Origin of the sequence: Desertimonas flava (assembly GCF_003426815.1) — a bacterium.
Lineage (GTDB): Bacteria > Actinomycetota > Acidimicrobiia > Acidimicrobiales > Ilumatobacteraceae > Desertimonas > Desertimonas flava.
Map to the genome: position 1 here is coordinate 1 of NZ_QKYK01000029.1, position 56,287 is coordinate 56,287.

A 56,287-nucleotide genomic window follows, 5' to 3' on the forward strand; every position below is an offset into this window, starting at 1 on the left:
GGCACGTGCGCCGCGTCGTCGTCGACGCCGCCGGGGTCGTCATCGACTTGGGCCGGCGCAGCCGGCTGTTCACCGGCACCGCCCGAGACGCCGCCATCCTCCAAGGTGTGTTGGATCGGAACGGGCGATGTACCCATCCCGGTTGTGGCCGGGACTCGCATTGCCAGATCGACCACCTCATCGAATGGCAACACGGAGGCAGCACCGATCTCGTCAACGCCGGGATCGGCTGCGGCCACCACAACCGCGTCAAATCCACCTCCGGGTTCTCGACGCGGCGCGACCCCCACGGCCACTGGCACACCTACCGACCCGACCACACCGAAATCCGCGCCGCCTGAGCGCGACCCGGCCTGCCATGCTGCTTGCCATGCCGCGGAGCTCACCGTGAGCCGTCTCGATCTCGGCCGCATTCGCGCTGCGGTCGGATCGATCGATCCCGTCTTCCTCCAGTCGCCGCAGTTCGAGGCCCCGGCGCTCAGCGATGCCGTGGGTTGTGCGCTCACGCTGAAGGTCGAGACGATGAACCCGGTGCGCAGCTTCAAGGGACGCGGCACCGAGACGGTGCTCGCCCGGCTCACGGCCGACGGCGACCCCGGATCCGTGGTCTGTGCGAGCGCAGGCAACCTCGGCCAAGCCCTTGCCTACAGCGCCGGTCGCCGCCGGATCCCGGCCACCGTGTTCGCGGCCGAGACGGCCAACCCGCTGAAGATCGAGCGGATGCGGGCGTTCGGCGCCGAGCTCCACCTCGAAGGCGATGACATCGAGCTCCCTCGGCGGCTCGCCCAGGCTCACGCCGAGCGGACGGGGGCTCACCTCGTCGAGGACAGCCTCGACATCGGCACCTGCGAGGGCGCCGCCACCGTCGCACTCGAACTCCTCGACGGACCGGCACCGTTCGACGTCGTCCTCGTCGCGCTGGGCGGGGGTGCCCTCGCCAGCGGCGTCGGACATGTCGTGCGCGAACTGTCGCCGGCGACCGAGGTCGTCACCGTGCAGCCGGCGGGCGCTCCGGCGATGACTCTGTCGTGGCGCCAGCGGTCGGTGGTCAACACCGAAACCATCGAGACGATCGCCGACGGCGTCGCTGGACGCTTCCCCATCCCGGAGGTGCTCGCCGACCTGCTCGATGTCGTCGACGACGCCGTACTCGTTTCCGAGGACGGCATCACGAACGGCATGCGAGCGCTCTACGAGCTCGCCGGCCTCGTCGTCGAGCCGTCGGCCGCGCTCGGCGTGGCGGCGATCCTCGAGGAGCCCGACCGTTTCCGCGGCCGCCAAGTCGCCACCATCATCTGCGGCAGCAACGTCGACCCGTCGGACTTCCGGAGCTGGGTCGCCCCCGCCTGATCCGCCGCCTCCTATCGTGGGCTCCGGCCATGCTGGAGTTCGTCATCGCCCGCAATCCCGACGAGGGATCATCGCTGCCGTATCTCATCCGGCTCCCCCTGGGACCGCGCGGCGTCGCGCTGAAGACCCGCGAGACGTGGCCACGGACCGCCAAGGTGTATTGCCATCGCGCCGACGAATGGCCTGACGACCTCGACGTGCTCGACCGGATCCCGGTCCGGTCGTGTGTGCGGCGCGGGGCGGCGGTCGACCTGGTCCTCGATCGGGCCCGCGAGCACCGGTCACAGTTCGTCTTCACCCAGGCGCGCGGCCGCGAGGTGATCTTCTGGCAGAGCGCCCGTACGGCCAAACAGGCCCGCCCGGCGGTGTCGGTGCCCACGGCGCGAGCGGCGGGACGAGTGCTCGAGATCGTCGTCGACAGCCACGAGCGCTACGCCTGGAACTTCGCCGGCCAGCAGGCGACCACGGCGCGCCGCGCCTTGCCGGCCGGCGATTACGCGGTCGAGGTCGACGGCTCGGTGATCGCGTCGGTCGAGCGCAAGAGCCTGACCGACCTCGTGTCGACGTTGACGTCTGGCAAGCTGCGCTACCTCCTGGCCGACCTCGCCACGCTGCCCCGGGCCGCCCTCGCCGTCGAGGACCGGTGGTCGTCGGTCTTCAAGCTCGACCGTGTCCGTCCGGCCGTCGTCGCCGATGGGCTGGCCGAGGCGCAGGTTCGCTTCCCGACCGTGCCGATCGTGTTCTGCGAGACCCGGCAGCTCGCCCAGGAGTGGACCTACCGCTTCCTCGGTGCGGCGCTGGCCCAGCACCACGAGGACACCCACGGCGACCGGCGTACCGCCGAACTCCCCGAGCCGGGCGAGGTGCCGCTGCCCACGGCGCCGGTCCACCCATCCGTTCGCACCACGTCGCCGGTCGGCCCGACCGCTCACCGCCCGCCCGTCGCGGTCGTCCGCGCCTGGGCGCTCGCCAACGGCATCGGCGTGTCGGACCGCGGTCGACTCCGTCCGGAGGTCTGGGATCGCTACCTCGCCGCCCACCCTGTTCCCAGCGACGAAGCCGGCGATGCGGGCGTGGGCTGAACGCCAGTAGCGTGTTCCGTCACGCCGGGTTAGCTCAGTTGGCAGAGCACCGCACTTGTAATGCGGTTGTCGTGGGTTCGATTCCCACACCCGGCTCCACTTCGGGCCCGTGTCAGGCGGCGAGCGCCGGATCGGGGCCGGTCAACTGGGCGGCGGCGAGCTCGGCGTAGAGGCCGCCGGCGGCGACCAGTTCGGGGTGGGTGCCCCGCTCGACGACGCGGCCGCCGTCGACGACGGCGATCTCGTCGGCGGCGAGGACCGTGGCGAGGCGGTGGGCGATGACGATCGAGGTCCGCCCGGCCATCGCCACGTCCAGCGCGTCCTGCACGGCGGCCTCCGAGCGGGCGTCGAGATGGGCGGTCGCCTCGTCGAGCACGACGACAGCGGGGTCCTTGAGGAGCAGACGAGCGATCGCCACACGCTGCTTCTCGCCGCCCGACAGGCGGTGGCCACGGTCGCCGACGACGGTGTCGAGTCCGGCGGGAAGTGCAGCGACGACGTCCCACACCTGCGCGGCGCGCAGCGCCGATTCGATCTCGGCGTCGGTGGCGCCGGGCCGCGCGTACTCGAGGTTGGCGCGCAGCGTGTCGTGGAACAGGTGCGGGTCCTGGGCGACGACGCCGACGGCGTCGCGGACCGACGCCATCGTGAGACCTCGCACATCGTGGCCGCCGATGCGCACGGCGCCCTCCGTCGGGTCGTACAGCCGCGAGACCAGCCCGGCGATGGTCGACTTGCCGGCACCGGACGGACCGACGAGGGCCAGCATCCTGCCCGGAGCCACTGACAGCGAGATGTCGTGCAGGATCTCCGTGGACACGGTGTCGTCGAGACGCGCCACGCCTTCGAGCGAGGCGAGCGACACCTCGCTCGCCGACGGGTACTGGAAGCGCACGCCGTCGAGCTCCACGCCCACCGGCCCGGAGAGCAGCGGCTCGGCGTCAGCAGCGTCGATGATGGTGGGCTCGAGGTCGAGCACCTCGAGCACGCGCTCGAAGCTGACGAGCGTGGTCATCACATCGACCTGCACGTTGGACAGCGACGTGAGCGGCCCATACAGCCGCTTGAGGTACGCCGTGAGAGCGACGAGCGTGCCGATTCCGAGCGTGCCGCCGATCGCGCTGAGGCCACCGACCCCGTAGACGAGGGCCGCCGCCAACGATGCGAGCAGCCCGAGCGAGGACATGAACACGCGGGAGTACATCGCCGAGGTCACGCCGATGTCGCGAACGCGGCCGGCCCGCCGGGCGAAGGCCTCGGATTCCCGCTGCGGGTCGCCGAAGAGCTTCACCAGCAGTGCGCCCGACACGTTGAAGCGCTCGGTCATCGTCTGGCCCATCTCGCCGTTGAGGCGGTACTGCTCACGGGTGATGTCGGCGAGTCGACGGCCCACCCAGCGCGCCGGCAGGAGGAACAGCGGAAGGAGCAGCAGGGCGAGCACGGTGATCTGCCACGACAGGACGAACATCGCCACGAGCGTGGTGACGACGGCGATGAGGTTGCCGACGACATTGGAGAGTGTGGAGGTGAACGCCTGCTGGGCGCCGCGCACGTCGCTGTTGAGCCGGGTGACGAGGGCGCCGGTGTGGGCGCGGGTGAAGAACCCGATCGGCAAGCGCTGCACGTGGTCGAAGACCTGGGTGCGCAGATCGTGGATGAGTCCCTCGCCGATGCGGGCCGAGCACCATCGCTGCACCAGGCCGAGGACAGCCGAGACGACGGCGAGTGCCGCCACCACGACGGCGAGGCCGATGACGACCCCACGACGGCCGCTGACGATCCCGTCGTCGATGATGGCGCGGTAGATGAGGGGCGTGGCCGCGCCGGCGAGGGCGTCGACGACGACGAGAGCGAGGAAGACGGCGATCAGGCCGCGGTAGGGCCGGGCGAACGCGCCGATGCGGCGCAGCGTGCCCGGGGCGAGACGGTGGGCGGTGACGGACGAGTCGAGGGTGAATGACTTGAGCGCGCGAGGCATAGGGCTCCTTCGATGAAGCTGGTGATCTTCTAGTGATCGGATCTCATGATGAGTTAAACTCACGACATGGCCGGTTCTATTCCCGCCGACGCCGGATCCGACGCCGAGATCGTCGAACTCCTCCACACGGTGCAGCGCCGGCTGCGCTCCGCCGCACGCGCCGAGCTCGAGCCGCTGGGGCTGACGCCGGCCCAGCTGCGGGCGCTGCGCACCATCGGCTACTCCCCCGAACCGATGCGGATGAGCGCCGTCGCCGATCGCCTCGGCGTCGCCCGGCGCTCGGCGACGACGTTCGTCGACCAGCTCGTCGACGCCGGACTGGTGCAACGGTCGGCCGACAGCAACGATCGCCGCGGAGTCGCCGTGGCCACGACGGCGGCCGGCCGCAAGCTGCTGGCCACGGTGAAGGTTCGCCGCGCCGCGGTTGCCGGGTCGTTGCTCGGCGCGCTGTCCCCCGCTGAGCGGCGTCAGCTGGCCGACCTGTTGCGGCGCATGGCATCGGACCCACCGTCCGCCTCGTCGCCCGAGGGCCCGGCTTGAGAGCCTGGACCGATGGCCGCCGACATCGAGATCACCCGCGACGAGTTCGTCGAGATCGTCACCATCAACCGCCCCGACGTCCGCAACGCACTGCGGTACCAGACCTACGACGAGCTCGAGCGAGCGGTGCGCTCTTCGACCGCGCGGGCGATCGTCATCACCGGCGCCGACCCGGCGTTCTGCTCTGGCGACGACGTGCGCGAGGTGATGGGTGGCGGCGCCGAAGGTGCCGCGCCGACGGCGACGCCGACGTCGTCGTCGGGTCCACGACTGACACCGGCGGCGGACGCCCTGCTGCACAGCGACATCCCGATCATCGCCGCCGTCAACGGCGCCGCGGTCGGCTGGGGCATGGAGCTGGCGCTGATGGCCGACATCCGGATCGCATCCGAGCGAGCCAAGTTCGGCGAGCTCTTCGTGCTACGCGGCCTGTGCACCGACGTCGCCGGCATCGGGCGGCTGGCCACCGTCGTCGGCCGGGACACGGCGGCACGGCTGCTGTTCACCGGTGACGTCATCGAGGCCGAGGAGGCAGTCCGGATCGGCCTCGTCTCCGAGGTGGTCCCCCACGGCGAACTGCTGCCGACGGCGGTGGCGCTGGCGCACAAGATCGCCGCACGGCCGCCGCTGGCCGTGGCCAAGATCAAAGCAGGCATGCGGTCGGCGCTCGACCCCGACTGGCGCGAGCTCGGGACATGGGTGTCGTCGGCGCTCGGCGAGCTGTTCCGCACCGAGGACCACCGCGAGGGCGTCAAGTCGTTCCTCGAGAAGCGCCCGCCTCAGTTCGTCGGACGGTAGGCCTCGACGACCGGCGCCAGCTGGTCGGGGCTGGCCCCGTGGAGGATCACGCCGTCACAGCCGAGGTCGAGCTGGTGACGCACGGCTGCGGCACATTGCCGCGGGCTGCCCGACGCCGATGGGGCCAGCCATTCCTCGGGGATCAAGGTGGCGACGTGCTCGAGCTCCCCGGTCGTCGCCACCTGATCGATCGCGCCGCGAACCGTCGAGACGTACTCGTCGGCGCGGAAACGCTCGAGCACGGCCGGGTCCCAGCGGTTGGTCGTCACGAGGAGATCGCCGTACGCCTGGAGATACGTCGCCATCCGGCCGACGGACTTCTTGAGCAACACGTCGTGGGGCAGGTGGTCGCCGAGCGTGGCGAAGCACGACCACACCTTCACCGCGGCGGGGTCGCGGCCGGCCTCCTCGGCGGCGCGCCGGACCGTTGCGACGCAGCGCGCCGTCGTCTCGTCGGTGAAATAGGTGTGGAGCATCACCTCGTCGAACGCCCGGCCGGCCATCGCCAGGGTGTCGGGGCCGAAGGCCGTGACGAGCAGCGGGATGTCCATCGAGAACCGCGGATCGAGCGCGAGGACCGGGTACGAACCGAGCACGCCGTCGTAGCCGACGATCACCTCGCCGTGCCACAGGCGCCGCATCAACCGGGCGAACTCCTCGAGGTGCGCGGTGGTCACGGCGGACAGCCCGAGCGCCTTCTGCATCTGGGGGATGCCTCGACCGAGCCCGAGGACGAAGCGCCCGCCCGAGAGGTCGTGGAGTGTCGAGGCGAACGCTGCGGTGACCGCCGGATGCCGGATGTTGATGTTGGTCACCCCGGTAGCGATGCGCATCCCCGTCGACGCGGCGATGGCGGCTCCGGAGAGCCCCGCTGCCTCCTTGACGTTGAGGCGCTCTGAGATGAACGCCGTACCGAACCCCATGCGCTCGCCGGCCCGGACCTCGTCGAGCATGACCGCCGACGTCGTCGCCCCGCCAGGCAGGAGGTAGTAGGCGAGTTCGTCGAGGCGCGGTGAGGGCGGCGCGGTGGGCTCCATCGACCGGACAGTAACGACGGCGTTCGCTCCGGCTCGATCCGGCCGCACCGTCAGGGGAAGGGGGCGCGGCAAGCGGGCGGGAGGTGCTGGGTACCCTCGGCCGCATGAGGGCTACACGTTCGACACTCACCTCGCTCGCCGCGATGTCCGTCACGCTGACCGCGTGGAGCGCCCACGCCGGAAGCGTCGCGGCGACCACCGAGCCGGCCCCGGACCCGTCCGACTCCCCGGCGTCCAGCGGGTTCACGGTGGCCGGAGCGCTCGCCGAACTGCCTGCCGACCTGGTCGACGAGGCGGCGGTCATCACGATGGCCGACCTCGACGCCGTGACCGCCGCCGCTGGCATCACGGTCCCGGACGGCAGCACCGACGACTACCTCTCCTGGCTCATGACGATCACCGGAACGCCGCCTCGCGGGGACGGCGACAGCGAGATGCAGTTCCCGCCGGCCGTGGCCCTCCCGCCCATGAACCTGGTCCAGCACGCCGCGATGGCCGACGAGCTGGAGGCCGCAGTCGGATTCGACCTCGCCGACGTGTCGTGGTTCGCCGACGTCAGCCACCCGCCGTCGGGCTTCTCGGTGTTCGCCGGCGCCTTCGACGAGGCGACGCTTCCCGACACGCTCACACCCGTCGAGGACGGCATCGTCGGCCTCGGCGAGGGCGAGGACTTCTCCCAGCGGCTCGACGCGCCCAACCCGTTGAGTCGGATCGGGGTGCCGCAGCGGCTGGCTGTCACCGAGGGCCGCATCGCGGTCAGCCCGGACACCACCCTCGTGAGCGGGTGGCTCGGCGGTGCGAGCGGCGGCGAGGTCGACGACGACCTGGTGGCGGTCGCCACCGCACTCGACGAAGCGGGCGCGATCTCGGCGGTGCTCGGATCGCTCGGGGACCTTGAAGACACCCTCGGCCAGAACGCCACGCCGGAACAGCGCGAGCAAGTGTTGGCTCGTCTCGGCGACATGGGGCTCGACGATCAGTTCGACGACGCCGTCGGCATCGGTTGGCACGCGGGCGACGGCCAGCCGGCGATCTCGATCGTCTACTCCCTCGACGACGACGTCGACGCCGCCGGCACCGAGGCCGCGGTCGACAGCGTCCGGCGAGTGTTCGAGGAGGGCACCCTGCTCCTCAACGCCGCGCCGGTGCCCGACTACCTCGTCCTCGACGACGTCACCACCGACGGGACGGTCGTCGTGGCGACCGTGCACCCAGGGCCCGAGGGCCGACCGGTCCATCCGTACCAGATGCTCGAACGTCACGACCTCCCGTTCGTCGTGATCGACGACTGATCCCGTCCGCCGAGAAATCGGAACGACCCCGTCACATCGGCGCTGGCCGAGACGTCAACTGGGCATGAACGCACGTCGACCCACCCCAGCCGAGTGACAGGGATCGGCACCGATGACCGACAGACTGGCCGTGATGAACGATCCGACGTCGCACTGCGGCGACCTCGGCGCACGTTTCGAGGAGCATCGGCGTCACCTGCTCGGCATCGCCTACCGCATGCTCGGCTCACACGCCGAGAGCGAGGACGTGGTGCAGGACACCTGGCTGCGGCTGTCCCGTATGACTGACGAGCAGATCGACGGGATCGACAACCTGGCGGGCTGGCTCACCACAACTGCCGGGCGCCTCAGCCTCGATCGGCTCCGGAGCCGATCGAGGCGGCGCACCGAGTCGCTCGAAGCCGCCGCCGAGCAGCGGCTGCCCGACCCCGTGGTCCGACGCTTCGACGACGCCGCGGAGGCCGACGATCCCGCCGCTGCGGCCGAGCTCGCCGAGTCGGTGAGTCTCGCCCTGCTCGTGGTGCTCGAGACACTTCCGCCCGCCGAAAGGCTGGCCTTCGTGCTCCACGACACGTTCGCCGTCCCGTTCGACGACATCGCCCCGATCGTCCAGCGGTCGCCCGAGGCGACCCGGCAACTGGCCAGCCGCGCCCGCCGGCGATTGCGCGACACCCCGGCCGATCTGGAAAGTCGCACCGCCGGCGACGTCACGCGCCAGCGTGAGGTCGTCGAAGCGTGGATCGCCGCGGCCCGGGGAGGCGACTTCGAGGCGTTGGTGTCGTTGCTCGACCCCGACGCCGTGCTCCAGGTGGACTCGGGACGCCCGCGGACGTCCAGGGTCATCCACGGCGCCGAGACCATCGCCCGCAATGCCACCTCGTTCCGCCGCCCCGACGCGATCATCGAGGTCGTGCTCGTCAACGGTGCGGCCGGGCTCCTCGCCGTCGAGCACGGCCGACCGCTGGCCCTCGGGTCGTTCGCGTTCGGGCCGGACGGCCGGATCGTCGCCGTGTCGATCATCGCCGACCGTCAGCGGCTCGGCCAGCTCGGCCTGCCCGAGATCGGCGGCTGATCGGACGTCAGCCGGCGCCGACCGGCACCCAGATCGCCGTACCGGCACCCGACTTGGCGAAGATGCCGCCGTCGACCCACTGCGGCACCGACGGGCCGATGACGAGCTCGACGTCACTGAGGTCGATCGCGCCCACGAACTCACCCGTTGCCACGTCACCGACCACCAGGTACTGACCGCCGGCCTGCGGCGAGTGGTGGCGCCCGACCCACATCGAACCGTCCGGTGAGTACGCCTGCGGCCCCGTGGGCGGAACCAGACCGTCGGCGATCGCCGCTCCGGCGTCCTCCGGCGCGGGCGCCGGCACGAGCGCGCCGGACACGGGGTCGAACCACGGCCGGGCCGCCGATGATCCCGTGACGAGGTCGAGGGTGGTCACCGCCGCCGCCGACCTCGGGTCACCGACGGCGAAGTCGTACTGGCTCAGCAACAGCGGGTCGACGACCAGCGCCGTGGTCCCGTCCGGATCGACACCGGTGAGTTCGAACGAGACATCCGGAGCGGCGACGACCTCGGTGACCTCACCCGTCGACGGGTCGAGGTGCCAGACCCCGTGTCCGGGGTCGTCGCGGTCGGCCGGGTTGGTCGTGAACAAGATGGTGTCCTCGGCCGCCCAGCTCATCGACGGCCAGATGGCGAACCGCGTCTCGACCGGGGACGCGGCGAGGGCGACCGGCTCGCCGCCGGCCGCGTCGATCACCATGACCGTCGGCACGACGCCGGAGGTGTCGTCGCGCACGAAGGCCAGACGAGTCCCGTCGGGCGACCACGTAGGCAGCGTGTCGACGGCGAGCGCCTCGGGGGCGTCGGCGCCGATCAACCCGCCCTCGTAGCCGTCGTCGGTGAGGTTGACCAGCGTCCCGTCGAGGTCCATGACGAGTACGTCACCGTCGCGGAGCTGCACGAAGACGTCCGGCGTGAAGGCCACGCGCTGGGAGTTCGGTGACCAGACCATCGCGGGTCGAGACGGAGGGCTGACGGTGCCGATCCTCTGAACGGCGCACGTGGCGCTGAGCGAGCCCATCTCCCAGATGCACGGAGTGCGGTCGGGGCCGATCCCGGCGACGTGGCGACCGTCGGGCGAGACGGACTCGAGGAGCCCGTCGACGGCGATGGCCGTCGGCTCGCCGAGCGGACCGGCGTCCGGTCCGGTCTCGGAGGCCATCGACTCGGCGGTGCCGTCGTTCGGCGGGGACGACGCCCCGAACGTCGACACGGACAGCGACACGGACACGAGCGGTCCCACGACCGCGCCTGACAACCACCGGCTCATCGGCGGGACCCTACCGGTCGACCTCCCCGGTGGGGCCGCGGGTGCCGCCGGCGCGTCGCTCGAGGTACCGCCGCTCCGCCTCGGTGCCGGCAACCCTGGCGGCGGCGGCGAACGCGGCGCCGGCGTCGGCGAATCGACCGAGCCGTTCGAGCAGCTCGCCCCGTGCGGCGAGGTACCTCGCCTGATGGGCGACGCGCCCGTCGTCACCCAGCGCCTCGAGCAGCCGGAGGCCGCGCTCGGCGCCGTGCACCTCAGCGGCGGCGATCGCTCGGTTCATCTCGGCGATCGGACCGGGCGACGCAGCGACCAGGAGGTCGTGCAGGCGCAGGATCTCGCTCCAGTCGGTGTCGGCAGCGGTGGGCGCTGCGGCGTGCACGGCGGCGATCGCCGCCTGCAGCCGGTACGGCCCGGGCGGGCCCATCGCCAGCGCCCCGGCGATCAGCCGGCGGCCTTCGGCGATGAGGTCGGCCCGCCAGCGGGTGCGGTCCTGCTGGGAGAGCGGGACGTACTCCCCGGCGGCGTTCACCCGCGCCGGCCGGCGGGCCTCGGTCAACAGCATCAGACCGAGCAGGCCCTGCACCTCGTCGTCACCGGGGAGTTCGGCCTGCACGACGCGTGCGAGGCGGATCGCCGCGTCGGCGAGGCCGACGTTCGCCAGGTCACGGGCGACGAGGTGCCCTTCCGTGAAGACGAGGTGGAGCACTTGCAGGACGGCGGGCAGACGTGCCGCGCGATCGGCGTCGGTGAGCTCGACGAATGCCGGGCCGGAGGCGTCGATGGTCTGCGTCGCCCGGTTGATGCGATCGTCCATCGCCCCTTCGGCCGCGAGGAAGGCACGGGCGATCTGGAGCGTGCTCAAGCCACCCACGGCACGGAGCGTGAGCGCGATCTGGCTCGTCACGCTCACGGCGGGGTGGCAGCAGAAGACGAGGAGACGGAGCGTGTCGTCGGCGTTCGGTGCGGCCACAGGATCGAGGTCGGTCGAACCGACCACCGGCTCCGGCGGCGAGTCGGCCAGGCTTCGCGCGGCAGCCGAGTGGATCCAGCCGCCCGGATCGGGCGGGACCCCGGTGACGGCCCAGCGCTCGGCGGCCGCGGCAAGAGCGAGATGGACGGCGCGCTCGCTCGCATCGAAACGGTGGCCGGCGCGCAACAGCGCGGTCAGTACGCGCGGTGCCTGAAGACGCAACACGGCGTCGACGTCCGGGGACTTCATCTCGTGGGGTGCCCGGGTTCGGACATCTCGGCTCGATCCTTCCGTCGACGCAGGCCACGGTGGCGGCGAAATCGCGGCGGCGACCGATTCGGGCCGTGGCGCACGGACGTTCGGAGCGTACCCTGACTCGACGGTGACGTTGAACGGCGAAGCGAACGACAGCTCACCGCGAGGGCCAGCACTCGAACGGTGGCGGCTCCTCGCGGTCACGCTCGGCGCCCAGCGGCGCGGGCTCGCCCTCGCCACCGCCGTCGGGCTCGGATGGTCGGCCGCCAAGGTGGCGATCCCGCAGCTCACCAGGCTGGCGATCGACCGTGGGGTCGACGGTGGCGGGTCGCTGCTCGCCTGGACCGTGCTCATCGCAGCCGTCGGCATCGCCATCGGCACGTTCACGGCGTTCCGGCGCTACTACGCGTTCCGCGAGGCCCGCTGGACCGAGACCCGCCTGCGCGAGCGGCTGTTCGACCACGTGATGTCGCTGCACATCGGGTACCACGACCGGGCGCAGACGGGCCAGCTGATGAGCCGGGCATCGAGCGACCTCACGATGCTCCAGATGTTCGTCGTGATGGTGCCGATCACGATCGCCAACCTCGCCATGATGACCGCGGCCGTGGCCATCCTCGTGTCGACCGACGCCCTGCTGGCCGTCGTCGCCCTCCTGCCCCTCCCCCTCGTGATGATCACCGCCACCCGCTTCTCCAAGCGCATCCACCCGACGCTGATGGATGTGCAGGCCGAGCAAGCCGAACTGGCGACGGTCGTCGAGGAGTCGGTGGCCGGCGTCCGGGTCGTCAAGGGATTCGGCGCCGAGGAGACGCGCAGCCGCCGCGTCGAGCACGAGGCGGACGACATCCAGACGGCGTCACTGCGGGCCGCTCGTATCCGCGGCAAGTTCCTCCCCCTGGTGGAAGGCCTTCCCCAGCTCGGCCTCATCGCCGTGCTCGGCATCGGTGGGCACCGGGCGATCGACGGGCACCTGACGATCGGCCAGCTCGTCGCCTTCACCACCTACATCACGTTGCTCATCGCCCCACTGCGGATGACCGGCCTGACCGTCGCCTGGGGCCAGCGGGCGGGGGTCGCGCTCGAGCGCATCAACGAGGTGCTGTCGACGGTGCCGCGCATCGCCGATCCCGCCGAGCCAGAGTCACTGCCCGTGCGCCGCGCCGGCGAGCCGGTCGGTCGTGTCGAGATGCACGGGGTTCGCTTCGGCTACGACCCCGCCCAGCCGGTCCTCCAGGGGTTCGACCTCGTGGTTCCCGCCGGAGGTTCGGTCGCCCTCGTCGGCGGCACCGGGTCGGGCAAGTCCACGGTGGCCCGGTTGCTCGTGCGGTTCTACGAGCCGCAGGCGGGCACGATCTCGGTCGACGGCGTGCCGATCGACCGGCTGCGCCTCCACGACCTGCGCCGGGCCGTCGGCATCGTGTTCGAGGACACGCTGCTGTTCCACGACACCGTCGCCGCCAACATCGCCTTCGCCTGCCCCGACGCCGAACCGCCGCAGATCGAACAGGCCGCTCGGCTGGCCGGTGCCCACGACTTCATCACCCGCCTTCCCGAGGGATATGCGACGCTGATCGGCGAGCGCGGCTTCTCGCTGTCGGGGGGACAACGACAGCGCATCGCCATCGCCCGGGCGATCCTCGCCGACCCGCGGGTGCTCGTGCTCGACGACGCCACCTCGGCGGTCGACCCCTCCAAGGAGCACGAGATCCGCGAGGCGATGCGGACGGTGATGGACGGCCGCACGACGTTCGTCATCGCCCACCGGCCGGGCACGATCGCCCTCGCCGACTCCGTCGTGTTCATCTCCGGCGGCGTCGTCGCCGCTGCCGGCACCCACGATCACCTCGTGGCGACCAACGCCGATTACCGCTCCGTCCTCGCCGCGATGTCCACCCGTGCCGCGGCGCTCGAGGGTGACGACGTTGCCGACGACTCCCGGGCCGCGACGGTGGGCGACTGATGCCGCCGATCCCGTCCGACGACCTCCGTCCGCTCGACCGCGAGGTCGCCCAGCAGGTGGCCAGGCGGACCGTGCAGATGGCGCGGCCGCTGCGCCGCCTGATGCTGATCGCTGTGGGATTCGTCCTCTTGTCGACGCTGGCCACCCTGCTCGGCCCGGTGCTGTTGCGATACGGCATCGACCGGGGCATCCGACGCGGCGATGTCGGTCCCGTCAACTTCGCCGTCGTGCTGTTCGGCGTGATCTTCGTCGTCGCCTACCTGGCGGGCCGCCAGCAGTACGTCTACATCAACCGGGCGGGTGAGGCGTTCCTCCGCACCCTGCGGGTGCGCGTGTTCCGCCACATCCAGCGCCAACCCCTCGCGTTCTACGACCGCTGGCCGGCCGGGGTCCTCGTCTCGAGGATGACCTCAGACATCGAGGCGATGGCCGAGCTCGTGCAGTGGGGATTGCTGCAGTTCGTCTCGACGTTCATCGTCATCGGCCTGTCCCTCGTGCTGCTGTTCGTCCTGTCGTGGCAGCTGGCTCTCGTCGCCCTCGCCGTGTTCCCGCTGATCATCCTCGCCACCCGGCGCTTCCAGCGGGACTCGAACGAGGCCTACCTCACGGTCCGCGAGCGCGTCGGTGAGAACCTGTCCAGCCTGCAGGAAGGCATCTCCGGGGTCCGCGTCATCCAGGCCTACAGCCGCGAACGCGAACAGTCACGCCGGTTCCGGCACTCCAACCGGTCGCTGTACAAGTCGCACCTCCACAGCCTTCGCGTCTCGACGTGGTACTTCGGTGTGGTCGAGGCGTGCGGGGTGCTGGCCACCGCCCTCGTCATCGGCGTCGGCGGTTTCCTCGTGCACCGCGGCTCGGTCACGGTCGGCACCGTCATCGGCGTCGTGCTCCTCGTCGCCAACCTGTTCGAGCCGATCCAGCAGCTCTCGCAGCTCTACAACGGCGTGCAGCAGGCCGGCGCGGCGATGAACAAGCTGTTCGGCATCCTCGACACCGACCCCGAGATCGCCGACCGACCGAACGCCGTCGCGGCCCCGCCGACCGGCGACATCGTCGTCGACGACGTCACGTTCCACTATCCGAGCACGACGACGCCGGCGCTCGAACACTTCTCGCTGACGATCGCCGACGGCGAACGGGTGGCCTTCGTCGGACCGACCGGCGCCGGCAAGTCCACCGCGGCCAAGCTGATCGCCCGCTTCTACGATCCGACGTCCGGCACGATCACCTACGGTGGGCTCGACGTCCGCGACGCCACGATGGCCTCACTGCGCGAGCGCATGGTCGTCGTGCCGCAGGAGGGCTTCCTGTTCGGCGGCACGATCGCCGAGAACATCCGCGTGGCCCGCGCCGAGGCGACCGACGACGACATCCGCGCGGCGTTGGCGTCACTCGGGGTGCTCGAACGCTTCGAGGCGTTTCCCGAGGGTCTGCACACCGAGGTGCGCGAGCGCGGCTCGCGCCTGTCGGCGGGTGAGCGACAGCTGGTCTCGCTGGCCCGGGCCGCCCTGGTCGATCCCGCGGTGCTGGTGTTGGACGAGGCGACGTCCAATCTCGACCCCGGTACCGAGCTGGTCGTCGAGGCCGCGTTGGAACGGCTGATGACCGGGCGGACGACCATCGTCGTCGCCCACCGTCTGTCCACGGTGCGCCGGGCCGACCGCATCGCCGTGATCGACCACGGGCGCCTCGTCGAGCTCGGCACGCACGACGAGCTCGTCGCCGAGGGAGGGCGCTACGCCGCCCTGGCCGCGGCGTGGGAGCGCAACCAGATCGTCAGCTGACGTTCAGCGCCGCCTGACGTGGCATCCGGCGGCGAGGCGCGCCGGCGTGGTGCCGGCGAGTCGACCACACCACCGCGCGAGGTGCGACTGGTCGTAGTAGCCGGCCGTGACGGCGACGGTGGCGAGATCGGCCGACCCGAAGGCATCGAACGCGCGGCGGAATCGCAGGATCTCGTGCATCTGCTTGGGCGCCAGCCCGACGTCGCCGAGGACGCGCCGGTGCATCGTTCGCTCGCTCACGCCGAGGGCCGCGGCCACCCCGCCGACGGTCGGCCCCGGCTCGTCCAGGCAGCGGATCGCGTGGGCCACGCTGGGATCGGGCCGATTCGAGAGCTCGGTGGAGCGTTCGACAACGGCCGCCGTCAGGATGGCAATCGCGTCGTCCGGCGCCGGGCTCGACGCGCACGTCGTCAGCGCGGCGAGCAGCACCTCGACGACGGAAGGCGGCCACAGTTCGTCGAGCCGCATGGGCGCATCGAGCTGCGGCATCGGTCGACCGAACACGGCGACCGCGGCGTGCGGGTGCAGGCGGATCCCCGCCGTGACGGGCCTGTCGGAGACCTCGACGGTGGTCGGCGCCGCCCGGGCCGGCGTCACCCGAAGTCGGCACCCGTCCCAGGAGACGTCGACGCACCCGTCGGGCAGCAGCCGCAGCGGACGGGACCAGCCGGGAGCAGCGCTCCATCCGCACGACACCAGGTCCGCCCCCGCAGCCGGTGGCCGGTGTTCGACGTACCACGACCGCACGGCGCGTCCGCAGATGATTCGTCCGGCGAACGTCGCCCGCGGCGTCGACATCACCACGAAGTGTGCCCGGTCTGACCGATTCGTCCAAGACGGTGTGCGCATCGCTGCGTCACCGTCGGGCGGATGAGGCTCGCACTGGTCCAACCGTCACGATGGCACCGCGACGGACACGCCAACCTCGCCGCCGCCCACGAGGCGATCGGGCGACAGGGACCCGGAGGCGACCCGCTCGTGGTGGTCCTTCCCGAGCTCATCGGCGGTGACCTCGCCGACGCCGACTACGTCGCGCACCTACGACAGATCGCCGTGTCGGCCGAGGCCTGGGTGGTGGGCGGGTCCCACCACCGCCGCACCGGCAGGTCGATCAGCAACTGTGGCGCCGTCGTCGACCCGCACGGTGAGGTCGTCGCCCGGTACGCGAAGGCCACGCCGTTCGGCTCCGAGCGCACCGATGGGGTCGAACCTGGCCCGCCCGGTGTGACGGTCCGCATCGCGGGGTGCCACGTCGCCGTCCTCATCTGCGCCGACGCCTGGTTCGCCGAGCACCTCCTGGCCCTGGAGCCGTCCCCGGATCTGGTGATCGTGACGAGCTTCTCGGTGACTCGTCGCGATCCTGCTGCTGCTCGGCGCTTGTGGCATCACCTCGCCGTGAGCCGGGCCTACGAGTTCGGCGCCTACGTCGCCGTTGCCGACTGGCGCGCAGGAGCGCGCTACCGGGGAGTGCGCGCCGCCGGCGCGAGCGGGCTCGCCGAGCCCGAGCCCCACCGTCTCGGCGACCACTTCTCGAGCGCCGGCGACGCCGATGTCTGGGTCCGCGACCTCGACCTCGCTCGGCTCCGCGAGCACCGTCGCGATCGCGCGGCGCTGGGCTTGTTCCGGGGCGTCCTCTAGCGCGGCAGCTGGAGCATCCCGTAGGCGCGGGTGGGACGGAACGTCACCAGCACTCGCTTCTCGTCCACCATGGCTCGGCGGAACTCGTCCCAGTCGGGGTGCTCTCCGGCGGCCGTGCGATACCACGTCACGAGAGCTTCGACGGCGTCATCGTCGGGAGCGCCGGCGATCGCCGACATCTCGACCTCGCCTTCGAGCACGGCGTAGGCGTAGAAGTCATCGCGCGTGATGTGGAGGGCGGCCCACGGATCGCGGGCGAGGTTGTGGTACTTGGCTCGGGTCGCGGTGATCGAGATCTGCGCGGCGCCGTCGTCGCTGACGCTGTAGAGGATGTTCGACAGCTGTGGCTTGCCGTCGCGCTTGAGCGTGACGAGCACGCCGTGCTTGTTGGTGCGGGCGAAGTCGAGGGCGGTGGAGAGCTCCATGCGTCAGTCAACGCCGGGAGACAGCGATTGCTTCCGCCGGAGGGACAGATCGGCGCACGCCGCGCAGACCTCGTCGGAGAGGACACCCGAGCGGATCAACAGAGCGAAGACCTTACACCCGATGCAGTAGCCGAGCGCCGATTCCAGCGTCGCGGCGATGGCGATCATGGCGACGAGGACGACGGCCACGATGGTGGCGCCGAACGCCATGTGGGCGACGAGGGCGGTCACCGACAGAACGGCCCCGATGCCCTGGGCGAACCGCTTCGGCGGACCGTCGACCGGGCGGGCGGCGAACGGGAGCCGCGGCACGACGACCTGCGTGGCGAGGCGACCGAGCGGGCTGAACGTCGGTCCGGCGGCCACCCTGGCGACGAACCCGAAGGCGAGCGGCCACAGCACCCAGGTCCATCGAGGCACCACGACGGCGAGCGACATGGCGACGACGCCCGCCGCCACCGTGCGGGCGGCGACCTCGTTGACGGGGTTCGGGAAGGAAAATACTCGACTTATGTAGTCAACATTAGCGCTCGACTCGTGCCTCACGCACCCCGGGGCCGACAATCACCCCATGACCGCCGTCGAACGTTCGCTGCTCGATCCTCACGTGGCCCTGCTCACCCTGAACCGTCCGGAACGGCTCAACGCCATGACGTCGGAGCTCGTCCAAGGGTTGCACGATCACCTCGACGCCATCGCCGTCGATCCGACGATCAGGGTGGTCGTGCTGACGGGCGCCGGCCGGGGGTTCTGCGCCGGCCTGGACATCACCGGGTACGGCCAGGCACCGCACACCGAGGGCTTCGGGCGCACGCAGGGTGGCCTGGCCGTGCAGAAGCACATCGCCTCGCTGATCCCTCACCTTCGCTCGCTGCCGCAGCCGGTGATCGCCGCAGCCAACGGGCCGGCCCACGGCGGCGGGTTCGCGCTCGTCCTCGGCTCCGACGTGCGGCTCGCCGCCCGCTCGGCCAACTTCAGCGCCGCCTTCCTGCGCATCGGGGTATCGGCGTGCGACATCGGCACGAGCTGGCTACTGCCGCGCATCGTTGGTGTCGCCCGGGCCCAGGAACTGATGGTGACGGCCCGCAACTTCGATGCCGACGAGGCCTACCGCATCGGTCTCGTCGTCGAACTCCATGACGACGACAAGCTGCTCGATGCGGCGCGGGCCAAGGCCCAGCACATCTTGTCCAACGCCCCCTTCGCCGTCGCCTTGACGAAGGAGGCGATGTGGACGTCCCTCGAGATCCCCGGCTTACAGGCGGCGATCGACCTCGAGAACCGTCAGCAGATCATGGCCAGCGCCACCGCCGACCACGTCGAGGCGATGCGGGCGTTCGTCGAGAAGCGCCCGCCGAACTTCACCAACACCTGACCGCTGCCAGACGAACCCGGCGACCGGTCGCAAAGCGACCAACGCGCCGACGCCGTCGGGGGATGCTCGAACCGGTCGCGAACGGACCAACGCGCCGACGCCGTTGGGGGGAAGCTCGAACCGGTCGCGAACCGACCAACGCGCCGACGCCGTCGGGGGGATGCTCGAACCGGTCGCGCACCGACCAACGCGCCGACGCCGTCGGGGGGATGCTCGAAGGGGGGATTCCCCCCTTCGATGCGGCGACCAGCGCAGCTTGCTGCGCCGCCGCCTCTTTCAACTCTTCGTGCGAGCGAAGCGAGCTCGTTACAACTCGCCGCAGGCGAGCGAGGAGCGAAGCGACGATGCTCGCCGAGGACGAAACGTCAGGCACGGTGGCGGGCGACCTCGTAGGTGGCGAGGGCGGCGGCAGCCGACACGTTGAGCGAGCTGAGGCGACCGAGCATCGGGATGCTGACGATCATGTCGCAGCGCTCGCGGACGAGCCGCGACAGTCCAGCGCCCTCGGCACCGAGCACGAGGCAGATGCCTTCGACGGCGAGATCGGCGATGTCGAACAACGAACGGTCGGCGGCGTCGTCGAGGCCGACCACCCACACCTTGTGCTGGCGCAGCTGATTGATCGCCGTCGGCAGGCCGCCGACGAGCACGAGCGGTACGTACTCGACGGCGCCGGCGGCCGACTTGGTGACCGTCGGCGTGACGTGGACCGCACGATGGCTCGGCAGGATCACCCCGTCGACTCCCGCGCCCTCACAGTTGCGCAGGATCGCGCCGAGGTTGCCCGGGTCGGTGACGCCGTCGACGGCGACGAGGAAGGGCGGCTTGCCGTTCTTGCCACGGATGAGAGCGCCGAGATCGCCCTCCTCGAGCGGGGCGGCGTAGGCGATGATGCCCTGTGGCGCCTCGGTGCGCGCCCGGGCGTCGAGCTTGTTGCGGGCCACCGATGCGACGGGGACCCGGTTGGCCTTGGCGATCTCGAGGATGTCGGCGACGGCCTCGTCGTCGAACAGTTCGGCCGACAGCCAGATCTCGTGGATGCGGCGCCGTCCGGCGATCAACAGTTCGCGCACCGCCTGGCGCCCTTCGACCTGCTCGCCACCGAGCCCCTTCTCCGAGCGCTTCGGCAACGGATCGCCCGACAGCCGGCGGACGCCACCGACGCGAGCGGCGCCTCGGGACCGATCGACGCCGATGTGGGTCTGGGTCGCCCGCGACGGCACGAGGCGCGTGCGGGGCGGGCGGGCCACGCCTTGGTTGGCGTTGGCCGCGGGCGCATCGACGCGGGATCCGCGCGTGGACCCGCGGGCCGACTTGGCGGCGGGGCGACCGGGCTTGGCGCCGCTCCGTCCCGGCTTCGCCGGCGCCCGGCCCTGTCCGCGCGGCGATCCCTTGCCGGACCCCCGGCCCTGACCGGACCGGCTGTTGCCGCCTCCGCGGCCAGATCCCGACCGTTGCTGTCGCGGACTCATCGGGTTACCTCGCTTGTCTGGGTGCTGGTCCCGGCGGTGGCCCGGGTGATGACGACGGAGGCGAAACAGACGATGCCCTCGCCGCGGCCGAGCGCTCCGAGCCCTTCGGGCCGACGTCCCTTCACCGACACGGGCGCACCGACGGCCGCCGACAGGCGGTGCTGCATCTCCTCACGCAGCGGCGCCAGCTTCGGAGCCTCGCACACCACGCTGCAATCGGCGTTGCCGACGCTCCAACCGTCGCCCCGCACGAGCTCGACGACCCGGCGGAGCAGCTCGATCGAGTCGGCGCCGGCGTACTCGGGATCGGTGTCGGGGAACTGCTGACCGATGTCGGCGAAGCCGGCGGCACCGAGCAGGGCGTCGGCGACGGCGTGAGCGACGGCGTCGCCGTCGCTGTGGCCGACGAGCCCCGGCACGCCGGGAAAGACGCACCCGCCGAGCACCATCGGACGCTCGGGGTCGTCACCGACGCGGTGGACGTCGAACCCGTTTCCGACCCGGACGTCGATCACGACAGCGCCGTTTCGTGCCGGTCGGCGAGCAGGGCCCGGGCCCGATCGAGGTCGGCGGGATCGGTGATCTTGTGATTCCAGGACTCGCCCGTGACCACCACGACACGACCACCGGCCTGTTCCACCAGTGACGCATCGTCGGTGCCCTCGGCGCCCGACGCGTGGGCCGCCCGTAGCACCGACGCGGCGAACGCCTGCGGCGTCTGCACGGTGACGAGCGTGGACCGGTCGGGCGTCGACACGACGGCGCCCGAGGGATCGACGACCTTGACGGTGTCGGTGACGGGCAGGGCCGGCACCGCCCCGTCGGCGCCGGCGCGCACGGCCGCGACCACCGCTTCGAACAGGGCCGCGGTGGCCAGCGGGCGGGCGGCATCGTGCACGCAGACGATGTCGGCGTCGGCGGGGACCGCAGCGAGACCAGCCCGGACCGACTCGCTCCGGGTCGACCCACCCACCACGGCGACGTCGTCGGGCCGGGCCGCCCGCCAGTTCTCCACCTGGTCGGCCGACGGCAGCACGACGACCACGCGGCCGGCGCACGACCGGGCGACGTCACAGGATCGGTCGATCACACGTTCGTCTCCGAACAGCGAGGCGAACTGCTTGGGCGCCCCGAACCGCTGTCCGGAGCCGCCGGCGACGACGATCGTCCAGACGCGCACCGCGGCCGCGGCGTCGAAAACGGGCGTCCCAGGCATCGGGAGCAGGGTACTGGGGCGCCGGGGCACTAACCTGCTGGCCAGCATGGGGAACGACACGCACGCCTACCGGGACGTCCTAGCCGGCACCGAGTTCTTCGCCGACGCCCCGTCCGACATCCTCGCCGCCCTGGCCGAGCATTGCACCGAACAGCAGCTCGTTCGGGGTGACGTGCTCTTCCAAGAGGGAGATGCACCCGACGCCCTGTACGTCGTCACGTACGGCCGACTCGCCATCGCCCTCGCCAATCCGATCGACAAACGCGAGAGCGTCGTCGCGTTGATGGAGACGGGCGACCTGTTCGGCGACATGGGCCTGCTCGACGATCGGCCACGGTCGGCGATGGCCCGGGCGCTCGAGCCGTCCCGGGTGCTGTCGATCCCCTACGCACCGGTCATCGAGATGTTCAAGGAACAGCCGACGATGCTCTGGAACGTCACTCGGATGCTCGCCCAGCGACTCCGTGCGATGGACGAGGCGCTCGCCGACTCGGTGTTCCTCGACGTCACCGGGCGCACCGCCAAGCGGCTGCTCGAGTTGGCCGGGAGCGACAACGAGTTCATCCTGCCCGTCACCCAGGAGGAGCTGGCCGGCATGGTCGGCGCCTCCCGCGAGCGGGTCAACAAGGCGATCGCCAGCTTCATCCGGCTCGGCTGGCTGGAGCAGCGCGACCGTCACTACACCATCACGCAGCGCGATCGGCTCGAGCTCCGCGCTCGCTGATCAGGCGTCGCTGCGGTTGGTCCGCCAGAGGCCGAGCACGGTGATCGCGGCGACCCAGACGAAGAAGTAGATGCCGCCGGGCACCCGTCCCATCAGGTCGTCGGTGCCGGGATTCCACGAGGCCATGTTGATGCCCTCGACGTAGGGCAGGAACCGCACGGCTTCGTCGTTGTCGAGCGCGGACAGCAGGGCGGCGACCAGGCCCTCGGCCACGAGCGGCCACAACAACAGCACGCTCACCGTGGCCGGCGTGTTGCGAATGAGCATGCCGAGCCCGAAACCGAGCATGGTCAGCCCGACCCCGAGGAGTCCGGCACCCGCCAGGGCGGCGAGGGCCGGCACCGGGAACCCGTTGAACTCCCGCAGGGGGAAGTTGTCCGACGGGGCGTCGGAGAGGCCGACGCCGAGGAGCCACGAGACGGCGAGGACGATCAGCATCAGCACGGCGGCGAAGGCGAGGTGCACGAGGAGCTTGGCCAGCAGGGGTTGGAGCCGCCGCGGCTGGGCCGCGAAGGTGGGGCGGATCGTGCCGTGGTTGAACTCGTTGGTCATGCCGATGGCCGCGACGACACCGACGAGCATCGCCGAGAGCACGGCGACGACGTTGATGAGGTCGATCAGGTCCTTGCTGGTGACGATGTCGTCACTGAGGGCCGACACCAGGGCGACGACGATGACGGGGAAGGCGACGGCGACGATCGCCAGCACCTTGACCACGGTGAGCGTGGACAGCTTGATCCACTCGCTGCGCAGGCTGTCGATCATCGCCCACCCCCCGGCGGACCGAGCTGCCCCGGTGGTGGCGGAATCTGCTGGCCCGGAGCCGGAGCGCCGGAGTGGTACTCCTGCGCGCCCGCCGTCGCCTGCAGGAAGGCGTCCTCGAGGGACTCGCTCTGCGGCGACAGCTCGTGTAACACGGTGCCGGTCTGCATCGCCAGCTCGCCGATCTGCTCGATGGCCAAGCCGGCCACGTCGATGCCGTCGGCGCCGAAGGCCCGCCACTCGCCGCCGGCTCGCGACAGCGCCTCGGCGAAGGGTCGGGGCGTGGGAGTGCGCACGCGAACCCAACGGCGGGCGTAGCGGTCGATGAACTGGCTGACCGGGCCCTGCTCGATGAGCCGGCCGCGGCCGATGACGACCAGATCGTCGGCCATGAGGGAGATCTCCGACAGGAGGTGGCTGCTGACGAGGATCGTCCGTCCCTCCCGCGCGAGGGCGACGAGGAAGTCGCGGATCCACCGCACGCCCTCGGGGTCGAGACCGTTGGCCGGCTCGTCGAGGATGATCGTCGTCGGGTCGCCGAGCATCACGCCGGCCAGGCCGAGGCGCTGGCGCATGCCGAGGGAGTACCCGCGCACCTTGCGGCCGCCGACGTCGGCAAGGCCCACCATGGCGAGGCACTCGTCGACCCGCTGGCTGGGGACGCCGTTGCTCGCCGCCATCCACCGCAGGTGATTGCGTCCCGTCCGGGCCGGATGGACGTAGCCGGCGTCGAGCAGCGCGCCCACCTGGAACAGGGGCTTGGACAGGCTGCGGAACGGCTGGCCGTCGAACATCGTGGTGCCGCCCTCGTGGCGATCGAGGCCGAGCATGCACCGCATCGTGGTGCTCTTGCCCGACCCATTCGGTCCGAGGAAGCCGGTGACCCGTCCGGGATGCACGTCGAAACTGAGGTCGTCGACGGCCACGGTGGAGCCGAAGCGCTTGGTGATGTGGCGGATCTCGATCACGGTCCGCTCGACCGTAGCTGTCTCCCCGGGCGCGAATCGGGCACCCCACCTGCGCCGACGTGGCGCGGGCGAGGTGCCCGATCAGCAGTTGGTGGTGACGAGGTCAGGCGGCGGTGGTTGCCGGAGCCTCGGTCGACGGGGCGCCGCTCGAGGGCGGCCCGCTGGTGGGCCCGCCGGCGGCGAGGCTGGCCAGCCACTCGGCGGCCACGACGTCGGCACCCAGCTGATCGACCTCGACCTGGGCGACCAGGCCGGTGAGGATCTCGGTGGTGAGGGCGGCGCTGATGGCATCGAGCGTCGCCGACAGCTCGGGCGTGACGACCTCGCTACGAACCAGGGGGACGACGTTCTGCGGCGAGATCACGCCGAGGTCGTCCTCGAGCTGGATCAGGTTGTCGTTGTCGATCAACGCCGACCCGGTGGTGTTGAGGTTGCCGCAGTCGATCTCTCCGGCCTCGAGGGCGGCGGGGATGTCGCCGAACGCCAGTGGCACGAACTCCTCGAACTCGACACCAAGGGCGTCTTGGAGGGCGGTGAAGCCGTAGGGCGACCGCGCCTCGAACTCGGGCGGGGCACCGATGCTGATGTCGCCGGCGCTCTCGGCGAGCGACGAGAAGTCGCTGAGGCCGAACTCCTCGACGGCCGCGGCGGTGCACACGAGCGTGTCGGCGTCCTCGGCCGCCGACGGCGTGAGCACTTCGAGGCCCTCGGGCAGGTTCTCGGCGAGGGCCGTGACCTGATCGTCGACCGTCTCCGCCTCGGCGTCGGGATCGGTGACGTAGTTCAGCAGGTTGCCGGTGTACTCCGGGATGAGCTGGAGCTCGTTGTTCTCGAGCGCCGGGATGTACACCTCGCGCGAGCCGATGGCCAGCTGGAAGCTGACCGAGAACCCGGCGGCCGACAGGGCCTGACCGTAGATCTGGGCGAGCAGCTCGCTCTCGGGGAAGTCGGCGGAACCGACGACGATCTCGCCGGTCGGGGTGGGGGCATCCGAGGCCGCAGCATCGGAGCCGGTCGGCTCGGTACCCGGCGGCTCGGTGCCGGCGGAGACGGAGACGGCCGAGCCGAGCGAGGCGAGGATCGCTGTTGCGGCGACGACCGCCGTGGAGCGCTTGCGCATGGTCAGGGACCTCCTGAGGGGCTATCGAGCTCCCCGCGCTGGGAGCCCGGCCCGAACCCTAGCGCGCCAATTTCCGACACGTTCGCTCAGATTTTACAGCGGCCGGGTGGCCCGGCCGCCGATCAGGCGCTGGAGCGAGGCGAAGAGGAGCTCGACGACGAGGACGAGGGTGATCACGCCGATCGAGGCGCCGGCGACCTTGTCGTACTGCCGGGTGCCGATGCCGCTGAAAATGAACACGCCGAACGTGCCGAGTCCGACGAAACCGGCGATCGTCGCCGTGGCGATCACCTGGTTGGCCGCCGACCGGACACCGGCGAGGATGAGCGGCACGGCGTTGGGCACCTCGACCTGCCACAACGACTGCCACCCGGTGAGACCCATCCCCCGCGCTGCGTCGCGCACGTCGGGCGGGACGCTGTCGATGCCGGCGGCCGTGTTGAGCATGATCGGCGGGACGGCGAGGATGATCAGCGCCACGAGCACCGGCCACAGTGTGAGCGGCTTCCAGTCGAACAGCACGCCAACGACCCCGATGGTGGGGATGGCCCGCCACAGCCCGGCGAGGTTGGCGGCGACGAACCGCCCGCGACCGGTGTGGCCGATGAACAGACCGATCGGGAAGCCGATGGCGGCCGCCCCGAGCAAGGCATACAGCGAGTAGCGCAGGTGCTCGCCGAGGGCGACGGCGATGCCGTTCTTACCCCACCAGTTGTCGGCGGTGGTGAGCCAGCCGAAGCCGTCGAGGATGTCGCGCATCAGGCGGGCTCCGCCGCGGTGGGTGCCGCCTGGGGACGCAGGCGCAGGCGGGACGTCCGGCGCGTGCCGGCTCGAGTCCACGGCGTGGCGAGCCGCCCGATCAGCACGAGGATGGCGTCGAGCACGAGAGCGAGCACGACGATCGCCACGATGCCCGACCACAGTTCGACGACGATTCCACGACGGCGCCCGTCGGCGAAGAGGCGACCGAGCCCACCGCGGCCGGTCAGGGCGCCGACGCTGATGAGTGACACGGTGCTGACGGTCGCCAGCCGGAGGCCGGCGATCACGCCGGGAAGGGCGAGCGGGAACTCCACCGTGGTGAAGCGGACGATGCGCCGGTACCCCATGCCGTCGGCCGCGCGCACCACCGAGTCGGGTACCGATCGCACCGCCTCGACGATGTTCCGCACGAGGATGATCAGGGTGTAGAGCGTCATCGCGGCCACGATCGGCGCGTCACTGAGGTACGAGAACCTCACGACGCCGAGGACGTCGGCGTTCAGCGAGGCGAGCATCACGATGAGGGCGATCGACGGAACGGCGTAGAGGACGTTGGTCGCCGTCAGCATCGCCGGGTAGGTCTTGGGCCAGCGGATCGACACGTAGGCCAGGGGCAGAGAGATCAACGTGCCCAGGCTGACGGCCGTGATCGTGAAGCGGACGTGTTCGACGAACCAGTGGGCGATCACGTCCCAGTTCCCGGCCAGCTGCGGTCCGCTCCACGTCGCCACCTCGGTGTCGATGACGAAGGCGGCGATCGCGGCGCCGAGCACGCCCGCGACGACCAGGAGCAGGGCACTCCGCCGCATCGCCGGGCTCACGGGAAGGGCGTCTCCAGCTTGTAGCCCGAGGCGTTGCCGGCCTGGTCGTACACGACGGTCCGATTGCCGACGAAGTCGTGGACGAACTCCGACGCCGGGTTCGCCAGTAGATCGGCCGGGGCGTCGAGCTGAGCGATGTGGCCAGGCGTCTGCATGACGGCGATGCGCGTGCCGAGGACGATCGCTTCGTCGACGTCGTGGGTGACGAAGACGACCGTCTTGCCGAGATCCTTCACGAGCCGTTTGAACTCGCGCTGCAGCTGGGCCCGCACGATCGGATCGACGGCACCGAACGGCTCGTCCATCAGCATCACCGGCGGGTCGGCGGCCAGCGCCCGGGCGACGCCGACGCGCTGCTGCTGCCCGCCCGACAGCTGAGCCGGATACTTCTTCGCCAGCTCCGGCTCGAGGCCGACGAGCTCGAGCAGCTCGTGGGCCCGGGCGTTGCGGCGCTTGCGGTCCCAGCCGAGCAGGCGGGGCACCGTCGTCACGTTGTCGACGATGGTGCGGTGGGGGAACAGACCGGACTGCTGGATCACGTACCCGATCCCGCGCCGCAGCTCGTGGACCGGCATCGACTGGACGTCACGACCGTCGATGGTGATCGTGCCCGACGTCGGCTCGATCAGGCGGTTGATCATGCGTAAGGTCGTCGTCTTGCCGCAGCCCGAGCTGCCGAGCAGCACGAGCACCTCGCCGTCGTCGATCGTCAACGAGAGATCCTCGACCGCCGGCGGCGCCGACGGAGCGAAGCGCTTGGACACCCGATCGAGCTCGATCATCCGCCTGACCGTAACCTCTGGCCGTCGACGGATGGAGGGGCAGATGGCAGAAATTCGCACGGGCGACGTCGTCGCGGTCACCGGCGCGGCCGGATTCATCGGCGGGTGGGTGGTCCGCGAACTTCTCGATCGCGGCTACCGGGTGCGGGCATGCGTGCGAGCTACGGACGACGAGACGAAGGTGGGTTTCCTGCGGGCCATGCCGGCGTTCGCGTCGGGGCGTCTCACGTTGCACGCTGCCGATCTGGACGAGGCGGGCTGCTTCGACGACGTGTTCCGCGGCTGTGACGGCGTCGCCCACGTGTCGCATGTGAGCACCTACGACGATCCCGACTACGTGCGCCGGACGTGCGATCACATCATCGCCAGCATCGAGGGCTCCGGCTCGGTGCGGCGGGTCGTCGTGACCTCCAGCATCGCCGCGGTGATCTCCGAGGCCGACATCGGCGAGCTCGCCCGCCGGCCGGTCGTCGACGAGGACCGCCTGCCCGACGAGTCCAATCCCAAGCGCACACCGGAGCGGGGCCAGGGCTATTCGATGGGCAAGGTGATCGCCGAGCGCTCGTTCGCCGACGCCGCCGCCTCGTCACCGAGCGGCCGGTGGGACGCGATCACGGTCTGCCCGGCCGACAACATCGGTCCGATCCTGTCGGCCCACCAGGGGCGGGTGAACTGGCAGGGGCTGATCGGCAAGATGGTCGCCGGCCGCTGCGAGATCTTCCACGGCACCGGGCCGTACCGGCCGTGGATGATCGTCGACGTGCGCGACAACGCGGCGTGCCATGTGGGGCTGCTGGAGTCGACCACGGTGCGCAATGGCGAGCGGTTCATCGCCATGTCGACGGAGACCCGTGACTACGAGACGATCGCCCGGTCGATCGACCGCGTCCTGCCCGAGCTGCACCACGACCCGGGCCCGATCGCCGACAACGCCCCCGACCGCTGGAAGGAGCGTGAGGACGAGTTCCGCTCGATCTGGGCCGGCCTGGAACTGCACAACGAGCGCATCCGCGCCGCCGTGCCCATCGAGTTCCGCCCGTTCGACGACTCACTCCGCGACTGCGTCGAGTCGCTCATCGCCGTCGGCGGCATCGAGGTCAACCGCAAGTGACCGTTACGGAAGGTGCCAGGCACCTTCCGTAACGCTCAGGTGCGGCGGAACGTCTCCAGCATCAGGTCGACGTCAGGCCCGAGCGGGTAGAGGATCGGGCACGTCGCCCCGGCGGCGACGTACTCGTCCACCTTGGCGACCACCTCGTCGGGCGAGCCCGACGCCGTGCAGCGCTGCACCACCTCGTCGGGCACGAGCCGGCTGGCCGCCTCGACCTCGTCGTGCGTGGCCGGCCACGTGAGCACCTTGCCGATCTCGTCGAGCAGCTCCTGGGGCACGCCCGACGCCTTCATGATGTGGGGCTGCTGGCCGAGGTACTGCGTGACCATCAGGCGAGCGGCGTCGAGGGCTCGCTGACGATCCTCGTCGACGCTGCACACCACGAGCTGGGGACGGTCGATGTCGTCGACGCTGCGCCCCGCCCGCGTTGCGCCGGTCGCCAGGGCCTCCATCGCCCGGGCGTTGTAGGCCGGGTCGACGAGGTAGTTGAGCACCACCCCGTCGGCGATCTCGCCGCTGAGCTCCATCATCTGCATACCGGTGGCACCGATGTAGATCGGCACGTCCTTCACCCGGCGCGGCTGGTACACGTAGTCGAGCTCGACGCCGTCGAGCCGGGCATGGATGCCGTGGATGCTGACCGTCTCGTTGCCGAGCAGTCCACGCATCGCGGCGACCACCTCGCGCATCACCGTGAGTGGCCGGGCGCGCTGGATGCCCACCTTGGTCGCCAGCGGATCCCACCAGGCGCCGAGGCCGGCGAGGATGCGGCCCGGCGCGAGATCGTCGAGGGTCGAGAACGTGCTGGCCAAGCGGGCCGGATTGCGGGTCCAGATGTCGATGACGCCCGAGCCGATCTTGATGCGCTCGGTCGCCGCGGCGAACGCCGCCATCGGCACGACGGCGTCGCGCACGAGACGGCTGTCGGCCTGCCACACGGCGGCGAATCCGGCCGCCTCCGCTCGGCGCACGATCCCGATGCCCTCCCGGATGTCGTGGGCGTCCTGCAGGTAGAGAGCGACGGGATAGCGACGGTTGCCAGCAGATTCGGCCATGGCTGCATGATCGCACAAGACCCCACCATCCGCCGTGGGGCCTCCCCCACTGCAATCGACTCCGGAATCAGGTTGAGTACAGGCATGCGCCTTCGCCATCTGATCGCCCTGCCCATCGCCGTCGCGTCCATCGGCCTCGTTGCCGGCTGCTCCGAGGACGACCGCGAGAACCTCCTCGACGACGGCGTCGAGCTCGCCGTCCGCAACTTCGCCGCGCTCCAGGGCGCCGAGCAGTTCAACCACGCTGGCCACGAGATCGACGACGACGGCCTGAAGTGCACGGCGACCGTCAGCGAGGGAGGCCGTGAGGCGGTCGACGTGGAGTGCACGGGCACCACCGTCGACGGCGGTGAGGCCGTGCTGAGCGGCCGCACGTCCGAGCTGCCGGGAGCGTCGATCACCGAGCTCGAGGGCGACTTCACGGCCACCGTCGACGGCGAGACCGTCTTCACCACCCAGGAGCTCGGCGGCTGACGCCGCCGCGTCAGAGGAGCGCGAAGAGGCGGGCGGCCTGCTCGGCGGCGTGGGCCCTGACCTCGTCGAGATGCACCCGGGTCGGCCGGCCGCCCTCGACGAGCACCTCGCCGTCGGCGGCCACGACATCGAGCGCCCTGATGCCCGGGGTGAAGGCGACGTGCCATGGCGAGTCGGCGTGGTCGTAGGACCACGTGACCCGGTCGCCCTCGCACTCAGGAAGTAGGCGGTAGCCGTTGGTGATCCAGCTCCAGGCCGTGTCGGGCGAGGCCGTCACGTCGTCCGCACGGTGGGCGACGTAGGCGAGGCGGAACTCCTCGAGCATGTCGGCCCCGATGCCGTCCGTGCCGAGCACGACATCGTTGCGTTTGCGGGCCGGGCGGCCGTAGCCGACGGCGTTGTTCATGTTGCTGCGCGGGTTGTGGGCGAGCAGGCCGGGCAGCTCCCGGTCGAGCCGAACGCAGTGGACGATGAGCCAATCGTCGGCGGCAAGGGGCTCGAGGCGGGCACCGGCCGCCTCGTCGGGCGAGCCCTCGGCGACGTGGATGTGCACGCCGACGCCGAGCTCGGCGGCCAGGCCGGCTGCGGCGGCGAGCGTGTCGTCGGTACACGTGAACGCGGCGTGCACCCCCACCATGCCCCGGCCGCCGGCGCGCAGGAACCGCTCGTTCTCGGCGAGGCCGCGGCGGGCGCCGTCGGGCCCGTGGCGATCGGTCACGCCGTAGGCCAGCGATGTCCTGACGCCGACCTCGGCGCATGCGTCGGCGATCACGTCGAGGCTGCCCTCGATGGCGTTCGGGCTCTCGTGGTGGTCGACGATCCCCGTCGTCCCGGCGAGCAGCGCCTCCACGGCCCCGAGCCGCGCCGATGCCCGAAGCATGTCGAGGTCGAGGGCGGTGTCGAGGCGCCACCAGATCTGCTCGAGGATCTCGGCGAAGCCGGTTGGGGTACGCGGCGGCGCAGGCATCCCCCGCGCCAGGGTCGAGTAGAGGTGGTGGTGCGAACAGACCAGTCCGGGGGTCACGGCTCCCATCGCCCCGAGGTTACGACCCGCGCGTGACACGTTCGGGGGGCTCGTTGCCTTCATCGGGCAATGGGACCGACGCCGGTGGACGAGACTGACGACGTGGCCGACATCCGGTGGGTCGACTTCGCCGCGTTCTATCGCGAGACGGAGCCGCGAGTGCGGCGGGCTCTGGTGGCCGCGTGCGGGGTGGAGATCGGCGTGGAGGCTGCGTCGCGGGCAATGGAACTCGGCTTCCAGCGCTGGTCCGACCTCCGGCTGATGGACAACCCGGCCGGGTACCTGTACCGCGTCGGACGCAACGCCGCGCGGGACCGACGCAAGGCGCTGCCGGCCGTCGTGCCCGAGGCGGCGGAGCGCTACGGGTTCGAGCCGGCGCTCCCCGACGCCCTCAACGCACTGACCGAACAGCAACGCCAAGCGGTCCTGCTCGTGCACGGTGCGGGCGAGACGTTGGCGAGCGCCGCGGCGATGCTCGACATCTCGGTCTCGACGCTCCGCAACCATCTCAGCCGCGGCCTCGACCATCTCCGCCGGCGCCTCGGGGTGGAACCTGCACGCCACAGCATCAACGACGACCCGGAGTCCGACCGATGATCGACCTCGACGACCAACTCAGCGCCTACAGCCGCTACCTCGACGACCTCGAACGACCGCTCGTGCCGGTCGTCCCGCTCGACGAACCGGCCGCCGCGCCGATCCGCACCAGCCGCCGGCGGCTTCTGTCGATGAGTGCCGCCGCGGCGGTGGCGATCGCCGGCGGCGCGGTCATCGCCCGCATCGCAACTCGCGGTGACGGCGGCTGGTCGAACCCGTCACCTCCCGACCCCGACTGGAAGCTCGTCCCCGACCTCGACGGCTTGTTCCTCCCGGCGCCGATGGGCGAGGACATCATCGCCAGCGCCACGCCGAACGCGATCGCCATCGCCTCCGTCGCCGACACCAGCTTCGGCCTCATCGCCGTCGGCAGCGAGCGTCGTGATCTGATCACCTACAACGCGATGTGGCGGTCCGCCGACGGTCTCACGTGGGAGCGGCTCCCGAACGACGACGACTTCGGCCCCACCGAGTTCACGGGGTCGAGCGCCCGGACGCTCGTCAACCTCGTCGAGTTCGACGGCCGGCTGGTCGGGTCCGACGGCTCGAACTTCTGGAGGACCGACGACCTCGAACACTGGGAGTCGATCACGATCCCGCGTGCCAGCTCGCTGGACTACGGACGGCTCGCCACCAGCATCGCAGCCGGACCTCACGGCGTCTTCGCCGCCAGCTTCGGCCTGTGGTTCTCACCGGATGGTGCGGACTGGCAGGTCGTCGACGGCTACGGGGACTTCAACACGGCCTTCACCAACGCCGCCACCTTCGTCGACGACCTATTCGTGGTGACCGGGTCCACACGGTCGGAGCGGCTGGTCCTGACTTCGACGGACGGACGCGAGTGGTCCGCCATCGAACTGCCCGGCAGCGACGGCGATCATCCGGTTGCCGTCGCCGGCACCGAGGATCGCCTGGTGGTCCTCGGAGCGACATCTTCGGAGGACATGGGATGGATCCAGACACTCGCATGGACGTCGACGGACCGCGGCTCGACATGGACTCGTACCACGCTCGGCGCGGTCGACCAGGACGGTGTCGCTCCGAGTGCGATCGTTCACGTCGGCGGCGAGTTCGTCGCCCTCGCTGCGCGTGGGCTGCAGGCCGACCCCGCCTCCAGGCAGTACCGGTCACCGGACGGACTCGAGTGGACCGAGTACTCGGTGGAGCCCGACGGGTTCCGCTGGGCGGCCACGGCATTCGGCGACGGCGCGGTGGCCGTCGGCGAGAGGGGCTGGCCGTGGACGATCGGCGGCCCGGAGGGGACGCTGCTGCCCGACGAGGCCGCGGCCGACGCGGCCAACTCGGCGAGCATCTGGACGCTCGGTCTCTGACTCGCCGTGGACTTCCTGTACTGATTTCTTGTCGCCGGTGACGCGAAATCAGTACAAGAACTTCGGGGGTCAGTCGCGTTGGGTGCGGCCGGAGATGAAGTCGATGGCGCGGGTGACGTTGGCGGCGACGAAGCGTTCGAGCTTGGGGGCTTCGAGGAAGCGCTGGGCGGCCTGCAGGGGGCGGGGCGAGCCGGTGGCGACGGCTTCCTCGGTGGCCGCCACGGTGGTCTTCACGGCGTGGGCGTGGACGATCTGCGCCGATGTCGTGTCGTCGAGGGCGCGGCGCTGGAGCCGCTCCCCCGCCGCCCGGAGGTCAGCGGGGGTCGGCGCCGAGGCACCAAATCCGAGATCGACGTCCGCGGGCTCGCCGACAGTCGAGTGCCACTCGTGGCGGCCGGTCCACTGGGCCTGGAACACGCACCACAGAGCCAGGCGTAGGACGTCGGGGTCGGAGCGACCGGCGGCGTGCCAGCGCACGGCGTTGGCGTACGTCATGCCATGCGTGATGTCGAGCCAGCCGAAGTCGTCGTGGAACTCGAACTCGCCGGCGACGTCGTAGCGGAGCATGCGCTCGGCGACGGCGAGCGACACGACATCGAGCACGCCGTCGATGCCGGCACCGGACCGAAGCGCGCCGGCGGCGGCAGCGAGCCCCGCCCGGCGATCGTCGCCGAGCAGGGCGGCCAGCAACGCACCGTCGTCCTGCCACGACGGATCGGGAACGACCTCGCACAGGGCGGCCAGGTCGACCGCGCCCATCGCCCGCACGAACGGGCGCATGTAGGGCAACGTGTCCTCACGGGTGCCGTAGATGATCGTCGGCACGAGATGCGGCAACACGGTTGCCGCCCGGTCCCAGCCGAGGCGATCGAGCAGTTGGAAGGCCTTCTGCGAGTAGATCGCGGCGTGACCGTACGACAGGTGATGGTCGCTGACGACCGCCGTGAACCAGCGGCGCAACGTCGCCGCGTCGACGCCGCTGTCGACGGCGGCGAGGAGCACCGCCTGAGCATCCTCCACCGACTCCGCCTCGACGTGGGCCCGGAAGGCTCCGAGCGGGTCGGCCGGCAGTGACGGCAGCGGCGGGGGCAGCGGGCGCGGCGGACGACCCCGCTCGGTCTCGGCGATGCCCGCGATCGCCTGCACCACCGGCAGCGCCCTGGCGTCGCCGTCGTAGTGGTCGACCATCGCGAGGCAGTCGGTTGCCGACGCCACGGAGTGGCCCCAACCGAACTCGGCGCGGGGCGCGCCGTACTGCACGGCCTCCCAGACCAGCTCGCCGGGGTCGGCGTCGGCACGCAGCAGGCGCACGACGTCCCGCGACACCTGACCGACGCGCTGGCGTTCGATGCCACTGCGTAGGCTCGCCGTCAGGCGGGTCCGCAGTTCCGCCGGCTCGGGCGCGTTGATCGTCACCGACAGCGTGCCGTCGTCGGCGACCTCGACGTCGTGCGCGGTCACCGCCTCCTCGCCCTGCACGCACGCTCCCGACCTGACGTCGAACTTCCAGTTGTGCCATGCGCACGTCAGCAGGTCGCCCGAGAGGTCGCCTTGGGTCAGGCCGTAACCCTCGTGGGGGCAGGCATGGTCGAGGGCGTGGACCCCAGACGAGGTGCGGACGAGCAGGACACGGCGCTCGCCCACCCGGGCGAGGCGCATCGAACCGACCTCGAGGTCGGACAGGGTGATGTCGGAGACGACGGACATACCGCGCACGGTACGGCTTCAATCGCGCTTGAAGTCAAGGCCGACCATCCGCGCCGCAGCGTCGGCCACGAACGACACTTTGCTGCGTGGCCGGAGGCCGCACAGCATCCAGGGCGATCGCGTCGGCGATGATGGCCGTCGTCCTCACCGCATCGGGGCCGGAGGTCGGTGGAGATGGCCCAGCGGACGCGTTCGGCACACGCGCCGGCATCGGCGCGCCACGCCCCTGGTGGCCGACGACGACGTCGGGAGCGTGGTGGCCGGGCCCGACGACGACGTCGAGCACCACGACCACGACGTCCACGTCCAGCTCCACAACAACGGCCACGTCCACAACAACGGCCACGTCGACGACGACCAGCAGCACCACGACGACGACGACGATCGCCACGCCGACCGACGGCGTGCTGTCGATGGCCTTCACCGGTGACTCGTTGTGGCACAGCCCGCTGTGGGCCGGGGCGCAGGCCAACTGGGCCGCCGCCCACCCCGACGGACCGGCGGGCTACGACTTCACGCCGATGCTCGCCGGGCTGGCCCCACTCGTCGCCAACGTCGACCTCGCCGTCTGTCACCTCGAGACCCCCATCGCCCCGGAGGGCGAGGGGTTCACCACCGCCCCGCGTTACGGCGTGCCGGCGGAGGTGGCCGCGGCCACCGCCGCCGCCGGCTTCGACCGGTGCTCGACGGCGAGCAATCACACGCTCGATCGTGGCGTGGCCGGCATCGACCGCACGGTGACCGTGCTCGAGGCGGCCGGCCTGGGGGTCTCCGGCATGGCCCGCACACCCGACGAGATCGCCCCGCGCGTGTTCATCGTCGACGGCGTGCGGGTGACGCACCTGTCGTACACGTTCAGCTACAACGGCCTGCGGATGCCCGCCGGCGAAGAGTGGCGATCGGCCACCATCGATCCCGCCCGGATCGTCGCCGACGCCACGGCCGCCCGAGCCCTGGGCGCCCAGCTCGTGATCGTCAGCATGCACTGGGGCAACGAGAAGGACCACACGATCACCAGCTCCCAGCGCGAGGTCGCGGCGGCGATCACCGCGAGCGGGCAGATCGACCTCGTCGTCGGCCACCACGCCCATGTGCTGCAGGGCATCGAGCAGGTCAACGGGGTGTGGGTGATCTACGGACTGGGCAACGTGGTCTCCAACATGCCCACCGGTTCCACCTGGCCGGCGGCCAGTCAGGACGCCGCCGTCGCAGCCGTGTCGTTCACCCCGCGATCCGACGGGAGCGGCTTCGACGTCTCGACGCCGGTCATCCATCCCACCTGGTGTGACCGCGACGCCGGCTGGATCGTCCGGCTCGTCCAGCCCACGCTGGCCGACCCGGCCACCCCGCCCGGGCTGCGCGCCCGGCTCGAGGCGTCGCTCGCCCGAACGATGACGATCCTCGGACCTTTTGTGCCGCCGTAGCCTCCCGGCCGTACAGTGACCCGCCGTGGGCACTGCACCGCCGACGGGGCCGGCACTCGACCGCATCGAGATACGGGGCCTCGTCGTCACCACGATCGTCGGCGTGCTCACGCACGAACGGCAGATCGCCCAGCCCCTGCGCATCGACCTCGATCTGCACGTCGACCTGCGCGACGCCGGCCGTTCCGACGACCTCGGCGACACGGCCAACTACGGCGACGTGGCCGAGCGCGTGGCGGCGGTCGTGCGCGACGCCGACGACCAGCTCCTGGAACGGCTCGCCGACCGTGTCGCGGCGACCGTCCTGACCATCGACCGTGTCGAGGCGGTCGATGTCACCGTCACCAAGCTTCGTCCGCCGATCCCCGAGCACCTGGACAGCACGGCGGTGCGGATCCACCGCCGCGCCGTCGAGTACACGGCGACCGGCTCCCACGACGCGATCGTCGCGCTGGGCTCGAACCTCGGCGATCGCGTCGGCTTCCTCCGCCTGGCGGTGTCGTCCCTCCCGGGCGTGGACCGCGTCTCGCAGGTCTTCGAGACCGACCCGATCGGTGGACCGGATGGTCAGGGCGCGTACCTCAACATGGTGGTCGGCCTGAGGACCTCGCTCGACCCGTACGCGCTGCTGCGCCGCTGCCGCCGGATCGAGGTGGCCGCCGGTCGTGAGCGCGTCGTCCACTGGGGCCCCCGCACGCTCGATGTCGACGTGCTGTTCTACGACGATGTGAAGCTCGACGACCCCGAGCTGACGATCCCCCACCCCCGGTTCGCCGAGCGGCGCTTCGTCTTGACGCCGCTCGCCGAGGTGGCCCCGGAACGCTGTCCTCCGGACTGGAACGAGACGTTGCCACCCGATGGCGTCCACCCCCGCGGTCCGCTCGCCGAGCAGTGAGCCCAACGTGAGTCGGTGGCCGGCGATCTACGCGTCGGGGAGCAGGCGCGCCTCCAGCTCCCGGACCCGCTCGGGGTGGTGCACCCGGCCGTACTCGGGCCGGGCCCGGACGACGATCTCGAGGAGCTCGTCGTGCTGGTCCGTGCGCTTCCACGGCAGGGCGATGTACAGCGGCAACCCGAAGTGACGCAGCTCGTCGAGGCGCGTGTAGACGTCGCGCTGGTAGAGGTACCGCTCCTCCCAGGGCCAGTTCGGCGGGGCGAAGCCGGTCCCCGGATCGAGGATGCACCGCGCCCGCATCCCGTACCGGTCGGCCTCAGCGAGGCGAGCGGCGAAGAACTCCGTGATCGCCTCGATCGGGTCGCTGCCCACCATGGTCATCGCCCGCGGGTTCGGGCCCGACAGGAACGGCAGCACCACAGGCACTTCATGCTCCGCGGCGACACGCCACATGTCGTCCTGCTGCATCCCGTCGGCGGCGTTCAGCACGGTCGCCCCGGCCGACAGCGCCCGCTCGGCGACCTCGGGGCGCCAGGTGTCGACACTGACGTCGATACCGAGTGCGGCGACGGCCGGGATGATGTCGCGCAGGCGCTCCCACTCCACGCGCCAGTCGACGACGGTGGCGATGTCCGTCGACCCTTGGCCACCGATGTCGATGGCATCGGCGCCGGCGGCGAGCAGCGACCTGGCGCGAGTGAGCGCCGACTCGGGACCGTCGACGATCGACTCGGTGTGCAACGAGTCGGGGCTGGCGTTGACGACGCCGAACAAGCGCATGGGGAGGCACCCTAGTGACCGTGATCCGCACCTTCCCGACCGCCGGCTGGACCCCGGCGGCGGCCGCCGCGGCGAAGGGCGACACGACAGTGACGCTGTGCTTCCCGTGCCGTGACGAGGCGGCGACCATCGGACCGCTCGTCGCCGCGGCACGGGCCCGGCTGGTCGACGACACCGGGCTGGTCGACGAGTTGCTCGTGCTCGACGACCGCTCGACCGACGCGACGGCCGCCACGGCCGCATCGGCCGGGGCGACCGTCGTGTCGATCGACGACGTCCACCGCGTTCATGGCGCCGGCCACGGGAAGGGCAATGCGCTGTGGGCGTCGCTGCTGGTGTCGCAAGGCGATCTGGTCGTCTGGTGCGACGGTGACGTGACGACGTTCGAACCGGTGTGGGTCGCCCACCTGCTCGCCCCGCTGCTCACCGATCCCACGGTCGATCTCGTCAAGGCGCTGTACCACCGACCCACCACCGACGGCGGTGGTGGCCGGACCACCGAGCTGGTCGCCCGGCCGTTGCTCTCGCTGTTCGCCCCCGACCTCGCCGGGCTCGCCCAACCGCTGTCGGGCGAGTACGCCGGTCGGCGGAGCGCCCTGGAGGCGATCCCGTTCGTCGAGGGATGGGGCGCCGAGATCGGCATGGTGCTCGACATCACCGCCCGCTCCGGTGCGCGGGCGATCGCCCAGGTCGATCTCGGCGAACGGAGGCACCGGCACCGCAGTCTCCACGAGTTGTCGGTCCAGGCCGCCGAAGTGCTGGCGACGGCGCTCGGCCGTGTCGGCCGCGGCGCCGACCAGGGGGCCGAAGCAGTCCCTGCGTTGCACCGAGCCGACGGTTCGGTCGTGCCGCTGCATCTCGCCGAGCGACCGCCGATCGCCAGCCTCGCCTGAAGCGGGCCGCCGGCGAACGGTGTATCACGCGGCGTCGCCGTGGCTCCCCATCTCCGGGCGGTGTTGGGGCGAACCAGGAGGGCACGATGCCATCGACCACGACCGCCACGCGCCGCACGTCCCGTGCGGCGACCACCTCGTCCCGCAAGCGTGCTGCCACCCGCAGCGTGAGCAGTCCGCTCGCCGACGTCGGGGTGCCCAGTCCCTACGCCCTGGCCGAGCTCATCGTCGGCCGGCCGATCGACTGGAAGGCGGTCGACGATCGCCCGGCCCTGCTCGAGTCGATCTTCCAGATGCCCTACGCCGACCTCTTCTCGCCGGCCAACGGCTCGCCGCTCTACATCGGTCAGGTACAGGGCAAGGACGGGCGGATCCAGCACGGTCGACCGACGCTGGACCGGACCGCGCCGCGCGACCACGAACTCGACGACGTCCGCACGCTCGCCGACCTCGTCGCCCGCCTCGGCGCCAAGGCGGCCGACGTGCCGATCCGGGCCGTGTCCCAGGGCAGCAACGACGTGATGGTCCGGCTCGGTGAGACAGCGGCGCAGCGCAACCGCAGGTGGGCCGACCTGTTCGACGACCAGCTGATCGACCTCATCTTCCCGCCGCTGCTCGGGTACCACCCCGATGGGCTCACGTGGACCGACGGCGGACGTTTCTACAACGAGGGCACCGAGTTCCTCGATCCCGTGCAGGGCGCGGTCGGCGACTGCTACGTGATCGCCGCCATGTCCTCGGTCGCCTGGTCGATGCCGTTCACGATCGCCGACCGCAACCGGGCGACGGCGCTGGACAATGAGGCGTTCCGCCACCAGATCGGCTTCTACGGCGACGGCGGCGTGGAGAACGTCGAGGTGACCGATCGCATCCTCCTCAACTCGTGGGGTGGCACGCACTTCGCTCGCTCGAACGAGGCGGGCGAGATCTGGCCAGCCGTGTACGAGAAGGCTTACGCCAAGTGGCGGCTCGGCGAGATCACCGACTACCCGGCGATCCCCAACATCGCCGGCGGCGACCCGTCGATCGCCTGCCGGCAGCTGACCGGCCTGAGCGACTACCGCAACTGGCACAACTCGTACTCGGCGTCGCAGATCCTCGATCTCGTCAAGGCCCACACGGTCAACGGGCGCACGACGACCCCGATGGTCTCGTGGACGCACTGGGACGATCCCGAGCAGACCGACGACGCCGCCGACGTCGCGTACCGCGATGCCAACGTCGTCGCATCGCACGCCTATTCGGTGCTCGGTTGGCTGCAACGACGTGAGTTCGTCATCGACTGGAACCATCTCGTGATCCCCGATCGGGTCATCCCCGACTGGGTGATCCCCGACGGTCCGTTCCCCGGGCCCGGTCCCGACCCGGGTCCGTTCGTGGGCGGTTCGATACCCGTCACCCCGGCGAACCGCGTGTACCTGGAGACCCGCTTCCGGTTCCCCCTGCGCACACGGCTCGTCGACTACGTGGTCCTCCGCAACCCGTGGGGCTACTGCGAGGCGACGGGCACGTCCGTCACGTCGGGCACCCATCGTGCCAACGACATCTCGTGGTGGCGCGACATCCCGCTCGGCACGGACGGCGTGTTCGCCATGGAGATCGGCGCCTATCACCGGTACTTCGCCGGGACGGGCGGCGCGCACTGACACCATCCCGACGCGACGTGTCAGCTGACGTAACAGATGGTGCCAGGCACCATCTGTTACGTCCGAGGTGGGGCGGGGCGCTTATTGGGGCTAGCCCGGGGCTAGGCCGGGTCGGTCCCGGGGCGCATGGGAAGGGTGGTGCGCCACCCGCCGTCGAGGTCGTGGAGCGCGGCCGCGACGGCGGGTGCGGTGGGCACCAGGCCGATCTCGCCCACCCCCTTGATGCCGTAGGGCGACCGTGGCTGGGGAACCTCGACGAGGTGCACCTCGATCTCGGGCACGTCCTTGGCCCGCAGGATGCCGAGCTGGCGCAGCGTCGAGAACTGCGGGAACCCGGTCTCGGGATCGGTGGGGAACTCCTCGGTCAGGGCGTAGCCGAGGCCCATGTGCACGCTGCCCTCGATCTGACCGGTGCACAGCTGCGGGTTGACGGCCCGACCGACGTCGTGTACGGCGACGACGCGCTCGATCTTGCCCGACTCTCGGTCGACGATGACGAGCTGCGCCGCATACCCGAACGCCGAGTGGATGGTCGGGGTCGGATTGGCCGGGTCGCCGAGCTTGGCCGTCCAGTCGATGACGTGCTCGCCGTGGTGATCGACGTCGGGCGTGCAACCGGCCGCGATGGCGGCGGCGCAGGCGCGCTGAACGGCGCCGGCGGCCATCAGGGTCCCGCGCGAACCGGTGGTCTGACCGAAGCCGAGTTGTCGTGACGTGTCGACGATGACGTCGATGCGATCGGGGTCGATGCCCAGCTCCTCGGCGGCGACCTGGACGGCGACGGTGTGGACGCCTTGGCCCATCTCGGTCCAGCCGTGGCGCACCTCGACCCGTTGGTCGGACGAGCGGAACCGCACGACGGCGCCGGACACCTCGCGGAACCCGTTGCCGAGTCCGGAGTTCTTCAGGCCGAGCCCGAGCCCGACGGCCTTGCCCGCGGCGCGGGCGGCGTCGTAGGCCGGCCGGATGGCGTCGAGGCAGGCCTCGGCCCCGGCGGCGCCGTCGTCCATGATCTGTCCCGGCCCCCACAGCACCCCGGGCCGGATGACGTTGCGCTTGCGGATCTCCCACCCGCTGATCCCGACGGCTGCGGCGAGCCGGTCGAGCACGCCGTCCATGGCGAACTGGGCCTGGTTGGCCCCGAAGCCGCGGAACGCGCCGCAGACGAGGTTGTTGGTGCGGGCGGCGATCGCCTCGACGTCGACGTTGGGCACGTGGTACGGGCCGGTGGCGTGTCCGGCCGCCCGCTCGAGCACCTTCATGCCGACCGACGCGTAAGCGCCGGAATCGCCGACGGCCCGGACCTTGATGGCCGTGAGGACGCCGGCGGCGTCGCAGCCGGCCCAGTACTCGAGGCGCACCGGGTGGCGCTTGGCGTGCATGCGGAAGCTCTCCTCGCGCGACAGCGTGCACTTGACCGGCCGGCCGATGAGCCAGGCCGCGAGTGAGGCGTGCGCCTGGTTGCTCATGTCCTCCTTGCCGCCGAACGCGCCGCCGTTGGAGACGAGCTCGACGGTGACCCGATCGGTGGCGACGCCGAGCATCCGGCAGATGTCGTCACGGTCGTCCCACACGCCCTGCCCGCCGGAGTACACGTGCATCGTGTCCGTGGTGCCGTCGGGGCCCAGCGTGGGCACGGCGAGCGTGGATTCCGGCTCGAGGAAGGCGTGCTCGATGCGTTGGGTCTGGAACACCTCGTGCACGGTGTGGGCACTGGCTGTGAGCGCCGCGTCGACGTCGCCGCGTGCGTAGGCACTGACCGACAAGACGTTGGTGTCGGTGCCCCAGACGGCGACGTCGGCCGTGGGTTCGATGGCGGCCAAGGGATCGGTGACGGGAGGCAGGACATCGTAGGAGACGTCGACGAGCGTGGCCGCCGCCCGGGCCTGCTGGCGGGTCTCGGCGATGACGACGGCGAGCACGTCGCCGGCGTACGACGTGCGCCCGCCGACCGGGATCATCACCGGCCAGTCCTTGTAGATGATGCCGACCCGCAGCTCGGCGGGGATGTCGGCCGCGGTCAGCACGGCGACGGCACCAGGCGCAGCGGCGGCTGCCACCGTGTCGATGGCAATGATGTCGGCGCGGGCGTGGTCGGTGTAGCGGAGGGCGGCGTGCAGCATTCCCGGTACGCGGATGTCGTCGACGTAGCCGCGGTCGCCCAGCGTGAGCTCGGCTGCCTGGTACTTGGACCCCGACGCTCCGATCCCGCGACCCAGTTCCGGCTCGAACGTCTTGCCCTTGGCGACCGCCTCGATGGCGTCGAGCACCTTGACGTACCCAGTGCAGCGGCACAGGTGGGCGCCGAGATGCGGGGCCATGGCCGCCCGGTCGAGCTCCGCGCCCTTGCGGTCGATCTGCGACTTCGCGCGCATGACGATGCCGGGGATGCAGAACCCACACTGCAGACCGCCGCACGCGGCGAAGGCACCGGCGAAGCTGTCGCGCTCGGCCTGATCGACCCCCTCGAGCGTGACGACCGACTTACCGGCCACCTTCTCCAGCGGAAGGTTGCAGCTGACGACGGCCTTGCCGTCGACGTGCACCGTGCAGCAGCCGCACTGCCCCGAGGGCGAGCACCCGTCCTTGGGCGAGGTGATGTCGAGCTCCTCGCGCAACGCCGCCAGCAGGTGGGGATGGTCGCCCCTCACCGTGACCGGCGTGCCGTTGACCGTGAACGCAACGCTCGCCGCCGATGGGGACGCGGGGGCCTCGCTCTCGGTCGTCATGACTTAACAGTTTGTCAAAGGATCGATCCCGCCGCCATGTTCACGACGCTTCTGTCACACGGCGTTCACGCCGTCCGTCTGCCTGCGCCGAGGTGCAGGCAGCGATCCTGCTCAACGGCGCCGTGCCCCTTCCAGGCCATGGCGACCCTGTTAGAGGCTCCGGCCTCCTGAGCAGGCCTCGACGACGCTGGCCGCAGGACAGCGGCCCGACCAGTGCTGGTCGGGCCGCCGCCTCGCAGAAGCGCGGCTCGGTCAGCCGTCCGCCCACGCGTCGGTGGCGCCGGCGTCGTCGGCGTACGACGAGTCGTCGACAGGCGCCATGCCGACGTCGTCGCTCGACGACAACGACGTCTCGACGTCATCGCTGCCGGCGCTGCTGAGGGCCGGATCCTCGTATGACGACGACTCGTACGCAGGTGCGTCGTACGACGCGATCTCGACGTCGCTCATCGTCACGTCGATCGAGCCGGCCGAGTCGTCCACCGAGTCGTCCGCGGACCAGACGGGCGCGGCCCCCTCGTCGGCGGGGGCGTCAGCGTCCGCCGACGCCGCGGCCACCGCGGTCGCATCGCCGCCCGCGGCGCCGGCATCGTCGGATGCCGGTGAGCTCGACGAGACGTTCGGGTCGTTCGGATCGACGTCCTCGGCGTCGCTGACGCCGTCGCCATCGGTGTCCATGTCCCTCGTGTTGCGCCACGGCTTCGTCATCCCGGTCGTCGGGTCGCCACCCATCAGTTCTTCGTCGAGGTCATGGTGACCGTCGCCGTCGGTGTCGTCGAACGCGTCGGCGTGGAACTCGGGGATCGTCGCGGCGTGGGTGTAGTCGCGCCCAGCGGCATCGACCTCCTTCAGCTCGCCGGTCCGCTCCGAGATCTCCAGCACCTTGCCGTTGCCCAGGCTGATCGCCACGTAGGCACGGTCGGGCCGATCCGCAGACGCCATCGGGTCCCCGGAGAAGCCGAACAGCAACGCCCCCTTGGTGCCGATGGCCGCCTCGACCGACACGTCGTTGCCGCTCAGCGCCAACGAGCGGTACTGCTTCCACGACCCGTCGGGCAGCTCGGCGCCCGCCTGGTGGGCGGCCCACTGCACGAGCTCGGAGGAGTCGAACTCGCTCGATCCCATTCCGTCGTCCAGGTCGACCTCGGCGCCGAACCGGTTCTTGGCGCCGATCTGCGATTGCGCCCGGTCGATGAACGCGTCGAGGGGGTTGGGATTCGCCCCCGACTTGTTGATGGCGTCTGGGTCGAGATCGGCGACGGTGCGGCTCGACCCGCCCCGCATCTCCTCGACCCAGTCGGCGAACCCGTCGCCGTCGGTGTCGACGTTGTGCTCGGTGATGCCGGCCGCCTGCTCGATACCGGTGACCAGGTCCTCCACGATCTTGGCACTGGCCGCCGGATCCTTCACTCCGAGGTCGCGGACCCGGGGGTGGTCGACGGCCACCTCGAATCCGTCGATCAGCCCGTCCCCGTCGCTGTCGGGGTTGTGGACATTCGTTCCGAGGCGCCGCTCGACCGCATCGCTCAAGCCGTCGCGATCGGAATCGGTGCGTGATTCGTCGCTCATGAGGCGACGGTACGACGCCCGGAACAGGCTGTCGCCGGGAGCATTCCCGGTTTCCGCGCGACGGTCCCGGAATGCGCTCCAGAGCGCGCCGGACCCGCCCTGATACGTCGTATCTCGGCCCGGCACGGCCGCTCCAGAAGACATGGGCCGGGGAACCATCGAACTGGCGTCTGCGGCCCTGACAGCGGGCAGCTCGATGCCGTACCTCGTCTCGATCAGTCGGCATGCGGCCCGGCCGCAACGCATGTCGTGGTTCGTGTTCACCGCGCTCTCGGCGGTCGCTGCGGTGAGCCAGCTGCGAACCGGGTCGTCAGCGGGGGCGTGGCTCGCCGCCGGTTCGGCGGTCGGCTTCGGCGCCATCTTCGCCTGCTCGCTGCGCTGGGGAGCCGGAGGCTGGAGCCGCGCGGATCGCGGCACGCTCGCCGTCGCCGTGCTTGCCGTGGTCCTGCTGCTGGCCGACCGTCCCCTCGCGTCGCTGCTGACGGTGATCGCAGCCGAAGTCGCCGCGGTGGCGCTCACGGTGGCGAAGGTCTCGGCGGCGCCCACCGAGGAGGTCTGGACATCGTGGGCGATCGACGCCGTGGCCGGCGTGGCGGCCCTGGCCGGCGTCGCGACGTGGTCGTTCGGCTCGGTGGTGTACCCCGCCCATCACGTCGCGGTGAACGTGTGGGTGGTGCTCGCCGTTCGCCGCGGCCGCGCGCGGCAGGGTCAACTCAGCCCGCGTCACGCGTGACGATCGGCCGAGCGGACCGGGCCGTCGCTCAGGACGTGAGGAACACGATGGCGGTGATGACGGCGACGATGGCCAGGGTGACGCCGACCACCGTGAGCCAGATCGCCCAGGTCGGCCACGGCCTGCGTACCTTCACGCCGGGCGGCGCCGTAGCGATCAACGGCTCGAGGACGTCGAACCACTGGCCCCGGGAGTCCTTCATCTTGCGGTCGGCGTCGAAGGCCTTGCCGATGCGGCCGGCGTTGACGGCGAGGTTCACCACGTCGCTGCTCGCCTGGAACTCGTGCACCGCCGTGTAGTCGGGCACGAGCTTGTAGCAACGGTCGGCGTGCCAGAGGTGGAATCCGACGACGCCGGAGGCGGCGAGCGAATGGAATTCGTGCACTGGGTGGTCGAACACGGTGCCGCGGCGCGTGACGAACGACAGGCGACCGTCGCGCAACGCCAGGGTCCCGTCCTTCATGAACAACGTGATCGGCACCGTTCCGAGCAGCGACGCCGCCGACTCGTGATGCGGAGCGCCAGCCGGGGTGGCTGACGGCTCGGTCGATTCTGCGGGCGTACTCACGATGTCCTCCTCGACTGCGGTGAGGGACGAGAGTGTGGCCGCCAGCGGCGTCGGGCGCAGCGAATTCCCGCCGCCAGCGGTCACCCCGGCGTCAGCTCCAGTCGGGCTTCCACTTCGCCCTCGACCATCTCGCCGGTCGGGACGAAGCCGAGTCGCTCGTAGAACGGGCGAGGGCTGCCCGGCCCGTCGACCCAGCTCGTGTACAGCGTCGAGTGGCCCTCCTGCCGCAGGCGGTCGACGAGCTGGTCGAGCGCGCGTTTGGCGATCCCGCGCCGCTGATGACGACGGTCGATCAGCAGGCGCCAGAGGTAGGGGTCGGGATTGGTGGGCGAGACCTCGGCCGTCATCACGAATCCCGCCGGCTCGCCGTCCGCCGTGATCCCCCGCAGCCACGGCACGAGGGCTCCGCCGTTGTCGACGTCGGGGAAGAGCGCGTCGGCGTACGACGCCGAGACGGGAGCGACGAAGCGTTCCTCGGACTTGTGCGTCGCCAGCCGGGCGAATTGGCCGGCGTTGCGGTGATCGAGCTCGACCAGCTCGACGCGCTCGGGAGCGCCGGTCGGACGGGTGCGCCACGCCTCGTACTCGTCCCGGGTGACGGCGTACGACATGTTGTCGACCCACTCGCCGCGCCACAGGAACGACCGCTTGGTGACGGCCTCGAACGTGAGGCCGAGCGATTCGAGCACTCGCTGCGACGCCACGTTCTCGGGATCGAGCTCACCGAACACGCGCCCGACGCCGATTTCGTCGAACAGCTCGTCGACCAGTGCTCGCGCCGCCTCGCGCGCGTAGCCGTGGCCCTGGTGCTCCCGGGCGAGCGTGTAGCCGATCTCGGCGACGTTGGCGGTTTCGTCGATGTGCGTGCACACGTCGCCTACCACCACGCCGTCGGCCTCGACCGCCAGCTGGTTCCAGGAACCGATGACCATCTGGTCGTTGTCGTCCTGATCGGCCAGCACCTTGATCGCGTCCTCCACCGTGAAGGGCAGGTTCCACAGTTGATACCGGACCACCTCGGGGTCGTTGCGATATGCGGCGAATCGAGGCGCGTCGGCGGTCGTCATCATGCGGATGAGAAGTCGGTCGGTGCGCAGGGGCAGCGGCATCGTGTCACGGTAGGCAGCGCCGCGCGCCAGATTCGACGGAATTGCCTGATCGCCACGCCGTGGGCCGAGCGGTGCCGCCGGCGATACAGCGAATAAGGCATGCGATGAGGTACTTACCCGATGTGGCTCAGGGGCTCGATCCCGCACGATCGCCGCATGAGTACACGTCATGGTTCACGCGCCCGGAGCCGACGCGCTCTGGCCACGCTCGCCGTGCTCGGCAGCGCTGCCGGCACGGTCGTCATCTCCGCCGGCGCGGCCTCCGCCGCGCCGCCGGTCTTCAACGAGCCGCCGACGCGGGTCTACACGGGTGCCGGGCAGGACCTGCTGTTCGCTGGTGCCGACCCGATCATCGGCGAGTCGAGGGCGATCGACGTGACGATCGAGGGTGATGACAGCACCTGCTCGGTGCTGAGCCCAGGAGGAGAAGGTCACGACGGCACCTGCGCGTACGCCCAGATCCAGATCCTCGAGCCGAATCGCGGCGGGCTGACGATCGACGACTCGGCGATCGCCTACATCGGCCCCAACCGCAGTGGCGACATCGTGTACAACATCGGCGGCCCGATCTCCGATGTCCGGGCGGCGCTCGCGTCGCTCACCTACGTCCCGCCCGACGACGACTTCGAGACGACGGATCAAGCCACCGTGACCGCTCGGCTGTCGATCCAGGACGCCACGGCCCCGGCACCCCAGACCGCCAACATCGACATCGACATCCGCGTCGAGGGCGACAACGACTGGCCCGAGCTCACCGCTCCCGCCGATGCCCCGTTTTCGGTCGATGCCGGCCAGACGTTCTCCGTCTTGGAGTCCGCCGGTACCGACGTCTTCCGTGTCACCGACGACGATGCCGACCAGGGCGAGATCGACGACTACCTGCTCGGCGTCGCCTGGGTCGACTGCGGTCTCGTGTCGTTCCCGACCCTCTCGACGTATGCCACCTACATCGGTGACCCGGCGACGATCCTCGCCGACGCCGGCTTCGACCCGACGCTGATTCCGGGTGAGGTGGCCAACGGCCTGACGATCAGCAGCGACACGGACGAGGTCACCGCCGTCGCCTGGCTGGCCCAGATCGACGAGGACAACAGCGACGACTCCGACAGCTTCAACAGCGCGATCCGCTGGATCGACTTCCACGCTCCGGCCCAGGCGGCCAGCTGCACGCTGACGATGGTGGTCAGCGATCTGGGCAACAACGGCATGCCGCTCCCGGAGGAGCTCCCCAACCCCGGCATCGACGTCGCCCAGATCGTCGTCGAGGTGGCCGCCGAGACCCCGTCGTCGACCGACCCGCCCGCCTCCACAGAACCGACCGACACGACCGAACCACCGGCATCAACCGAACCGACCGACACCACCGAACCACCAGCTTCCACCGAGCCGACCGACACCACCGAACCCACGGACACCACCGAACCGCCGGTCGACTCGACCGAGCCTCCCGTCGACTCGACCGAGCCGACCGAAACCACCGAACCCGCCGAAACCACCGAGCCGACCGAGACCACCGAACCCGCCGACACGACCGAGCCGACCGAGCCGACCGAGACCACCGAACCCGCCGACACGACCGAGCCGATCGAGCCGACCGAAACGACCGAACCGCCGGTCGACACCACGGAACCGCCGGTCGACTCGACCGAGCCTCCCGTCGACTCGACCGAGCCCCCCGTCGACACGGAGGCCGCGACGACCACCACGACCACATCGACCACCGAGGTGCCGGTCGACACTGCGGTCTCCGCCACCACGACGACGATCGCTGGCGAGCCGAGCGGAACGACGCCGGTGCCGGCGGGGAACGTGAGCGCCGACGTCGTGACGCCGTCGCTGGAGCGGGGCCAGCAGCAGACCGGTCACGGATACGGCTTCGTCCCGGGTGAGATCGTGACCGGCGTCCAACAGTCGACGCCATTCGAACTCGGCACGGCGATCGCCGACATCAACGGCGTCGCCACGTTCACCTGGACCATTCGCGACGACGAGTCGGTCGGGCCCCACACCTTCACCGTCACGGGCCCGTCGGGCACGGCGTCGGCGAGGTTCGAGGTGGCCGCTCCCGCCGCTCCCAACGGCCCCACCGTCCCGACGGGTGGCCCGGGCTCGGTCGACGACCCGTTGCCCGACACGGGCACCGCCGCTCTGCCGATCGTCGTGCTCGCCACGCTCCTGGTGATCCTCGGCGGCGCCGCGATCAGCCTGCGACGCACTCCCCGCTGACGGATCACCCGGCCCGCCAAACCGGAGGGTAGATACCGGACGCTTCGGTGGGGTATTTACCCTCCCGTCAGCCGACGCCGGCCGACCGCAGCGCTGTCAACCAGCGCTGTGGGTCCCGCACCTGCACCGCGAGCTGATCGACGCCGTCGGGGGTCATCCACGACAAGCGCAGCACCGGGCTACCGACCGACTTACCGAGATGCGAGGTGGTCGTGTCGGCCGACGTGATCGTCGTGAACGGCATGTCGACCACGGAGTGTGGAACCCACTGCACGAAGATCACCCGATCGTGGCAGAGCGCGAGGGTGCCAGTGCCTCGGACCTGACGCTTGCCCCGCGACGATACTCCGAGCGAGCGCGCCGGCTCCGCCGTGACGACCTTGTGACCCGCCAGGGAGTCGACGGCGCGCCGCTGGGCTCCGCCGACCATGCGGCGCAAGCCGAGTACGCCGACGACCAGCACGATGGCCAGCAGCACGACGATGACGAGGACGATGATCATTCGTCGCTGAGTACGACGCCGCGTTGCGAGGTGATCCGCGTGTACACCTTAGGTCGCCGGTACCGATCGAAGTCGAACAGCGTCCCGGTGTAGCGCTTGCACCAGTCGAGGTCGCACGAGGCCACGACCAGCTCGTCGCCAGCCGTGTAGGCCTGGGCGACGATCTGCCCCGACGGGGCGACGATCATGCTCTGCGCCAGCGAGTCGACGCCGGCCTCCACCCCGCCCTTCGCCACACCGACCACCCAGGCACCGTTCTGGTAGGCGCCGGCCTGCATCACGAGGGCGTTGTGGAATCCCTGCAGGACGTCCTGGCTCGGGTCGGGCACGTAGTGCAGCGGCGTGTTGTATCCGCACAGGATCAGCTCGACGCCCTGGAGCCCCATCACGCGGTAGGACTCCGGCCAGCGGCGGTCGTTGCAGATCATCATGCCGACGCGTCCGCCGAACGCCGGCCAGACACCGAAGCCGTCCGGGCCCGGCTCGAAGTAGTAGCGCTCGGCGTGCTGGAACGGCCGATCGGGTTCGTGGTGCTCGTGACCGGGGATGTGCACCTTGCGGTACCGGGCCACCACCGACCCGTCGCGCTCGACGAGGATCTGCGTGTTGAACCGGTGCACGGTGCCGTCGGCATCCGGAGGCGTGAGCTCGGCGTAGCCCAGACAGAACCCGACGCCGAGGCGGGCGGCCTCGTCGAACAGCGGCTTCGTGTCCGGCCCGGGCATCTCGGTCTCGTACCAGTGATCGGCCTCGGCGATGTCGTCCACGAACCAGCGTGGGAAGAACGTCGTGAGGGCGAGCTCGGGGAAGACGACGGCGTCGCAGCCCCGCGCTGCGCCATCGCGCAGCAACACCAGTAGGCGCTCGACGACCTCGGCCCGTGTGTGCTCGGCCTCGATCGGTCCGAGTTGGGCAGCTCCGACGACGACCGTACGCACGACGCCGAGCGTATCCGGACGGCAGATCTCGACCCCGACCTGGCCCCGCCCTCAGCCGGCTTCGCTCGCGGACACCGCCGGGGATGGCGGTCGGGTCACGACAGATCGCCCGTTAGGGTCGGGCCGCGTGCTCGACGTCGACGACCTGCAACGCGCGTACGGAGAGGTGCGAGCCCTCGACGGCATGACGTTCTCGGTGCGTCCCGGCGCCGTCACCGGCTTCCTCGGCCCGAACGGCGCCGGGAAGACCACCACGATGCGCGCCATCTTCGGACTCACGTCGCTCGACGGCGGCGAGGTGCGGTGGGACGGACGAGTCCCCGACGCCGACGCGCGACGGCGGTTCGGCTACCTGCCCGAGGAGCGCGGGCTCTACGCCGACATGCGGATCGGCGACCAACTCGTCTACCTCGGCCGCCTTCATGGCCTCAGCGTCGCCGACGCCCGCAGCCGGACCGTCTCGTGGCTCGAACGGCTCGGACTCGGCGACCGCGTCGACAGCAAGCTCGAAGACCTCTCCCTCGGCAACCAGCAGCGAGTGCAGCTGATCGGCGCGCTCGTGCACGAGCCCGAGCTGCTGGTCCTCGACGAGCCGTTCTCGGGGCTCGATCCGGTCGCCGTCGACGCCCTGTCGAACGTCCTCGTGAGCGAAGCCCGCCGGGGCACCACCGTGTTGTTCTCGTCGCACCAACTCGACCTCGTCGAGCATCTCTGCGAGGAGGCGATCATCGTCGATCACGGCCGCACGGTGGCGAGCGGTCCGCTCGACGACCTCACGGCCGGCGCCGAGCCGGTGCTCGCTGTCGAGGTCCCCAGCGATCCCGACGGAGCGTGGGCGTCGACGCTCGACCCCACCGACTACCGCGTGCTCGGTGTCGCCAACGGCACCGTGCGGCTGTCCGTCGCCGACGGTGCCGGCAGCGTGGTCGAGCGCGCACAACCGGCGCTCGACAGGGCTCGCGCCGCCGGTCCCGTCAGCCACTTCGGCGTCGAACGGCGCACGCTGGCCGAGACGTTCCTCGCCCTCGTCGGACGGCCGGTCGACCAGGCCGACGAAGCGGCCGGAGCGACGACGGAGCAGGCGGTGCTGTCATGACCCTCGGCGACACTCCGATGGTGCTCGTGGCGAAGCGTGAGATCACCGAGGCCTTCCGCGCCCGCTCGACGCGGATCCTGCTCGCCATCTCGGCGGTGGCGGTCGCGGCGATCGTCGTGATCGCCCACTTCGCCGCAGGCGACGACGACACACCGACGACCGACCTCGCGGTGGTGGGTGAGCCGACGGCCGCCGAGGCCGGCGCCTACGAGGCGCTCGGTGACGCCCTCGGCACGAATCTCGTGGTGACCCCCTACGCGGACGACGCCGCCGCCCGCGAGGCGGTCAGCGACGGTGCCGACCTGGCGATCCTCGACGACGGGGCCACGTTGTTGACCGAGGATCCGGTCGACCTCACGTCCAACGATTCGACGCTGGCGACCGTCATCAACGTGCTGCGGTCGGACCTCGCCCTGTCCATCGGGCTGGCCGACGCCGGCCTCGACGCCGCCGACATCGCCGCGGTCCGCAGCACCCCGCTCCCCGACGTCGAGAGCGTCAATCCCGAGGACCCGAACGAGACCAACTCCGGACGGATCGGGCTCGCCGTCGTCACCAACGTCCTGCTGTTCCTGCTGCTCCAGACGTACGGCGGCTGGATCCTCCAGGGCGTCACCCGCGAGAAGTCCACGCGCGTCGTCGAGGTGCTGCTGTCGGCGATCCGCCCGCGCCAGCTTCTCATCGGCAAGGTCATCGGCATCGGCGTCGTGGCGCTGGCCAACGCCGCCGTCCTCATCGCCGTCGCCCTGTTCACGTCGCGCGTCGTCGGTCTCGACGTCCTCGCCGGCTTCAACGTGGGCGACATCGCCATGGGCGGCGTGTGGTTCATCGCCGGCTACGCCCTCTACTGCAGCGCCTTCGCCGCCGCTGGGGCCCTCTGCAACCGACCCGAGGACGCCCAGGGCGCGGCGATGCCGATCATGCTGCCGATGCTCGCCGGCTACATCGTCGGCTTCACTGCGTTCGGCGGCGCCACGCCGCTGCTCTGGGTGCTCGCCTTCTTCCCGCCGACGGCGGTGCTGGCGATGCCCGTCCTCTACGCCCTCGGTGACGTCCCGGTCGCCGGCATGCTCCTCAGCCTGGCGATGACGCTGGCTGCGGCGTGGCTGATCGCCCAGCTGGCCGCCAAGATCTACGAGCGGTCGATCCTGCGCACCGGCAAGCGGCTGTCGTGGAAGGACGCCCTGCGCCGCACGGCGCACTGACGGCCCCGACACCGGCCGTCGCCGTTCGATCAGGTCCCCGACGCGACCGGCAGCCGCAGGCGGACCACGGCGCCGCCCGCCGCCCCGTTGGCCGCCTCGGCACGGCCCTTGTGCGCCTCCACCAGCGACCGGGCGATGGCCAGGCCGAGTCCGGACGAGCCCCTCGAGTCGCCCCGCCGGAACCGCTCGAACACCTCCGGCAGCAGCTCGGCGGGAAAGCCGGGACCGTCGTCGGCGACCTCGACGACGGCGTCCTTGCCCTCGACGCGCGCCGTCACCGTGACGTTCCTCGCCCGCGACGCGGCGTTGCGCACGATGTTCTCGACGGCGTGATGAAGCAGGGCGTAGTCGGCATCGACGGTGATCGAGCGGGCCGTGTCGGCGACGATGTCGCACCCTTCCACCCGCACGCCGGCGACCACCTCCTCGACGAGCAGGTCGAGACGCAACGGCGCCAACCGCGGCGCGAACTGACCGGAATCGATGCGGGCGAGCTCGAGCAGCTCACTCACCGCGGCACCGGCGGACTCTGCGGCGCTGTCGATCTCCCGCAACGACTCCATGTAGGCATTGGCTTCACGCGGTCTGGACAACGCCTGCGACGCCGACGCCCGGATGACGGCGAGCGGTGTGCGCAATTGGTGGGCAGCGTCGGCGATGAAGTCGCGTTGACGGGCGTTGGCCGCCCGCACCGGCGAGAGCGCCCGGCCCGACACGAACCAGCCGACCACGGCGATGCCGACCACCGCTCCCGCCCCGGCCAGCCAGAGCCGCAGGCGTAGGGATGACGAGCGATCGCGGTAGTACTCCAGGTCGATCAGCGTCACCGCCGCCTCCGTGGCGGACACCTTCTCGCCGTACGCGAGGTATGCCGTGCCGTCCTGGGAGAACTCCGTCCACGCCTGCTCGTAGTCGACGGCGTCGCGACCCACCGACTCGAGCGGCGGCTCCACCCAGACATCGCCCAGCGGGTACGACGACGCATCGCCCGACTCGGGATCGACCGACACCATCCAGAAGTTGTCCGGCGTCGGATCCTCGCCGAGGTTCCAGGCGCGCACCGTGTCGGCGACGGCCTGCCCGCCCTCGCGGACCGCGCCGTCCTCGATCGGCTCGGTGCCGACGCGGATGCCGACGACGACGAGCGCCGCGACGGCGATCGCCGAGAGCAGGGTGTACAGCAACGTCAACCGCAACCGGACGGAACGCAGGTTCACTGCGCGCTCGCCCGCATCCGGTACCCGACGCCGCGCACCGTCTCGATCATCTCGGGAGCGCCGAGCTTGCGGCGGAGGTTGCCGACGTGCACGTCGACGACGTTCGACAGACCGTCGTAGTCGCCGTCCCACACATGGTCGATCAAGTCGCTGCGACTCACCACGGTGCTGACACGGCGGGCGAGGTAGTCGAGCAGCGAGAACTCCCGTGCCGTGAGCGGGAGGCGCCGCCCGCCACGGGTGGCGACGTGCTCGGCGGGATCGACGCGCAGGTCGCCGACCTCGATGACCGGACCGTGGGCGAGCGGGGGCCGCCGCAACAGCGCCCGCACCCTCGCTGTGAGCTCGGGAAAGTGGAACGGCTTGGTGAGGTAGTCGTCGGCGCCGAGGTCGAGGCTGCGCACCTTCTCCCCGACTTCGTCCCGTGCCGTGAGGACGAGCACCGGCGTCGCCATGCCGGCGCTTCGCATCCAGCGACAGACGTCGGCACCATCTCCGTCGGGCAGGCCGAGATCGAGCACGACGATGTCGTACGGCGTCGAGGCGAGCGCGTGCGTCGCGTCGACGACCGACACGGCGAGATCGACGGCATGACCCTCGTCCACGAGCCCGCGCACGACCACGGTCCCGAGAGCCCGGTCGTCCTCGACCACCAGCACGCGCACTGCGCCATCCTCGCAGGCCCGACGTGAAGACGCGATGAAGGCCGACGACGGCCGTTCACGATCGCTTCATCCTCGTGTCGCCATGGTGATCCCATGGCTCCGGACCGCCCCGACGCTCCCGCGATCGCCCATCTGCTCCGTCGCACGGGGTTCGGCCCGGCGCCGGGCGAGGTCGAGTCGTACGGCTCGTTCGACGAGGCCCTCGAGTCGGTGCTCGCCGGGGCCACCGACGACCGCGCCGAGATGCCCGACCCGGTCGACGACGACACCGACGCTGCGGTGGTGTGGTGGCTGCGCCGACTCCGGCGCAGCCCGAATCCGCTGCACGACAAGCTCGTGCTGTTCTGGCACGGTCATCTCACGTCGTCGGCCGACAAGGCGAGCGCCGACATGATGGCCCGCCAGCACAACCTCCTGCGCCGCCACGCCACGGGAAACGTCCGCGAACTGCTCCACGCCATCGTCCGCGACGCAGCGATGCTGATCTTCCTCGACGGCGCCGGCTCGCAGGCCGACGCCCCCAACGAGAACCTGGCACGCGAGTTCATGGAGCTCTTCGCCCTCGGCCGCGGCAACTACACCGAAGCCGACGTCCGCGCCGGAGCCAGGGCGCTGGCCGGGTTCACCGTCGACTGGGAGTCCGAGGCAGTCGGCTTCGACGAAGAAGCAGCCGCACGCGGCCGCCTGACCGTGCTCGGCGTCACCGACTCGTTCGACGCCGACCGGTTCGTCGACGTCGTCTGCGAGCAGCCGGCGTGTGCGGCGTTCATCGCGACCAAGCTCCACCGCTTCCTCGCCGGCTCCGACCCGAGCGAGGCACGACGCGACGAATTGGCCGCGGTGTTGCGCGATCACGACTTCACCGTCATGCCCCTCGTCGAAGCGATCCTGCGCCACGACGAGTTCGCCGCCAACCGGCTGAACCGGCCGCGCTTCCCCATCGAGTGGTTCCTCGCCGCGCACCACGCGATGGGCACCGACGTCGATGCCGACTCGATCTGGACCCTCGCCGACATGGGCCAGATGCCCCTGTACCCACCGAACGTCGCCGGGTGGCCCGTCGGTCCGCAATGGATCGGGACCGGCCGGCAGCTGCTGAAGACCTCCTTGGCGATCGACGCCGCGTCGGGCGAGTCGTCGATCTTCGTCGACTTCGGCGAGAGCCCCGCCGAGCGGGCAACGGGCGCGCTCCGCCACTGCGGTCTGTTCGAGGCGTCGGTCGCCACGACCAGCGCCCTCGAGGCGGCGGCGCGCCAGGTCGCGTCCGTCGACGGCGGGGACCTCCTGCTGCTCGCCCTCACCCTGGCGAGCCCCGAAGCCGCGTGCGCCTGACCCGA

Annotated in this window: 54 protein-coding genes and 1 tRNA gene; 26 read left to right on the top strand and 29 right to left on the bottom strand. The window is 70.8% G+C overall.

Annotated elements, in window-relative coordinates; all coding sequences use genetic code 11:
• The 4 genes from DN771_RS23280 to DN771_RS23295 form a co-directional block, all read left to right on the top strand.
• Window positions 1-341: HNH endonuclease signature motif containing protein (locus tag DN771_RS23280; protein ID WP_162942319.1), on the top strand; the 341-nt coding region annotated here is incomplete at its 5' end.
• 46 nt (window positions 342-387) lie between these two features.
• Window positions 388-1,350, top strand: coding sequence for a threonine ammonia-lyase (locus DN771_RS23285; protein WP_116999973.1), 963 nt, complete (start codon window positions 388-390; stop codon window positions 1,348-1,350).
• A gap of 29 nt (window positions 1,351-1,379) precedes the next feature.
• A complete protein-coding gene (locus DN771_RS23290; RefSeq protein ID WP_116999974.1) occupies window positions 1,380-2,432 on the top strand; it encodes an ERCC4 domain-containing protein in 1,053 nt (350 codons plus the stop codon).
• A 23-nt stretch (window positions 2,433-2,455) separates the two neighbouring features.
• Window positions 2,456-2,531, top strand: a tRNA-Thr gene (locus DN771_RS23295).
• A 13-nt stretch (window positions 2,532-2,544) separates the two neighbouring features.
• On the opposite strand, the gene DN771_RS23300 is transcribed toward DN771_RS23295, so the two are convergent.
• A complete protein-coding gene (locus DN771_RS23300; protein WP_116999975.1) occupies window positions 2,545-4,410 on the bottom strand; it encodes an ABC transporter ATP-binding protein in 1,866 nt (621 codons plus the stop codon).
• 66 nt (window positions 4,411-4,476) lie between these two features.
• On the opposite strand from DN771_RS23300, the gene DN771_RS23305 reads away from it, so the two are divergent.
• Both DN771_RS23305 and DN771_RS23310 read left to right on the top strand, forming a co-directional pair.
• On the top strand, window positions 4,477-4,950 hold the full coding sequence (locus DN771_RS23305; protein WP_116999976.1) for a MarR family winged helix-turn-helix transcriptional regulator: 474 nt from the start codon (window positions 4,477-4,479) through the stop codon (window positions 4,948-4,950).
• Window positions 4,951-4,962: 12 nt separating this feature from the next.
• The gene (locus DN771_RS23310; protein WP_116999977.1) at window positions 4,963-5,748 is read left to right on the top strand and encodes an enoyl-CoA hydratase/isomerase family protein; all 786 of its coding nucleotides are present in this window, start codon (window positions 4,963-4,965) and stop codon (window positions 5,746-5,748) included.
• Here DN771_RS23310 and DN771_RS23315 read toward each other — a convergent pair.
• Complete coding sequence (locus DN771_RS23315) at window positions 5,730-6,785, bottom strand: TIGR03857 family LLM class F420-dependent oxidoreductase (protein ID WP_116999978.1); 1,056 nt, start codon at window positions 6,783-6,785, stop codon at window positions 5,730-5,732. The genes DN771_RS23310 and DN771_RS23315 overlap by 19 nt on opposite strands.
• Before the next feature lie 104 nt (window positions 6,786-6,889).
• On the opposite strand from DN771_RS23315, the gene DN771_RS23320 reads away from it, so the two are divergent.
• Complete coding sequence (locus DN771_RS23320; RefSeq protein ID WP_162942320.1) at window positions 6,890-8,077, top strand: hypothetical protein; 1,188 nt, start codon at window positions 6,890-6,892, stop codon at window positions 8,075-8,077.
• 112 nt (window positions 8,078-8,189) lie between these two features.
• Complete coding sequence (locus DN771_RS23325; protein WP_205528739.1) at window positions 8,190-9,149, top strand: sigma-70 family RNA polymerase sigma factor; 960 nt, start codon at window positions 8,190-8,192, stop codon at window positions 9,147-9,149.
• Window positions 9,150-9,156: 7 nt separating this feature from the next.
• On the opposite strand, the gene DN771_RS23330 is transcribed toward DN771_RS23325, so the two are convergent.
• Window positions 9,157-10,422, bottom strand: coding sequence for a DPP IV N-terminal domain-containing protein (locus DN771_RS23330; protein ID WP_116999980.1), 1,266 nt, complete (start codon window positions 10,420-10,422; stop codon window positions 9,157-9,159).
• A 10-nt stretch (window positions 10,423-10,432) separates the two neighbouring features.
• The gene (locus DN771_RS23335; protein ID WP_116999981.1) at window positions 10,433-11,638 is read right to left on the bottom strand and encodes an RNA polymerase sigma factor; all 1,206 of its coding nucleotides are present in this window, start codon (window positions 11,636-11,638) and stop codon (window positions 10,433-10,435) included.
• Window positions 11,639-11,771: 133 nt separating this feature from the next.
• Between DN771_RS23335 and DN771_RS23340 the strand changes: the two genes are divergently transcribed.
• Both DN771_RS23340 and DN771_RS23345 read left to right on the top strand, forming a co-directional pair.
• Window positions 11,772-13,607: an ABC transporter ATP-binding protein gene (locus tag DN771_RS23340; RefSeq protein ID WP_116999982.1), complete on the top strand. Its 1,836-nt coding sequence runs from the start codon at window positions 11,772-11,774 to the stop codon at window positions 13,605-13,607.
• Window positions 13,607-15,391, top strand: coding sequence for an ABC transporter ATP-binding protein (locus tag DN771_RS23345; RefSeq protein ID WP_116999983.1), 1,785 nt, complete (start codon window positions 13,607-13,609; stop codon window positions 15,389-15,391). The genes DN771_RS23340 and DN771_RS23345 overlap by 1 nt, the downstream gene beginning before the upstream one ends.
• 3 nt (window positions 15,392-15,394) lie before the next feature.
• Here the strand turns inward: DN771_RS23345 and DN771_RS23350 are convergent, their stop codons facing one another.
• Window positions 15,395-16,189 (bottom strand): helix-turn-helix domain-containing protein, encoded by a 795-nt coding sequence (locus DN771_RS23350; RefSeq protein WP_162942321.1) that lies wholly within the window; start codon window positions 16,187-16,189, stop codon window positions 15,395-15,397.
• A 72-nt stretch (window positions 16,190-16,261) separates the two neighbouring features.
• On the opposite strand from DN771_RS23350, the gene DN771_RS23355 reads away from it, so the two are divergent.
• Window positions 16,262-17,029, top strand: a complete 768-nt coding sequence (locus tag DN771_RS23355) for a carbon-nitrogen hydrolase family protein (protein WP_116999985.1) — start codon at window positions 16,262-16,264, stop codon at window positions 17,027-17,029.
• On the opposite strand, the gene DN771_RS23360 is transcribed toward DN771_RS23355, so the two are convergent.
• Together DN771_RS23360 and DN771_RS23365 are read right to left on the bottom strand one after the other, a co-directional pair.
• Entirely contained in the window at window positions 17,026-17,454 is a 429-nt protein-coding gene (locus tag DN771_RS23360) for a PPOX class F420-dependent oxidoreductase (RefSeq protein ID WP_116999986.1), read from the bottom strand. The genes DN771_RS23355 and DN771_RS23360 overlap by 4 nt on opposite strands.
• Window positions 17,455-17,457: 3 nt before the next feature.
• Entirely contained in the window at window positions 17,458-18,000 is a 543-nt protein-coding gene (locus DN771_RS23365; RefSeq protein WP_205528740.1) for a DUF4395 domain-containing protein, read from the bottom strand.
• Window positions 18,001-18,025: 25 nt separating this feature from the next.
• Here DN771_RS23365 and DN771_RS23370 point away from each other — a divergent pair, with 25 nt between their 5' ends.
• On the top strand, window positions 18,026-18,829 hold the full coding sequence (locus DN771_RS23370; protein WP_116999987.1) for an enoyl-CoA hydratase/isomerase family protein: 804 nt from the start codon (window positions 18,026-18,028) through the stop codon (window positions 18,827-18,829).
• Window positions 18,830-19,194: 365 nt separating this feature from the next.
• Here DN771_RS23370 and rlmB read toward each other — a convergent pair whose 3' ends face one another.
• Genes rlmB through ispD form a run of 3 tightly spaced genes read right to left on the bottom strand, consistent with a single transcriptional unit; the run spans window position 19,195 to window position 21,517 of the window.
• Window positions 19,195-20,301: a 23S rRNA (guanosine(2251)-2'-O)-methyltransferase RlmB gene (gene rlmB / locus DN771_RS23375; protein WP_116999988.1), complete on the bottom strand. Its 1,107-nt coding sequence runs from the start codon at window positions 20,299-20,301 to the stop codon at window positions 19,195-19,197.
• Entirely contained in the window at window positions 20,298-20,816 is a 519-nt protein-coding gene (ispF, locus tag DN771_RS23380; RefSeq protein WP_116999989.1) for a 2-C-methyl-D-erythritol 2,4-cyclodiphosphate synthase, read from the bottom strand. The genes rlmB and ispF overlap by 4 nt, the downstream gene beginning before the upstream one ends.
• Window positions 20,813-21,517 (bottom strand): 2-C-methyl-D-erythritol 4-phosphate cytidylyltransferase, encoded by a 705-nt coding sequence (ispD, locus tag DN771_RS23385; RefSeq protein WP_116999990.1) that lies wholly within the window; start codon window positions 21,515-21,517, stop codon window positions 20,813-20,815. Before ispD ends, ispF begins: the two co-directional genes overlap by 4 nt.
• A gap of 46 nt (window positions 21,518-21,563) precedes the next feature.
• Here ispD and DN771_RS23390 point away from each other — a divergent pair, with 46 nt between their 5' ends.
• Window positions 21,564-22,241, top strand: coding sequence for a Crp/Fnr family transcriptional regulator (locus DN771_RS23390; protein WP_116999991.1), 678 nt, complete (start codon window positions 21,564-21,566; stop codon window positions 22,239-22,241).
• Here DN771_RS23390 and DN771_RS23395 read toward each other — a convergent pair whose 3' ends face one another.
• From DN771_RS23395 to DN771_RS23420, 6 genes are all read right to left on the bottom strand, one after another.
• Window positions 22,242-23,006, bottom strand: a complete 765-nt coding sequence (locus DN771_RS23395) for an ABC transporter permease (protein WP_116999992.1) — start codon at window positions 23,004-23,006, stop codon at window positions 22,242-22,244.
• The gene (locus DN771_RS23400; RefSeq protein WP_116999993.1) at window positions 23,003-23,971 is read right to left on the bottom strand and encodes an ATP-binding cassette domain-containing protein; all 969 of its coding nucleotides are present in this window, start codon (window positions 23,969-23,971) and stop codon (window positions 23,003-23,005) included. Before DN771_RS23400 ends, DN771_RS23395 begins: the two co-directional genes overlap by 4 nt.
• Before the next feature lie 103 nt (window positions 23,972-24,074).
• Window positions 24,075-25,091 (bottom strand): ABC transporter substrate-binding protein, encoded by a 1,017-nt coding sequence (locus DN771_RS23405; protein WP_116999994.1) that lies wholly within the window; start codon window positions 25,089-25,091, stop codon window positions 24,075-24,077.
• 93 nt (window positions 25,092-25,184) lie between these two features.
• On the bottom strand, window positions 25,185-25,850 hold the full coding sequence (locus DN771_RS23410) for an ABC transporter permease (protein WP_116999995.1): 666 nt from the start codon (window positions 25,848-25,850) through the stop codon (window positions 25,185-25,187).
• A complete protein-coding gene (locus DN771_RS23415; RefSeq protein WP_116999996.1) occupies window positions 25,850-26,674 on the bottom strand; it encodes an ABC transporter permease in 825 nt (274 codons plus the stop codon). The genes DN771_RS23410 and DN771_RS23415 overlap by 1 nt, the downstream gene beginning before the upstream one ends.
• On the bottom strand, window positions 26,671-27,456 hold the full coding sequence (locus tag DN771_RS23420; RefSeq protein WP_116999997.1) for an ABC transporter ATP-binding protein: 786 nt from the start codon (window positions 27,454-27,456) through the stop codon (window positions 26,671-26,673). The genes DN771_RS23415 and DN771_RS23420 overlap by 4 nt, the downstream gene beginning before the upstream one ends.
• A 43-nt stretch (window positions 27,457-27,499) precedes the next feature.
• On the opposite strand from DN771_RS23420, the gene DN771_RS23425 reads away from it, so the two are divergent.
• On the top strand, window positions 27,500-28,567 hold the full coding sequence (locus tag DN771_RS23425) for an NAD-dependent epimerase/dehydratase family protein (protein WP_162942322.1): 1,068 nt from the start codon (window positions 27,500-27,502) through the stop codon (window positions 28,565-28,567).
• Window positions 28,568-28,602: 35 nt separating this feature from the next.
• Here the strand turns inward: DN771_RS23425 and DN771_RS23430 are convergent, their stop codons facing one another.
• A complete protein-coding gene (locus DN771_RS23430; RefSeq protein WP_116999999.1) occupies window positions 28,603-29,622 on the bottom strand; it encodes an LLM class flavin-dependent oxidoreductase in 1,020 nt (339 codons plus the stop codon).
• Window positions 29,623-29,706: 84 nt separating this feature from the next.
• Between DN771_RS23430 and DN771_RS23435 the strand changes: the two genes are divergently transcribed.
• Window positions 29,707-30,096 (top strand): hypothetical protein, encoded by a 390-nt coding sequence (locus DN771_RS23435; RefSeq protein ID WP_117000000.1) that lies wholly within the window; start codon window positions 29,707-29,709, stop codon window positions 30,094-30,096.
• Window positions 30,097-30,106: 10 nt separating this feature from the next.
• On the opposite strand, the gene DN771_RS23440 is transcribed toward DN771_RS23435, so the two are convergent.
• A complete protein-coding gene (locus DN771_RS23440; RefSeq protein ID WP_162942323.1) occupies window positions 30,107-31,129 on the bottom strand; it encodes an amidohydrolase family protein in 1,023 nt (340 codons plus the stop codon).
• Between the two features lie 75 nt (window positions 31,130-31,204).
• On the opposite strand from DN771_RS23440, the gene DN771_RS23445 reads away from it, so the two are divergent.
• Window positions 31,205-31,717 (top strand): RNA polymerase sigma factor, encoded by a 513-nt coding sequence (locus tag DN771_RS23445; protein ID WP_162942324.1) that lies wholly within the window; start codon window positions 31,205-31,207, stop codon window positions 31,715-31,717.
• Window positions 31,714-33,048, top strand: coding sequence for a beta propeller repeat protein (locus tag DN771_RS23450; protein WP_117000003.1), 1,335 nt, complete (start codon window positions 31,714-31,716; stop codon window positions 33,046-33,048). The genes DN771_RS23445 and DN771_RS23450 overlap by 4 nt, the downstream gene beginning before the upstream one ends.
• A 69-nt stretch (window positions 33,049-33,117) precedes the next feature.
• On the opposite strand, the gene DN771_RS23455 is transcribed toward DN771_RS23450, so the two are convergent.
• Together DN771_RS23455 and DN771_RS29785 are read right to left on the bottom strand one after the other, a co-directional pair.
• Window positions 33,118-34,755, bottom strand: a complete 1,638-nt coding sequence (locus DN771_RS23455; protein ID WP_117000004.1) for a Rieske (2Fe-2S) protein — start codon at window positions 34,753-34,755, stop codon at window positions 33,118-33,120.
• Window positions 34,756-34,789: 34 nt separating this feature from the next.
• Window positions 34,790-35,179: a hypothetical protein gene (locus tag DN771_RS29785; RefSeq protein ID WP_162942325.1), complete on the bottom strand. Its 390-nt coding sequence runs from the start codon at window positions 35,177-35,179 to the stop codon at window positions 34,790-34,792.
• Here DN771_RS29785 and DN771_RS23460 point away from each other — a divergent pair.
• Both DN771_RS23460 and folK read left to right on the top strand, forming a co-directional pair.
• Window positions 35,169-36,179, top strand: a complete 1,011-nt coding sequence (locus DN771_RS23460; RefSeq protein ID WP_162942326.1) for a CapA family protein — start codon at window positions 35,169-35,171, stop codon at window positions 36,177-36,179. The genes DN771_RS29785 and DN771_RS23460 overlap by 11 nt on opposite strands.
• Before the next feature lie 25 nt (window positions 36,180-36,204).
• Complete coding sequence (gene folK, locus DN771_RS23465) at window positions 36,205-37,074, top strand: 2-amino-4-hydroxy-6-hydroxymethyldihydropteridine diphosphokinase (RefSeq protein ID WP_117000006.1); 870 nt, start codon at window positions 36,205-36,207, stop codon at window positions 37,072-37,074.
• Between the two features lie 27 nt (window positions 37,075-37,101).
• On the opposite strand, the gene DN771_RS23470 is transcribed toward folK, so the two are convergent.
• The gene (locus DN771_RS23470) at window positions 37,102-37,854 is read right to left on the bottom strand and encodes a dihydropteroate synthase (RefSeq protein WP_117000007.1); all 753 of its coding nucleotides are present in this window, start codon (window positions 37,852-37,854) and stop codon (window positions 37,102-37,104) included.
• Between the two features lie 20 nt (window positions 37,855-37,874).
• On the opposite strand from DN771_RS23470, the gene DN771_RS23475 reads away from it, so the two are divergent.
• Both DN771_RS23475 and DN771_RS23480 read left to right on the top strand, forming a co-directional pair.
• Window positions 37,875-38,747 (top strand): glucosyl-3-phosphoglycerate synthase, encoded by an 873-nt coding sequence (locus DN771_RS23475; RefSeq protein ID WP_162942327.1) that lies wholly within the window; start codon window positions 37,875-37,877, stop codon window positions 38,745-38,747.
• Window positions 38,748-38,833: 86 nt separating this feature from the next.
• Window positions 38,834-40,393 carry a C2 family cysteine protease gene (locus DN771_RS23480; protein ID WP_117000009.1) on the top strand — a complete coding sequence of 520 codons (1,560 nt, stop codon included), beginning with the start codon at window positions 38,834-38,836 and terminating at the stop codon, window positions 40,391-40,393.
• A gap of 101 nt (window positions 40,394-40,494) precedes the next feature.
• On the opposite strand, the gene DN771_RS23485 is transcribed toward DN771_RS23480, so the two are convergent.
• Together DN771_RS23485 and DN771_RS23490 are read right to left on the bottom strand one after the other, a co-directional pair.
• Window positions 40,495-43,122, bottom strand: coding sequence for a molybdopterin cofactor-binding domain-containing protein (locus DN771_RS23485; protein ID WP_117000010.1), 2,628 nt, complete (start codon window positions 43,120-43,122; stop codon window positions 40,495-40,497).
• Between the two features lie 252 nt (window positions 43,123-43,374).
• Complete coding sequence (locus tag DN771_RS23490; protein WP_117000011.1) at window positions 43,375-44,691, bottom strand: NlpC/P60 family protein; 1,317 nt, start codon at window positions 44,689-44,691, stop codon at window positions 43,375-43,377.
• A gap of 142 nt (window positions 44,692-44,833) precedes the next feature.
• On the opposite strand from DN771_RS23490, the gene DN771_RS23495 reads away from it, so the two are divergent.
• Window positions 44,834-45,424 (top strand): hypothetical protein, encoded by a 591-nt coding sequence (locus tag DN771_RS23495; protein WP_117000012.1) that lies wholly within the window; start codon window positions 44,834-44,836, stop codon window positions 45,422-45,424.
• 28 nt (window positions 45,425-45,452) lie between these two features.
• Here the strand turns inward: DN771_RS23495 and DN771_RS23500 are convergent, their stop codons facing one another.
• Together DN771_RS23500 and DN771_RS23505 are read right to left on the bottom strand one after the other, a co-directional pair.
• Window positions 45,453-45,992 (bottom strand): hypothetical protein, encoded by a 540-nt coding sequence (locus DN771_RS23500; RefSeq protein WP_162942328.1) that lies wholly within the window; start codon window positions 45,990-45,992, stop codon window positions 45,453-45,455.
• Window positions 45,993-46,072: 80 nt separating this feature from the next.
• Window positions 46,073-47,101 (bottom strand): GNAT family N-acetyltransferase, encoded by a 1,029-nt coding sequence (locus DN771_RS23505; protein ID WP_162942329.1) that lies wholly within the window; start codon window positions 47,099-47,101, stop codon window positions 46,073-46,075.
• 156 nt (window positions 47,102-47,257) lie between these two features.
• On the opposite strand from DN771_RS23505, the gene DN771_RS23510 reads away from it, so the two are divergent.
• Window positions 47,258-49,327 carry an LPXTG cell wall anchor domain-containing protein gene (locus DN771_RS23510; protein WP_162942330.1) on the top strand — a complete coding sequence of 690 codons (2,070 nt, stop codon included), beginning with the start codon at window positions 47,258-47,260 and terminating at the stop codon, window positions 49,325-49,327.
• Window positions 49,328-49,394: 67 nt separating this feature from the next.
• Here DN771_RS23510 and DN771_RS23515 read toward each other — a convergent pair whose 3' ends face one another.
• Both DN771_RS23515 and DN771_RS23520 read right to left on the bottom strand, forming a co-directional pair.
• Window positions 49,395-49,829 (bottom strand): hypothetical protein, encoded by a 435-nt coding sequence (locus DN771_RS23515; RefSeq protein WP_117000016.1) that lies wholly within the window; start codon window positions 49,827-49,829, stop codon window positions 49,395-49,397.
• The gene (locus DN771_RS23520; RefSeq protein ID WP_117000017.1) at window positions 49,826-50,767 is read right to left on the bottom strand and encodes an N-carbamoyl-D-amino-acid hydrolase; all 942 of its coding nucleotides are present in this window, start codon (window positions 50,765-50,767) and stop codon (window positions 49,826-49,828) included. The genes DN771_RS23515 and DN771_RS23520 overlap by 4 nt, the downstream gene beginning before the upstream one ends.
• A 127-nt stretch (window positions 50,768-50,894) precedes the next feature.
• Between DN771_RS23520 and DN771_RS23525 the strand changes: the two genes are divergently transcribed.
• Both DN771_RS23525 and DN771_RS23530 read left to right on the top strand, forming a co-directional pair.
• Complete coding sequence (locus DN771_RS23525; RefSeq protein WP_205528741.1) at window positions 50,895-51,863, top strand: ABC transporter ATP-binding protein; 969 nt, start codon at window positions 50,895-50,897, stop codon at window positions 51,861-51,863.
• Entirely contained in the window at window positions 51,860-53,068 is a 1,209-nt protein-coding gene (locus tag DN771_RS23530) for an ABC transporter permease (protein ID WP_117000018.1), read from the top strand. Before DN771_RS23525 ends, DN771_RS23530 begins: the two co-directional genes overlap by 4 nt.
• Before the next feature lie 29 nt (window positions 53,069-53,097).
• Here DN771_RS23530 and DN771_RS23535 read toward each other — a convergent pair whose 3' ends face one another.
• Window positions 53,098-54,285: a sensor histidine kinase gene (locus tag DN771_RS23535; protein WP_117000019.1), complete on the bottom strand. Its 1,188-nt coding sequence runs from the start codon at window positions 54,283-54,285 to the stop codon at window positions 53,098-53,100.
• Window positions 54,282-54,950: a response regulator transcription factor gene (locus DN771_RS23540; RefSeq protein ID WP_117000020.1), complete on the bottom strand. Its 669-nt coding sequence runs from the start codon at window positions 54,948-54,950 to the stop codon at window positions 54,282-54,284. The genes DN771_RS23535 and DN771_RS23540 overlap by 4 nt, the downstream gene beginning before the upstream one ends.
• A 93-nt stretch (window positions 54,951-55,043) precedes the next feature.
• Between DN771_RS23540 and DN771_RS23545 the strand changes: the two genes are divergently transcribed.
• Window positions 55,044-56,282 carry a DUF1800 domain-containing protein gene (locus DN771_RS23545; RefSeq protein WP_117000021.1) on the top strand — a complete coding sequence of 413 codons (1,239 nt, stop codon included), beginning with the start codon at window positions 55,044-55,046 and terminating at the stop codon, window positions 56,280-56,282.
• Window positions 56,283-56,287 lie beyond the last annotated feature (5 nt).

What these genes read in the sequence shown, in the direction of transcription:
- DN771_RS23290 (WP_116999974.1), top strand. Translation starts at nt 1,380, where the DNA reads ATGCTGGAGTTCGTCATCGCCCGCAATCCCGACGAGGGATCATCGCTG.
- DN771_RS23300 (WP_116999975.1), bottom strand. Translation starts at nt 4,410, where the DNA reads ATGCCTCGCGCGCTCAAGTCATTCACCCTCGACTCGTCCGTCACCGCC.
- DN771_RS23305 (WP_116999976.1), top strand. Translation starts at nt 4,477, where the DNA reads ATGGCCGGTTCTATTCCCGCCGACGCCGGATCCGACGCCGAGATCGTC.
- DN771_RS23310 (WP_116999977.1), top strand. Translation starts at nt 4,963, where the DNA reads ATGGCCGCCGACATCGAGATCACCCGCGACGAGTTCGTCGAGATCGTC.
- DN771_RS23315 (WP_116999978.1), bottom strand. Translation starts at nt 6,785, where the DNA reads ATGGAGCCCACCGCGCCGCCCTCACCGCGCCTCGACGAACTCGCCTAC.
- DN771_RS23320 (WP_162942320.1), top strand. Translation starts at nt 6,890, where the DNA reads ATGAGGGCTACACGTTCGACACTCACCTCGCTCGCCGCGATGTCCGTC.
- DN771_RS23325 (WP_205528739.1), top strand. Translation starts at nt 8,190, where the DNA reads ATGACCGACAGACTGGCCGTGATGAACGATCCGACGTCGCACTGCGGC.
- DN771_RS23330 (WP_116999980.1), bottom strand. Translation starts at nt 10,422, where the DNA reads ATGAGCCGGTGGTTGTCAGGCGCGGTCGTGGGACCGCTCGTGTCCGTG.
- DN771_RS23335 (WP_116999981.1), bottom strand. Translation starts at nt 11,638, where the DNA reads ATGAAGTCCCCGGACGTCGACGCCGTGTTGCGTCTTCAGGCACCGCGC.
- DN771_RS23345 (WP_116999983.1), top strand. Translation starts at nt 13,607, where the DNA reads ATGCCGCCGATCCCGTCCGACGACCTCCGTCCGCTCGACCGCGAGGTC.
- DN771_RS23350 (WP_162942321.1), bottom strand. Translation starts at nt 16,189, where the DNA reads ATGTCGACGCCGCGGGCGACGTTCGCCGGACGAATCATCTGCGGACGC.
- DN771_RS23355 (WP_116999985.1), top strand. Translation starts at nt 16,262, where the DNA reads ATGAGGCTCGCACTGGTCCAACCGTCACGATGGCACCGCGACGGACAC.
- DN771_RS23360 (WP_116999986.1), bottom strand. Translation starts at nt 17,454, where the DNA reads ATGGAGCTCTCCACCGCCCTCGACTTCGCCCGCACCAACAAGCACGGC.
- DN771_RS23370 (WP_116999987.1), top strand. Translation starts at nt 18,026, where the DNA reads ATGACCGCCGTCGAACGTTCGCTGCTCGATCCTCACGTGGCCCTGCTC.
- rlmB (WP_116999988.1), bottom strand. Translation starts at nt 20,301, where the DNA reads ATGAGTCCGCGACAGCAACGGTCGGGATCTGGCCGCGGAGGCGGCAAC.
- ispD (WP_116999990.1), bottom strand. Translation starts at nt 21,517, where the DNA reads ATGCCTGGGACGCCCGTTTTCGACGCCGCGGCCGCGGTGCGCGTCTGG.
- DN771_RS23390 (WP_116999991.1), top strand. Translation starts at nt 21,564, where the DNA reads ATGGGGAACGACACGCACGCCTACCGGGACGTCCTAGCCGGCACCGAG.
- DN771_RS23395 (WP_116999992.1), bottom strand. Translation starts at nt 23,006, where the DNA reads ATGATCGACAGCCTGCGCAGCGAGTGGATCAAGCTGTCCACGCTCACC.
- DN771_RS23405 (WP_116999994.1), bottom strand. Translation starts at nt 25,091, where the DNA reads ATGCGCAAGCGCTCCACGGCGGTCGTCGCCGCAACAGCGATCCTCGCC.
- DN771_RS23410 (WP_116999995.1), bottom strand. Translation starts at nt 25,850, where the DNA reads ATGCGCGACATCCTCGACGGCTTCGGCTGGCTCACCACCGCCGACAAC.
- DN771_RS23420 (WP_116999997.1), bottom strand. Translation starts at nt 27,456, where the DNA reads ATGATCGAGCTCGATCGGGTGTCCAAGCGCTTCGCTCCGTCGGCGCCG.
- DN771_RS23425 (WP_162942322.1), top strand. Translation starts at nt 27,500, where the DNA reads ATGGCAGAAATTCGCACGGGCGACGTCGTCGCGGTCACCGGCGCGGCC.
- DN771_RS23430 (WP_116999999.1), bottom strand. Translation starts at nt 29,622, where the DNA reads ATGGCCGAATCTGCTGGCAACCGTCGCTATCCCGTCGCTCTCTACCTG.
- DN771_RS23435 (WP_117000000.1), top strand. Translation starts at nt 29,707, where the DNA reads ATGCGCCTTCGCCATCTGATCGCCCTGCCCATCGCCGTCGCGTCCATC.
- DN771_RS23440 (WP_162942323.1), bottom strand. Translation starts at nt 31,129, where the DNA reads ATGGGAGCCGTGACCCCCGGACTGGTCTGTTCGCACCACCACCTCTAC.
- DN771_RS23450 (WP_117000003.1), top strand. Translation starts at nt 31,714, where the DNA reads ATGATCGACCTCGACGACCAACTCAGCGCCTACAGCCGCTACCTCGAC.
- DN771_RS23455 (WP_117000004.1), bottom strand. Translation starts at nt 34,755, where the DNA reads ATGTCCGTCGTCTCCGACATCACCCTGTCCGACCTCGAGGTCGGTTCG.
- DN771_RS23460 (WP_162942326.1), top strand. Translation starts at nt 35,169, where the DNA reads ATGGCCTTCACCGGTGACTCGTTGTGGCACAGCCCGCTGTGGGCCGGG.
- DN771_RS23470 (WP_117000007.1), bottom strand. Translation starts at nt 37,854, where the DNA reads ATGCGCTTGTTCGGCGTCGTCAACGCCAGCCCCGACTCGTTGCACACC.
- DN771_RS23480 (WP_117000009.1), top strand. Translation starts at nt 38,834, where the DNA reads ATGCCATCGACCACGACCGCCACGCGCCGCACGTCCCGTGCGGCGACC.
- DN771_RS23485 (WP_117000010.1), bottom strand. Translation starts at nt 43,122, where the DNA reads ATGACGACCGAGAGCGAGGCCCCCGCGTCCCCATCGGCGGCGAGCGTT.
- DN771_RS23490 (WP_117000011.1), bottom strand. Translation starts at nt 44,691, where the DNA reads ATGAGCGACGAATCACGCACCGATTCCGATCGCGACGGCTTGAGCGAT.
- DN771_RS23495 (WP_117000012.1), top strand. Translation starts at nt 44,834, where the DNA reads ATGGGCCGGGGAACCATCGAACTGGCGTCTGCGGCCCTGACAGCGGGC.
- DN771_RS23505 (WP_162942329.1), bottom strand. Translation starts at nt 47,101, where the DNA reads ATGCCGCTGCCCCTGCGCACCGACCGACTTCTCATCCGCATGATGACG.
- DN771_RS23510 (WP_162942330.1), top strand. Translation starts at nt 47,258, where the DNA reads ATGAGTACACGTCATGGTTCACGCGCCCGGAGCCGACGCGCTCTGGCC.
- DN771_RS23515 (WP_117000016.1), bottom strand. Translation starts at nt 49,829, where the DNA reads ATGATCATCGTCCTCGTCATCGTCGTGCTGCTGGCCATCGTGCTGGTC.
- DN771_RS23530 (WP_117000018.1), top strand. Translation starts at nt 51,860, where the DNA reads ATGACCCTCGGCGACACTCCGATGGTGCTCGTGGCGAAGCGTGAGATC.
- DN771_RS23545 (WP_117000021.1), top strand. Translation starts at nt 55,044, where the DNA reads ATGGCTCCGGACCGCCCCGACGCTCCCGCGATCGCCCATCTGCTCCGT.